We start from the raw sequence: 55,416 nt of genomic DNA, 5'->3' as shown, positions 1-55,416 counted from the left end.
CACCAGCATAACTAAATTTTACATTAGCATGTCCTAAAAAAGTTAGCAAGAGGATAGGCTTATTTAAGTGTGTCTTATATTTAACAATTTATCATTCATTAAGCAGTGAAACGCCTTGGGTCACTTGACTTTTGGTAGAAAAAAAGCCTGCTAAAATTGACAGGCTCTAAACTATTCCAAAATCTAAAATTCCTCACCGTCTGCAATCTTACCGAGAACAGTGAATGATGGGATAAAGAATACTTCACCAGTTTCTGGAGTTGAGAAATCCAACAACCGGTCAGACTTGGTAAACATATTTGTCAGCATCCGCTTGGTAACCGTCCAGTGACGGGCATAGCCGATAAAATAAGTCCCGTTAACATTTTCCGTTGGGTTTGAAAATGGCACGTTCATCCGGACGATTTTGTGTTCGACACCGCCCTCATTATCTTGAGAAGCGATGTTATGAGCATTCGGTGCTTTTTGATCATCTTCAAGTTCCACATCATTGAATTTTTTCCGGCCAATAGCTTGCTCCTGTTGCTCGGTTTTCAGTGCGTTCCAGGCTTCCATATTGTGGGCATACTTCTGGGCAAACGCGTATGAGCCGTTAATGAAATCAGGATCCTCATCACCGATAACAGCGTAGTCTGGCGTATCTAGCGCACTTGGATTTTCTGTGCCATCCACAAAACCAATAATGGCCCGACCTTCAAAGTAGCGGAAACCATGCGTTTCATCAAGAACCGTGACGTTGTTTTGAATTCGTTCCATCACCATGGTCATTAATTCAAAGGGAACAGCTGAATCTTTGGCCCGCACGTGAAAGAATAGATCTGCTGGCGTTGCTGGTGCGGTATATTTTGGTCCCACAACCGGTTCGAATTCTTCCAGTTCTTTCGGCCGCTTGGCATCAGGAAAGAGATAGTCCCAAGCTTTACGTGAAAAACCAAAAGCCACGGCTAATCCTGCATCTGGGTAGCGAATATTCAAGGAGTTTTCAAACGCTGGCAAATGCTCCGCAAGATCTTGAATCATTTCTAAATCAGCATCATGATTCTCCCGCTTCAAGTCCATTGTTGAAAAAATAATGTTGCTCCCCGCATCCTTGTAAACTGACTGCACGTCTTTCAAATCAATTGCCATTCCTAATCTCCTCCTTGTACATCCATCGAAACATCAGTATAAGTAAATTCTTTTTAGAATAATTCTTAACTGAATTTATTTTACCACAATTCGGTGATGATTAAAGCGTTTTCTTGAGCTTAATCTCAAACTTATTTAGATGATAGCCGCAGTTGTCTATATACCTTAAAAAGCACTTTTGAACTCTCAGCTCAAAAGTGCTTTCCTAGTTTTTCAGCTCTTCATATAGGGATAGTGCGCCATTACTGGTAACTGATTCCACTTAACAGGATACCCGGCACCATGCGCACAGAAAACGGAGTCTGGTGTATTGTCCAAATCACTCACCGGATCGTAATTCGCTGCTGCAATCACTTCTTCGGCATTATGACACGGTCGATAGCCGTCGACCACACACTCTAGCTCGCCTTGACCATGGGTATAGGCACTTACTGCTTGCGCGTAACCCTGCATTTCGGCAACCGGCGCACTTCCGGTAAGTGTGACCACTGTCCCAGCTGTACTGTCCGGCGTTTCAAACTCGCCGTCCATGCGCTGAATATCATTCATCGCGCGACCGACCTGGTCTTGAGTCACTGTCAGTCGAAATTGATACCAGGGCTCCAGCAACTGTGCTTCACCTTTTTGCTTAGCCATCATCAGTCCCTGACGAACAGCTCGCCAGGTGGCCTCTCTAAAGTCGCCACCAACCGTATGCACAATGCTGCCGCGGCCACCTATCAAAGTTATTTTCATATCGGTAATCGGCGCACCAGTTAATACGCCTAAGTGCTGTTTAGCCGCTAAATTAGTCATAATTTGGTGCTGCCAGTTCTTATCCAGCACCTCTAGGGAGCAGTTAGAGGCGAAGTGAACACCACAGCCACGGTCTGCCGGTTCCAGCAATAGATGAACCTCCGCATAGTGCCGCAATGGTTCAAAATGACCGACACCTTCAACTGAATCAGTAATGGTTTCCTTGTATAGGATGCTGCCTTCATCAAAACTTACATCCAGTTGAAATTGCTGTTCCAGCAACTGTTGAATCACTTCCAGCTGCATAGCACCCATCAGCTGTACCCGGATCTCCTGCAATTGATTTGACCAAGTCACATGAAGCTGCGGATCTTCGTCTTCTAGTTGCTGTAAAGCAGTCAAACAGGCGTGCAAATCATTACCTTGAGGATTAACCTTATAGGTTAAAACCGGCTGCAAGATCGGCAATTGGCCATCAGCCAAGTCGCCTAATCCTTGTCCAGGACGCGTTCCTGTGAGCCCTGTAATGGCACAGACTTCACCGGCCGTGATTGTCTGACTCACCGTATATTTCGTTCCGTTATACTGGCGCAGCTGATTGATCTTTTGATCTGGTAATACCTCGTCACGAGGATGCAGTTCACCGCCCGTGACGCGAACCCAGGTCAGCCGCTCGCCCTTTTCGTCGTGAGACACCTTAAAAATCCGGGCACCAAAACCCTTATTGGCCGCCCGTTCAGTTGTCCATCGCTGCAAGCCTGCCATTAGAGTATCAACACCGGTTAACTTCAGTGCTGCCCCGAAATAAGTTGGAAAGACTTTTCGCTGACTGATCAACTGTCGAATCACATCATCGCTTAGCGTCTCAGAAGTTAGGTAACTATCCAATACTGAATCATCCTGTAACGCAATATCTTCATAGCTATCGGCTATGTTATCGCCATCAAATGCTAAACAACCGGGCGCTAACTCCGTCTGCAACTGGGTTATTAATTTATCCCGATCAACACCTGGGGCATCCATTTTATTCACAAAAATAAAAGCGGGGATCCCGTAGCGTGCTAGCAAGCGCCACAACGTTCGTGTATAGCCCTGAACACCATCAGTTGCTGAGATAACTAAAATGGCGTAATCCAAAACACTAAGTACTTGTTCCGTCTGAGCACCAAAATCCGCGTGCCCTGGTGTATCCAGTAAGGTTAGGTTCAATTGTTCATACTGAAGATTAGCTTCGTGAGAAAAAATAGTGATACCGCGTTTCTTCTCTAAATCATCAGGGTCAAGAAACGCATCACCATTATCCACTCGACCCAATTGTGACAAGGTCCCCGCCTTATAAAGCAACGCTTCAGACAGCGTGGTTTTCCCTGCATCCACATGGGCAATAATTCCAGTTACGATGTGCTTCATGCCTGTCCCTCCTGTAATTGTTCAATACTCTTATTATTCCATGTTATCATCAATAAGCAACCCCAAAGGGCTACGCATTATTTGAAAATAACGATGATGGATTGATTATTTCCCGGGTAATTATTTTATTTTCTAATTGTTATGAGGGAGTGAATTTTTAATTCTACTAAATAACGTCACTTCTACCGCTAGAAGTGACGTCTATAATGCTTAAATATTATCTAAAACACTTTTTATAATTGGTAAAGTCGCACCGAATGAAACTGGTCTGGACTGCGCTGTTCCTCGCTCAACGTAGGGCTGATCCTCTGGAAAGGCCGTAATACTTTTAATGCGCTTATTGATGAACTCAATGGCACCATCATCCAAATATCTGGCTAAAACACCCGCTATGACCAATCGATTGTCAGTAAACATATGGAGGTTATTGATAACTTCTGCCAGGTTAGTCAGGTAATCGCGCCAGCGCTGAACTGTTTCCTGATCCTTTTGTTTGAGGTGGTCCATGAAGCCCTCAATGGTTTCGTTCTCCCTCAGCAACGCACTTAAAGAACTATAGGTTTCTAGGCACCCTCGTCGACCGCAATAACATTTATGCCCAGTTTTACTGTTAAGCGTAATGTGTTCCATCGTGCCGCTGCGCCCTTTTTCACCGGTATAAATCTGATTGTTAATCACGATTGCTGTCCCTAAATGTTCACCAATAGAAAGGTATATCGCATCTTCTTGGTTGTGCGACTGGTTTTGTTCGGCCAAAGCAACGCAGTCTGCATCGTGAAATAACGTCACCGGTATCCCAATGGCGCGTTCAAACTGGCTGCTAGTTAATCCGGTACAATTTAAAATCTTACCATACAGCACCTTTTTACCATCGGCAGAAATCAAACCCTGAATGCCAATTCCAACACCCACAACTTTGTCCAGAGAAATACTTTGCGCACTGATAAACTCTCGAACCCAGTCACCTAACTGCTGGAAATATCCCTCTTCAATCTTAAAGGGTAAATTAATGGTAGTTGAGCCTAAATCCTCATACAGCACATTAACTAGCGTAGCGGTGACGTGATTCGCAAATAATTCTAAGCCTACCGCGTAAGCCCTTTCATTATTTGGTGAATAAACAACCGCACGTCGCCCAACACTTGAAGTAAATTTACCATCAGTCACAATTTGTTCATCTTCCATCAGCTGATGCAAGGTCTGAGTAACCGTTGGTAAACTTAAATTCATTTTCATCGCGATATCTTGCTTAGAAATTTTACCTGATTCATAGATTAATTTATACATCGCCCGGTAATGTCCAGACAGTCTGTTATTATCACGTTTCATTCGTTCATCCCCCTGTAAGGTTACAAGTAAAACCTACCATTGTAATGAACAAATTGCAATTTTGTAAAATATCTGCTCTAACTCATCACTAGGATCTGGTACTGCGTGCGGTATCACTAAAGGCCTAAAAAAGCACTCCTACCAAACCGGCAGAAGTGCTTTCCCAATTGAAACTGTTTAACTTTTTATTCGTTTAAGCTTTTTTCTTAAGCAAAGTCATTGGTACAAACAGCATCAATAGCAGTGCAACACCAATTAAAGCGGCTGAAGATGATTGCTTTTCAGAAGTTTGTGGCAATTTTGCTTCAGTTGGTTTTGGTTGGACATTGTCTTGCTTACGTGGTGCAACGGCTTCTCCGTGAACACTAGCAACAGGTGTGTTAGCTTCATTCTTAGAAGGTGTTGATACACGATTTTGATCAGTTGTTGTTTCAGGTGTTTCTGGAACATTTGGAGTCTTTGGTTCTTCAGGTGTAATCGGAGTATTTGGAATATTCGGAGTATTCGGATTCTCCGGTGTTGGAGGCGTTACAGGTGGTGTAGGAGGGGTTACAGGCGGCGTTGGAGGCGTCTGGGGTTTCTCTGGCTTACCTGGAACATCGTAATCGTTAACCAAAGTAGCAGTTCCGTTAACAGCTGTGGCGACACCGCCGTTTTCAGCAGTGTACCCAGCAACTGGTGTTTCTTTAACACTATAGACGATTGTTTTAGCATTGGCATCAGTCAAAGCTAAATCAGTAAAACTACCCGTGTAGTGATTCTTGCTAGTTAACACAAGTGTCTTACCTGTTGATTCACCATCAGCAAGTAAAGTAACGGTAATGTCTGGAGTTTGTGTACCAGCTGGTACGCCCTTCCAAATTTTAACAACTTTAACATTAGTTATTGGCTGATTTGGATTAACGGGCGGACGATTGTAATCATTCACAAGAACTGCCTTACCATTAACTACTTGCGCAATACCATTATTTTCAGCAGTGTATCCAGCAACCGGAGTTTCTTTAACACTATAGGTGATTGCTTGCCCATTAGCATCAATCATATCTAGATTGCTAAAGCTACCCTGGAACTGGTTTGCAGCTGTCAATATCAATGTTTGCTGAGTATCTTTTCCGTTAGCAAGTAACGTAACCGTTACATCAGGTGTACTTGAATTAGCAGGTACATTAACCCAAGTTTTAGTTACTTCGACGTTAGTCTTTTGTGGAATGTATTCATTCACTAAGGCAACTTTGCCATTAGTAACCGCAATTAGGCCATCTTTGTCTGTAACGTTTTTAATAGTATAACCAGCAACAGGTTCTTCTTTAATACTATAGACGATTTTGTTGCCGTTAGCATCCGTTTCATCTAAGTCCTTAAAGCTGTCTGCATACCCATTATCTTTGCTTAGCGTCACAGTCTTAGTCGTTGCTGTTCCATTAGCATACAAAGTAGCTGTCACAATTGGTGTTTCTGTACCAGTTGGTACACCATTCCAAGTCTTAGTTACTTCGATATTAGTCTTTTGTGGAATGTAGTCATTCACTAAGGCAACTTTGCCATTAGTAACTGCAATTAGGTCATCTGTGTCTGTAACGTTTTTATTAGTATAACCAGCAACAGGTTCTTCTTTAACACTATAGGTGATCTTGTTGCCGTTAGCATCCGTTTCATCCAAGTCCTTAAAGCTGTCTGCATACCCGTTATCCTTGCTTAGCGTCACAGTCTTAGTCGTTGCTATTCCATTAGCATACAAAGTAGCTGTCACAGTTGGTGTTGTTGTACCAGTTGGTACGCCATTCCAAGTTTTAGTTACTTCGATATTGGTTGTGTTCTTCTTGTTGAAGATATTGACAAGAACACCATGCTTATCAGTATTACGGTCAATGGTTACTGTGTATGATTTGCCATCACCTAGTACATTACCCGCTCCATCAGCTAGTAACGTATTCTGATAGCCGTTAACCGGCTTAACTTCAGTAATGGTGTATGTTCCACTCAATAAAGCGTTAGTCTGGGCAGATCCACTATCATCCGTCGTTAAATCCGCTACAATAATACCAGTGGCATTAGTAATCTTAAATTCGGCGCCAGCTAGTTTAGAGTAGTCACCTTTTGAATCTTTATCGGTACCATACTTGTGAATTTCGATGACACCTTGAGCAATCGTTAACTCAACATCGCTATCTGTTCCACTATACTGAATTGTATAGTTTTTAGACGTGTCTTGAGTGCCATCATGCGCAACAATTGCCGTATTGCTAAGATCATGCGTAAAGGTTGCATCTTCATTCATACGAAATTCAATATGCAAACCAGCTATACCTGAGTTTCCGGTAGCTTTCAGTAAATTATGATAGCCGTCAACAGTTTGGTCAACATTAGCTGCTCCTTCAGACGGAACTTTATCACGAACCTGATCCTCATTTGAACCTAACGTCGGTTGTGTCAGACTTAATTGATTGCCTGCACTATTCTTAACACCAAGGTCACCAACGTTCATGATAAAAGTGTACTGCCCAGCAGTGTATGACTGACCATAAACGTCACCATTACTATTCTGCTTGAAGAATCCATACGAGCCCAAATGACTCTTAACGTAATCATTAAATTGAGTAAAAGTTACGTTATCAGTAGATTCACCACCGTTAGCAGCAGCAACATCAGCTAGAGATACATTTTGACCTACATTAACGCCAAGTACGGTATCAGTAGTACTCAACACATTACCATCTTGGTCTCTTAAATAAATTGGGACACCCAAACGCGGCGTTGAGTCCTGAGCCACGGTTTGCCCTGGAGTCAAATTATCATAAATAACAGCATTCTTCATTACATGATCAGAAGACACGGTTCCAGTACCTAATGCATCCGCTATAGCATCAATATTAACATTTAACGTCCAGTTAACTTCACCAGTTGGAAGACCATTATCATCAAGAACTTGATACCCTTCTTTAACGATTGGCCCTTTACCACGGTAAGGATCTCCGCTAACTGGCTGTCCACTAGGAGCAGGTTTAACATCAAGAGGAACTGTGCCTCCTTGTTGATAACTGATGGTTTTTTTACCCTCGGTTACTTTACCACGAGTATCAATAGTGGCAGAAACATCCGTAACACCTGTATTCTTCTCCAGATAATCATTAAATGTGACTCTTACCAGTTTTTGAGTATCATCAATTTTTACTAAATGATATGAGCCAATCTCAGGATTACCTGATAAATCCTTATCTATCAAAGGAAACACTGATGTGTCAGTGACCACTATTTGGTCAGGCAGCTTAACACTGAAGTAATCACCATTCTTTATCTGACGCACTGCAGTATCGTTGATAGTAAAATTAGAAAGAAAGTGTACAAAGTCACCATCATGAATATCTTTCTGATAACTTCCATCAATGTTATTACCATTAATATCCGTCAATTGTTGATTAACAGTAACATCACTAGAAACATCTTTGCCTTTTTCGCCAGACTTATAGCTAATTTCTGGCACGAAAACTGCAGGCGCAACAGCTTCTTTGAACGATTCATTGCTGTGATTAGGATCAGTCTTCTCAGCTTCTGTTGTAGGATTCTGAGTCTTTGTCACATCAGGAGTTACCGTCGCTGGCTTTTGAGATTGATCATTAGTCGTTACTGTATTCGGCTTCTCAGATTGTTCATCAGTTGTTGCCGTTTCCAGTTTCTCAGATTGATTGTCAGTTGTCGCTGTTCCCGTTTTCTCAGATTGTTCATCAGTAACTGTCGCCTGTGATGCTTTAGTAGTTGTACGAGGATCTACTGAACTATTCAAGGTGCTCGTGTTTTTCCCCAGGTTCGCCGGATATATACACTTACTTGAATTAGTGGAACTGGTAGCAACCGCAGTATTAACAGACACATTATTTGCTGTAGCATTAGCAGTTACTGGCAAGATGAGCAGTGTCAGCATAGCCAGTAGAAAACTAACAGCCAGCAAAAGTTTCTTCACAGAAGTCTCCCCCTTTTTTGTGAAATAATCTATGGAAAATAGCTTCCTCAATATTAATTCACCCCCTCTACTTTAAAAAGCAGTTTTCACAAAGCATAAAGAAAATTAACTTCTCCCAGTTAATCCTCTTTATGCGGTCATTATAGCACTATAATATTTATTCATGGACACTTTTTTTGATATTGTTCAATAAAAATACAGTTTTGACACAAAATATTTTCTTTGATATTCCCATAGTTACCTTTTATATATCAAATAACTTTGTTTTAGTAAGCTTTTACGGCCAAATTAAATAATCTAAACTAACAAACCTAGTAAACGGTGCTTAAATATTCCATATGAAACATTTAGGTACCGTTGGAAATAAAAAAAGCTTTAAGTTATTAAATTTAATTATAATTTCAATAACTTAAAGCTTAATTATCATGTGAACCTTCGAATTAACTAATTACTTTAAAAACCCTTTACCAAGATAACTTACCCGCATTTTCCGTAAAGGTTCCCGTGGTAGTATCATCAATTGGTAAACTAGCCATCTTGATGATCTGTGCAGCACCGGTGGCAACATCTTGCATTCCTGCCGGAGCGGGTGCATCCTCTGGACGGCCGCCAAAACCAGTAGCAGTCCAGCCTGGATTAACTGAGTTGACCGTAATGCCTTCATCTGCTAACTCCTTGCTGAAAATAATCGTAGCAAAGTTAACTGAGGCCTTTGATGACTGGTAGCCCAATGAATTAACCTTGTAGAATTGAGAATTAGGATCGCTGGCTAAGCCCATGGAACCCATATTGCTGGAGATGTTAATAATTTTAGCTGGACGACCAGCCTTTAATAACGGAATCATCGCTTGGGTCACATCGATCAGGCCAAAGTAGTTCACATCAAAGTCCTGACGAATGGTGTCCGTACTGAGTTCTGAAGCTGGTTGATGGTGATCCATTGCGATTCCAGCATTATTGATCAAGATGCTGAGATAACCATAATCAGTTTTGATTTTAGCCGCTGCAGCCTTGATCTGTGCCTTATCAGTAACGTCTAGTTGAATGAAATCAGCTTTAATCCCGTCATCCTTAAGCTGTTTAACAGCTTTTTCACCACGTTCTTGGTTACGGGCGCCAAGTAAAATATGCTGGCCCTTTTTGCCAAGTGCTTGAGCGGTGGCAAAACCAATGCCCTTGTCAGCACCAGTGATCAGTGTCAAAATCGTTTTTTCCGCTGCCATAATGATTCTCCTTCTATAATTAATCGTTTTCGTGAAGCCAATTTTCGGCTTTTTGGTAGAGCCCATCTTCATCAGCTTTTCGGTCAGTTCCCAATAAGTCTTGGTTTATCTCACCACCGGCTTTGATCCGACCATAAGCAAGAAACCGATAGCTGCGTCGCAAATTAGCAACATCATCTGGATTGACCTTGAGATCTTGACCAGGAATTGCTGGTTGCATTTTATCAGCTTCATCAATGGAAGTTAAGTTAACAATTTTCCATTCATTGTTCCGCTTCTCAACGCGGTAGATCAAGCGCATATAGGATTCAATAACCGCTTCAACGCCATTGATCATCTGCCAGTGATTGGTCGTTGATGAAAGTTCAACGTAGGCTCGGTTCCCGTTTTGGTGTACGATTGGTGTGCCAAAACGCCCCACGATGGGTAATGAATTGGCAAAATCTGCCGGCTGTTTCCCTAAAAAGGTTGAAACCGGCCCGCTTTGCCAGCTAGTCGTAACAGTAGCATCTGGAAAATAACAATCGGCAGCTTCCTTAACGTGTCGACCACGATACATCCGTTCCTTCAATACAAGTTGACTAATTGCTTCAAAATCATTCATTATTACCCACGTTCCTTTCAATCAAACGTTAACTTCACTATCATTAAATTTAAAATATCAAGTAGTCTATAATTGACAAGAATCTACTTTATACTTACAATTGATAATTGTCAATTATTTATAATCAGTTTACTATTTATTAATTTCAAGACCTTACTAAGGAAGTGATGAAATGGCAGCTAACACTAATGATGCATTAGAACTCGAACAGCTATTTACCGATTTAACTCAAGCTATCACTCAAAATCGAACGTTAGACGAATTTGGACTCACACGGCTCCAAGCCATTACCTTAAAGAATGTCTATACCCGAATTGGCATCAGTATGAGTCAACTGGCTGATACTACGGGCATTTCGCGTGCGCAACTCACTCGTCTGATAACCACGCTAGAAAAACGCGACTTGGTTGAGCGCCGGCATAATGAAGATAATCGCCGAGTAGTCAACGTGTACGGCACGGAACATGGTAAAGCCATTATCCGCGAACATAGCCAGCTGATTGCTAACCGGATTCAATCCCATACCAAAAACCTATCCGCAACTGAACAAACTGCCCTGACTCATCACTTGCGAGAGGCCATTCGGCTGATGGTCAAAGCGGGAATCATCACACCAGATGATCAATCACCACTGAATCAAATTCGTAAAGATCAAAAATAACTCTAAAAAAGCGTTAGAAGGTTAAGTGACTTCTAACGCTCTTTTTGACTGCAATCACTGTTGCGAATCTGACAAATCATTAGGGATCAACATCCGGTATAATTCCAGCACCTCTGCTGGCGGAATTGGTTCCGATGTCTCCGCAACTTCTTGTGCAAAGTGCAGAATCGCTCCACCAAGAAATTCACTAACGAACTGCCTTCTAGCAATTGGATAGTCCCGTAAAATCAGAATTTGCTGGGCGGTTCCGCTTAACACCGACTGGACCTTTTTCTGCGTACCGCTCCAAGAAACCAGTTTAACCAGTTCAAGGTTATTTTCAATTTCTGATACTACAACCTGGCTGCTATTCTCAAAGTTTGGCTGCGACAAATCATCGATCTGTTTCTCAAAATCTGAAATCACGATCAGAAAGTGAACCACGATCACATCCGCTAAATTTTGATAATGACGGTAGAAAGTGGCCCGTGAAACGCCGGCACTTTCACAAAACTCCTTGATTTCAATCTGCTTGTATTCAACACCAGCCTGATGCTTGGCCACTATGGCGTTGAATAACTTCGCGTGGGTACGATGCTTGCGCCGATCAATTTTCATTGGATTATTTAAAAACGCTCTTGCCATTTTGCTTATGCGACACAAGGCCTATATATGTCTTGTATCTTCCTTTCATCCAACTTTATTGCTCTTTATAATACTCAATGTAGCGTGAAAGTACAAACCTGATTTGAAACATTAAGGAGTGGCACTATGAAAATTATCACTGTTGAAGAACATTTTGAATCCGCTAAAATTACTCAAGTAATCAACGAAACCGTTGGTAAGGCTGCCATGCCAAACGTCAGCAAAAAGATGCGAAACTACATGCAGACGACACTGCCAACGCCTGAAATCATGTACGACGTCACTAAGCAACGCATCGCATTTATAGACAAGTATGAAATCGATCAGCAAATTCTTTCTTACGGTAACTCATCACCGCAGAATCTGGACCCCAAGGTTGCCGTGAAGCTCTGCCAAGAGGCTAATAATGAACTGGCTAAGGCCATTACCACTAATCCGACTCGTTTTGGCGGACTAGCCGTACTGCCCGTCGGTGACCCGACGGCTGCCGCTACTGAATTGCAACGCGCCGTTAACGAATTACATTTAAATGGTGTTTTACTCAAAGGGAATTACCAAGGCAAGTTTTTCGACGACTCGTTCTTCTTCCCGATCTTTGAAATGGCCAGCCAGTTAGATGTCCCGGTCTATTTCCACCCATCGTTTATCCCAACTGATGTGACGCAGCACTATTTTGCTAACGAAAACTGGTCTGACGTCGTGACCGGGATCCTCTCCTCTGCCGGCTTTGGCTGGCACATGGACGTTGGTATCCAGGTCATGCGGATGATTGTTTCTGGCATTTTCGACAAACTACCTAATTTAAAGCTAGTTTCTGGTCACTGGGGTGAATTCGTGCCAATGTTCCTGGAACGGTTGGACGATGAAATTGATGCTTATGCCGGTTTGAAAAAATCCTTCTCAGACTACTATCGGAATAACGTCTATGTGTCACCCCTAGCGGTATTCTGAGCAAGCCGCAACTTAATTTCTTACTCGCCGAAATGGGTCCTGAACACTTAATCTACTCAATTGATTACCCGTATAAGCAGCCTAAGAACGCCCGTACCTTCCTAGATAATACTAACTTGACGCCTGCTCAGCTAGAAGCCTTTGCGCATGGTAATGCCGAACGAATTTTTCATCTGAATTAGAAAGGAACTCGATTACAATGACTTTAAACCCACAACAAATTAAAAACACCCAAAATGAACTGCAGCAAAATTTTGAACTCAGCGGTTTAACGAAGGAACAAGTTGCTAGCAACCTGCACATCAGCCTCACCAAATTAGACCACTTATTCACACTGACACAAAGCTCGCTGAACGACCCCTGGATCTTGCGGAATTACCTGATTGAAAAGGTCGAAGCACAAGGTAAGAAGCCAGTGCCTTTCACCGCTCTGGTTGGTGATTGGCATCAGTACTGGTTCTTGGATAGTGGTCTGATTGATGCGCGAAAGATGTCGGCAGGGGATAATTAAGAAGATTATTACTGGATACTGATTAGGGATCTCGAAAGAATAAACTTTCGAGATCCTATTTATTTTGACTCATTATTTTCTTGCTGCTAGTCGTTTCTGATATTCTTGGTACTCGCGTAGATACTTTACCGGAAATGGTAACACCGTATACTGCCCGTTACGAACAAATTCTACGTCCATCATAGCCAATAAATCCTCAAACAAATCTGGTATCTGACTACCATCTCCGGTAATCGGTATCAATCTTCTTAGTCGATAAGCACGCACAAGGCTTGGTCTTAACCCTTTATCAGTTCCAACAAAATAATGATATTTACCATCGATATTAACCAAGCCTATCCCATGGAGTCCAAGAACCTGAGCTGCATTTCGCTTTTGTCGAACCGTATTGCCAAACGCAAACTCTCCTTGTTGTTCTAACTCTTGATTAATCTGTTGTACCTTTCCGGTTTTAAAATTAACGCCTTTCCCTTTTAAAACGCTCTTAGTCTGACCCAACTGAGGTGTAACGCCTAGCTGTCCTATTACCATTAACATTTTATCAACTGCTTCTTGATAATCGAATTCACTTTCATGACTCTTTCGCAGATTTTCAAGTTCTGTCATCATCGTAGAACGCCGGATTTTTTTATTAGGGTCACTGACAGCCATTTTCTCAGCAATTTCGTCCAATGAAATCATGGTTTGTCTCGGCGTTTGCTGAATGATGACGAATCCACTCTGACATTTAATGACACATTCCACAGTATCCCAAATAGACTTCTTTTTTTTGCGATGTACTACCGACAAAATGCCTCTGGCAATTTCAGTAAACTCATCATCCGCAACTAGATTATTGACATCAACCGTTTGGGATTTAAATTTTAGCTGGTTGGTTTCTTCTACCCATAACTTTGTGATCATCACTTGAGTTTGACGTTTATCTAACCAATCAATTTTGTAAAACTGATACTTCCCCGTGAGGTAAACAAGCTGATTGGTTACCGGTCGCATGTATTCATGTACAATATCCTGTTTAACGATCAGTTCCTGAATTAACTTAATCACCTTATTATCGCCTGCAACATCAGAGATTCCTGTACTACGCCATTTAAACGTTTGACTTTTAGAATTCATCTGACCAAAGTTTTCGACTGTAATGTGTTGGATAATCTGTTCTGCGGTGCCAACTTCATAGGCTTCTTTAACCCCATCATTATTTCTGGCATCTCGAACAACTTGAATATTCAAGCCTGATTTTGCCGATTGGCTTAAATTAACTTGAATTTGAAGTGATTTTAAAGTAGCACTATGTTTAAGAGAATTAACGATTTCATTGGCTAGTGCACCGGTCAATGGCTCACTTACGTCAAAATAAATATTAATCGATTGTCCCTTCAATAGTTGCCAAATATCTTCTTTTTGAGGTAGCTTCGGGTGACTGTATTTAACCAACGGAAATTGACGAAAATTCATCTCCGCAATCAAATAAGAGCTCATATTTTTATTGATGGCTGCTTTAATTTCTTGTACAATGCCCACTTTACTCTGTTCGAATTTTGTTAGCTCTTCAAAAGAAACGAACTTAATGTTGTTCTTTTCATTATATATATTTTCCTTCTTATACAACTTGTGGGTACTACCAATTTGACTACGTTCCATCCGATTAAACGTCTGATTCCAGTAATAAAGTTCATCACTGGCCTGTGGGTTTAACTTCTCTGTAAAAGTTGTGGTTTTCATTTCCAAATCGTGTTCCCAGTTAGCTGTAATATTAAGCGCTATCCGTTGCTCACGTCCATCCCGCAAAGTATGCTTCATATCTTTACGAGAAACGTATAAGCCATTTGTATAACTTTCTTTACTTACCTTACCTGCATCTAAGGTTTGTTGATTCAACAATAACTGCAATATCTGATTCGGGTAAACGCCATTTTCGCTGATAGTACTAAAACGAATCTGTGTAACTAACATGCCTTCCAACACAGGCCAATCAGTCTCTTTATTCAGCAAGACGAGATATTTAAGCTGATAGCCGGTTACCGCTTGAACTGAACAAGATCTCAATAGCTTTTGAAACTTTCCCAACCTTATTTTGTTATCCAGTTTAATCATTAATAGTTTAAAATCCTGATCTAGCGTTAAATTATTTAGTCGATAACTGATAACGCTAGCCAAAATTGTCTGCGATTTATTTTTATTCTCCATGGAAAAACACCCCAATATCTCTTTTTTCGTTACCCGTTAAGACAACCTTGCCATCTTCATTGATTAATGCTGGAATCTCCAAAATCCGTTTATCTGCCGTCAGTTTGGGAACCACTTTACCTGAAGAAACAACATTAATAATTGCTGCCCGCCATAGCTGATCACTTTCAGCGTCTAATTGTGCTAGTTTTTGATACACATGTTGCCGTTCCTGTTCAATCGATTGTTGATGTGGTCCCCGCCAATTTTTAAAATCGATGGCAATGCGTTGATTTAATTTAAAGTCGAATAGCTCATTGTGACGCAACTCTTGGAATGGCTGTAATTTAACAGACCAAATATCTTCAACAATAAACTTGCCGCTAACTTCACCCAATAACCCTTGATATAAATTAATAAACTGCACTGGATTCAAGATCCACTCATTAGGCTGCCACTCAGTTGCATATCCTAATGCTTTTAAATGCGCTTTCAATCCAGGATATTGACACATACTAGTTAATCCAGCAGATTCTTGAGATATCGTTATCTTAGGGCAATCGAGACGCTTATTTTCAAAGCTAAATTTCGATTCACTTTCTTGGACGGCTTGATATTGTGTCACTAACTCTTTATTTGACAAATATTGCAAACAGTCTAGTTGCTGGGCTTTTAGCTTTTTTAAATTTCCTGTACTGATTGTTGGGTATTTTAACAAACATTGACGTGCGCTTTGATAATCATGTGCACGTTTCCTACTTGTATTAAGCCCACCATCGATTAATCTTTCCAAGTTACTAAATGTCATTTGTGTTGCGTTTATCCGCGTTATTTCTTCTGTCGACACGTCTGGTTCTGTTGGAGCTTGCGCCATTGACAAAACCGCCTGCATTTCCGGACTCAGTTCCATCTTTGGCAACCTAACTTCTCTCAATTTATCTAGCACTCTATTGAATACTAGAATTTTAATGCGCTTATTTTTATTAAATGTCCGGTTCATTCTGCCCAAAGCTTGAATAGCTGTTCGTGTGACACTTGCAGTTTCACTGGGAACATTTTTGGGCCGAATTCGACCTTTAACGTCATGCACGACAGCTCCTATTCTTTCATGCACCTCATTTTGAGGTAGTTCTCCTGCATCTTCGAGATACTCTAACTCAGTTACATACCGTAATAAATTCTCGTCTAGAATACTATCTTTTATATTAGTCAAAATATGGGTGATATCTCCTAAATACATGCCAGCCAAATCTGCCTGTAAAGAGCGCTGGTCACTTTGTTTACTTTCACCTGCAATACTTTTAACATGGCCGGTTTCAAACTCACTTAATGTATGTTGTAAGTTTTGACCTACACCAAGAGTTTGGTATGCACTCAGTAGATAAACCCTTGTTGCTTTATCTGAAGGCAAGCACACCGCATCATGAATCTGTTGTGTTATTGATGGCACCTCTCCCTTACTTTGCAACGTAGAAATAACTCTTAACTGAGGGAGATTAGCCTCATCATCAGAGAGTATGTTTGCTAAACCTTCAAACACCTCTTCAATTAAAGATGTGGATAGTTCGTTACCTTCACTTGGTAATTTGGACTGCAATCCCAAATATGATATCAGTGTTTCGTCTGATAAGAAATCAATAAAGCTATCAAACAAACTAATATAGCGTTCTCGGCAATAACTTGCAGATGAATCCTCAATACCATTCAGTTTCTGATCTAGCCAACCATCCATCTCGTTCACCTTTTGACACTCAGGGGAGGTCAGGGTGATGTCGTGTTCTGCTATTACTTTTGCTATGGTCTTTTGTACACTTGCACAATCAGCTTCAACTTGAATCCCTGTTTGACGATAACGTCTGGCTAAATTAAAGTCCGCTTTTGTTTTATCAGTGATGTACTCGTCTCCATCCAAATAATCATCACCTAATTTTTGACGCAAATAAGCAAGATCATAGTTATCCAAAACCGTTGGTATTTTTGCAGTAGCGGATAACCCTAGAACGTTGGCCTTGCTGATCACATTTAGTAAATATCGCTCAGGCGTCACCGAAAAGAAGGCTGCGTTAATATCTGTTCTCAAATCATGCTGCTCAGCATTTACAAATTCATATAAACTCAGACCAGATTTTTGAAAATGATACCTCCTTCCTTTAAATTTTACGGGAGAAGGTAATCTTGATCCTAATAACCCCGGATCCAATCCCAGTAGAATTTCAATTTGATTTCGGCTAAAACCCAACGCATCATAAACGGTGTAGCAAGCTTCCTTTGTCGAAATACGATTCTGACTAGCAGAAATATTTAGATTCCTTTTTTGGGCATAGGCTTCTCCACAGAAAAAAATCTGCCGTGCAAATTTTCGAATAAATCGGCCAACGTTATCCAACATTTCGGTAAAATCAAATCTATCTCCAATTGAATTTCCAGTTTCACGATGATCCAATTCCACACTATTAGTTTTCTCGTTTAAATGAACGTACCAGTTTTCCTTAGTACTAATAACCGTATATTGCGGTAAGTGGATTAAATAGTTGTCGTTTTGCTGAACCTCTTTTGTTTTGTATAAATATGACAATTTATAATCATGATTATATTTATCAGCAATTTTTAACAGTTCTTCAAGTCTGGTTTGGTGTTCTAAAATTTCTTGTAACGCCACGGGTATTTGCTTATTTTTCCAATCTAAGGCTTGATGGATAGCTCTAAATAAGCTTAATAAATCTACTTTCAAATCAAGTGTATCTTTTAAACTTTTATTCCATAATTGTTTTTTCGTGCTATCAAATTCGTCCAACACAACCAAGGAATCTTTTAATACTTGGGAAAATTGAAAAGGAACACCATTTTGCTTAAAAAATGGCGTATAACTTCTAATGAACTTATCCGTAGTCATAATCAAAACCTGACGTTTTTCGATATCGATTGTTGGATATATACGGTTGATCCATTTACAAGCAGGACTATTAGTCGTTGCCACGTATCGTTGAATAGCTACTGATACATCTGTACTTGCCAGATTTTCTAGTCCCGCTAGCTTACAAAGCAACTCTGTTAACACCTGTCTAACTTGGTACTCCGCCTTTGCTAAGTTGGTCCAAGCAATTTTATTATTTGGAGTATATTTAGCTGTTTGTTGATATACCATCTGCTGGAACATCAAATTCGCTAAACCTTTTTGAAACGGCTTACTATTCATTAGTTCACATGGTATTCTCCCCTGCTTTTGTTCATCTAAAATTAACTGAACTGTATCTGGCAACGACAAAATGAATCCAACGTGTTTGGAAAAATCTCTTTTTGGATTATATTTTTGCCAAATTTCTCGAAAATCTTCTAACGCTGGTAAATTCTTTTTTTGATCAGTCACAAAGAATGCTCGGAAATTGGGCTCTTTTTGGGCTTGTGAACATAAGAATCTCTTTACCGCATAACTTTTACCAGTCCCAGTAATTGCATTTAGCAACATTAGGTGAGAGTGGCTTTCTGACCGAGTTATTTCTGAATACATTTTTTCAAAATCTGCAACTTGCATTTTATCATCCTCCTTATAAAAATTAGTTAGTATTGTACTACAACAATAATTATTATCCAGTATGCAAATAATTATTCATTAATTAATATAAAAAAGATAGTAAATTTTCTGTCGAAGTCAGTGTTTCATGAATAAATTAACAAGAGTCCATTTGCCTAACGACTTGAGCGTTGAACAGCTCTATATTGATCGTTCAGATTGCAGAAAGCCTTAAAATATGCCCGCGAAAATTATTTTTGTGAAGAACCTAACCGTTTCATAGTTAGGCAAGAACATTTTCACTTGAATCAGTAAATAAAAGGGACCCAACAATGTTTCACATGAAACATTGTTGGGTCCCTTTTTACTTAGTTGCTCACCCATCCTGCGAACTACGCGTTAAAATAGTGGTATTAAAGGAGCGTGACACCCATGACCACAACCATCATCGGCTACCCACGAATCGGCCGTCATCTTGAAGTTAAGCACGCCGTTGAATCTTATTGCCAACAGACAATCACCGCAGCCGAATTATCCCATGTTGCAGCGCAAACTCGGCAACAGAACTGGCAAACACAAGCCCAAGCTGGTATTGACTGGCTACCCGTAAATGATTTTTCGTTTGAGGATCAATTACTAGATACCGCTGTGCTGTTCAACCTCATTCCGCAGCGCTTTCGGCAATTACACCGATCTCCGCTGGATACTTATTTTGCAATGGCCCGGGGTACGCAAACGGCGACAGGAGTTTTACCACCACTCAAAATGGCAACCTGGTTTAACACGCCATATGGTTATTTTATTCCTGAACTAGAAGACCACACTGATATTCAGCTAGTGGGCACTAAGCCCTTCGATGAGTTTAAAGAGGCCACTCAACTGGGTTATCACGCTCGACCAACAATTATTGGGCCCTATACATTATTGAAGTTCAGCCTGGTTACCGGCACTAAGCAAAAATCTGATTATGTTGTTAATTTAGTGAAGGCATACACCCAGTTATTCCGTTGGTTTAAACAACTGGGAGCTAAATGGATCCAACTGGATGAACCCGCATTAGTATTGGCTCCCACAAAAAATGACTTATCATTATTCAATAATATTTATACTAAATTGCTGCCACAAAAGGATCATCTAAAGGTCTTACTACAGACGGCCTATGGCGACGTTCGAGAAGCTTATTCTCAGCTCATTCAGCTGAATTTTGACGGCCTCGGGTTAGACTTTATTGACGGTCATCAAACCGAATCCTGCATCCAAAATCAGGGCTTCCCAGACGATAAGATCTTATTTGCTGGTATTGTGAACGGCCGCAATGTCTGGCGCACTAACTATCAAACTACAATAGATCTCTTACACCGATTACCAGTTAAACAGATAGTTCTTTCATCCTCGTGCTCGTTGCTCCATCTACCGGTTTCTTTGAAAAATGAAACAGCATTGCCAGAGCATGTGCGTCCCTACCTGGCGTTCGCAGAGGAAAAGCTCACTGATTTGGTTGCTATCGATGATTTATTAGTTGGACGTAACCCTGATCTTCTAGCAGCTAATCAACGACTATTCAATCGCTCACGCAGGGCTGAAAACATGCGGGTTACTGCCCGACTGCATGCGTTAACTGATGCTGATTATCACCGTCAGCCTGAACGGTCAGAACGACAACGACTGCAACAGCAGGCCTTCCCGTTACCAACGCTGCCAACCACGACCATTGGTTCATTTCCGCAAACCGCAGCTGATCAGCAGCGTAAACTGGCTTTTAAACACGGTAAATTAACCAAAGCGCAATTTCAATCTGCCATTCATAAGCGACTGCAGGAATGTCTCACCGAACAAACTAGACTTGGACTGGATGTCCTGGTTACCGGTGAATATGACCGTGATAATATGATCAGCTACTTCGATCACCAGCTCAGCGGTTTCTTGTTCACAGAGCGCGCTTGGATTCAAACGTTTGGCACCTATTGTGCACAGCCGCCAATTATTTGGGGTGACATTGCCTGGACGCATCCGATAACCGTGGCAGAAACCGTTGCCGCTCAGCAATTAACCGACCGGCCTGTAAAGGGTGTGCTCACCGGTCCCCTCACCTTGATAAATTGGGCATATCCACGAGAAGACGTTCCCTTACGCGTGAGTGCAACGCAAATTGCGTTGGCATTGCAAGATGAAGCGCATGCTCTGGAAACAAACGGTATCCACGTGATTCAAATTGATGAACCCGCTTTTCGCAGTGGTTTACCGCTACGTGAAAATGATTGGCATACGGATTATTTGGACTGGGCGAGTGCAGCCATCCGTCTAGTGGCAAGTCACTTACAGCCCACCACCCGATTTCATATCCATATGTGCTATGACCAGTACACTGATATTTTAGACGTCTTGGATCAACTGGATGCGGATGCTCTATCGCTGTCCGCAAAAGATCCAGCACTGTTAGACGCACTATCTAATGCCCATTTCAAAACACCAGTTGGCTTAGGAATGTTTGATACGGCCCGGTTTAAATTACCATCAAAAGACACGCTAATCGCAAAGTTGCAGACTAACGTGAGGCGACTTGGACCAGAGCACGTTTGGGTCAACCCGGACTGCGGGCTCAAAACTTTACCGGAGCAAGGTGCACTAACTAGTTTGGCGTGGATGGTAGCGGCAGCAAAACAAGTCCGCGACACAATTTAACGGTTGGTCACTGGTATCGCCCATGCGTTAAGCAGTATAATGTTTATCTGTTGTATGATTTTTAATCATACAAATCTCAATGAATGAAATAATTAATCAACTAGGAGTTTTCTAATGACCAAACCAATGAACAAAGTTTTAAAGGCACAGTTTTTTGTGGACGATCTGTCCGATGACCAAAAAAAGGTGATTACCGATATCAACGCTTATATCAAACAAGGTCTCACTGGTAAGACCTCTTCAGTCGCCATTATCGAAGGTGCTGCGGGTACAGGTAAATCAGTTGTCCTGATGGAACTGGTGCGTCAGTATATGACGGATAAGCGCTACAAAACCTCGCTGGTAGTCAACCATCCCGAGCTCTATAAAGCCTACCGGGAAATGGGTTCGGCCATTCCAAACATGAACGTCAGCACCATTCGGCGGCCCACATCTCTGATCAACTACGCGCAAAAGAATCACGAAAAATACGACATTATTTTCGTTGACGAAGCGCATCTGCTGTATTCCAAATCAGAACCTTACGCGCACTATCGTGGCCACAACCAGCTAACTGATTTAATGAACCTAGCCAAGGTCGTGGTGGTCGTGTACGACTTTGATCAGGTTTTCCAGTCAAAGATGTACTGGGACAAGGATCTGCTCTTCAAAACCATCGGCAACCACCCTTACAAGCAGTTCAACATGAACTTCCAGTACCGGATGGTTGCTAGTGATGAACAGGTTAAATGGATGAACGATTTGACTGAAGAAAAGCCCATCAAGCAATTCCCTAACAACAGCGATTTCGAATTCAAAGTGTTCGATAAAGCTGGCGAGATGTTTGAAAAAATTAAGGAACAAAACAAGAAATATGGTATGAGCCGCATGGTCGCTACCTCTGGTTTTCCAAGAATCGACGGCCGCCACAACGTTGAAATGGACACCTTTAACCTGCCATGGGATGAATGGGATCCGCAACGGACACCGTGGGCTAAACGTGAAGGCTCCATTACCCAAGTTGGAACCATTTATACGCTGCAAGGCTTTGATTTAAACTATGTCGGCATGGTCATCGGCCCATCATTCGGTTATGACAAAGAAACTGATACCATGACTGTTATTCCGGAAAAGTATTCTCACAAAGAAGTCTTCAAGAAACGGAAAGACCGGAAGTTTACCCGTGATGAATACAAGGCATTTATTGCTAACGTTTTGAATGTTCTCATTAAGCGTGGTAAGTATGGACTCTATCTGACCGCTTACAATGATGCTTTGCGGACACGGTTGTTAGAATTAAATAATACAGGTAAGTAGAATTAATCTACTCAACAAATAAAAGCAGACCGGGAAATTCCTCGGCCTGCTTTTTATGAAGATTAAATCAGTCGTCTTTAGAAGTGAGACTATCCAATCTATACCGATACCACCAGTATGGTATATCCACGGGATAGTTACCCATCGCTTCACCAATGACTCGGATTGCTGGCCAGCTAGTTAATTTCTCTAAGCTCAAAAAGTGATCAAAAAAGGTCTCCCCAACACCAACGACTGCTCCGTTTAGGTTCACTCTTACAGGTGCGTTCTCTTCCAACACTGGTTGCCATCCATTTGCATACGACTGACGCTCATTGACTGATAAGGGGTGTTCATTCTGCAATACGGACTGAATATCAGCAAAATCGAGTTCACCTAAATGCGAGATTCGATACAATGCTGACCATTTTTTCGCATTTGGCAACATTAATGGCACCTGCACTTGCGTAACCCGATTAGTTACACGCTGAGTTAACTGGCAAAACCAGTAAAACCCAACCTGGTCATCTGCCGTTTCACTCCACCATACTCGCAACGGCTCTCCAGCAGCAATGGCTGATTTAAGCTGCTCTATCTGTTTCATAACAGATGTCCGTAATTCATCAGCTGTTTGCCCATCGGTATTATGACTAGCTTTCAATTGCCAAAATGAGTCCTTAGCACCGCTAAATCGGTGTAAATTCCCAAATTGAGCATCTAACTGTAAACCGATTGTTGGCAATTTTGCTTCATATTTCAACATGCCCGCAAAACTTTCGTCAAAAGTTACTTCCACGGCCGTCACCCCTTATCTTATTTTCAGCATCTATTTAACCGGTCGATACCTGCCGTTAAATGTTTCTCGTCCTTTTTGCGTATACCTAGTCACGAAATCCGTTTTAGCAGCAGTGTAAGCGTCACGGTTATACTTGTACTTTTGTTCTAACTTTAGTTTTAGTTCCCCATATTGCTTTGCTACTTCCGGATTTGCTATCAAATAATCGCGAAAATAGAGCTCTCCCCAATCACCAGCTGGTTTGACGTGTAAATGATACACCTTTTCCGCAAAGCCAGTAGGTAGATACCCTTTATTCAAATCGATTGTTTTTAAACGGTTATTTCTAGCCATGACCAGCCATTTCAATGATCGCAAATCTGAAATGACACTGTCCAGATCATATGAACCAACAAGTTCCAATAAAATATCAACCGTGGGCTTCGCAATTAATCCAGGAACAGAAGTACTGCCAACATGATTAATGCGATAAATAACTGCGTTGTGCAAATGTTGGACTATCTTTTGTTTTTCGTCCTCATACCACAGCTGATAATTCGGATTAGGTGCTTTCAACACAATTGGAAATAGCTGCCAAAGCTCATGAAGACTCATTTCTTCTAATTTTTTCATGAAGTAATTCTCCTCACTTATGATACGGACTGCCCTCATTAATCATAAATGCCCGGTAGATCTGCTCCGTCAATACTAAGCGCATCAACTGGTGAGGCAGCGTAAACCGACCAAACGAAATCTGGGTATCCGCACGCTTCAGCACTTCTGGCGCTAATCCCAATGAACCACCGATCACAAAGGTAATATCAGAATGCCCGTAAGTGGTAAGATCCTGGATTTCCTTGGCAAATTCCTCCGATGAGCGTTCCTTCCCTAAAATGGCCAGTGCATAAACGTATTCCCGGTCTTTGATCTTAGCTAAAATCCGGTCGCCCTCTTTTTGCATCACCTGATTCATCTCAGAGTCACTTAAACTTTCTGGCGCTTTTTCATCGGGAACTTCCACGATTTGAAATTTGCAAAACCGCGATAACCGTTTGGCGTATTCAGCAATGCCTTGTTTAAAATATTTCTCTTTTAATTTTCCAACAACCACAAGTTTAATGTTCATAACTTTTCTCCCCATTTTGAGTTGTCCACAAAGTTATCCACAGCCCATTAGACACTCTTTGCTAGCCTCTGTGCACACTTTTTTGCTTGCTAAAAATGAATATTCATTTTCAATTCAGTCCGTTCTTTACCTCTTATTGTACCAATGTAAACGCCGTCATATCAACGTTTAATTAAAATTTAGTTAACGCCATTTTTTAGTTATCCACAGTCTGTTAATAGTTTTGAAGACACGCCTGGAGAAATTCAGTAATCACGGTGTTTCCACTGATTTAAATGTTATCCACAAAGTTATCCACAGTTTCCTGTGGATTACCCACACTCCCGAATTTTCCACAACTATACCGCTTACCATATTCGACTACTGATACTAGGTATGCCCTTAACTCGGTACTTACCCACCTGTTAATAACTCAAACATTCGTCTTTTCCACAATAATGAAAAAGCTGAAACCTACTAACTTAGGTTTCAGCTTTTTCTTCATATGCATTACTTTTTGATTATTGATTCAATTGAGAAGTTGTTTCAGTCAATTTTACCTTAGCCGTCTTCTGACTACCGTTGTGATAGTAAGTTACGGTCACCGTATCATTAACTTTGTACTTGTATAGCAGATCTCTCAACGTAGAATTGGTACTGATCTTCTTGCCGTCTAAGGCAGTGATAACATCGTACTTCTTAATTCCGCTGCGTCCTGCTGGTGTTGTTGATCCCGGTGTTTCCATTACAACAACCCCGTTTTCAACACTGCTTGGTAATTTCAAAATCGATTTTTGCTGAGATTTTGAAATTTCTGACAGATCAACGTACTTGATTCCCAACGCTGGCCGTACGATTTTACCATTCTTGATCAGCTGATTGATAACGGAAACGACTTCGTTACTTGGAATTGCAAAGCCCATTCCTTCAACGCTGGTCCCTGAACTGCTGCTGGCAAGCTTCATAGAGTTGATACCAACCACTTGACCGGCAAGGTTGATCAGCGGGCCACCGGAGTTCCCTGGGTTAATGGCAGCATCCGTTTGAATAACAGTGGCATTACCCGTTTGCTGATTAGTGGTTTCATCCGTTGTAGCCACGGTCCGCTTTTTGGCTGAAATAATCCCTTCAGTCAGCGAAGTGGCGTACTGAGAGCCTAATGGCGAGCCGATAGCCAGTGCTGTTTCACCGACTTTGATGTTATCCGAGTTCCCAAAAGTAGCCACTTTAGAAACATCCGCACCATTAACTTTCAAAACTGCTAAGTCGGTAACGGCATCTTTACCCACCAGTTTGGCATCGATCTTTTTACCGTTGCTCAAGATGACTTCAAGGGCGTTAGAACCGGAAACTACGTGGTTATTAGTAACGATATAGGCACTATTACCGGCCTTTTTATAGATCACACCTGAACCTTCAGAGCTGGCTTGCAGTTTGCCATCACTGGATGAACTGCTATTCGAGTCATTACCGTTGTCTCCGAAAATTCCGGCCAAACTATTAGATGACTGAGTTTGTTTCTGCAAATTAATCACGGAAACTACTGAATCCTTCACATTTGAGAAAGCTTTAGAAGCTTGTGAACTGACATTGACCTTCATGTTACTGGTGGTTGCAGTGCCAGATTTATTGGAACCCGCTGGAACAGAAGTTGCATCACGGTTACTGATGTAGTTGGCACCGCCATAGGCAATACCGCCACCCAGTAAACCGGCTACAAGTGCCGTTACAGCAACTTTAATAAGCAGTCCACGATTATTATTTGATCCTGGTTTTTGTTGATTATCCATACTTCCGCGCGAATCGCGCTTCCCTCCTTGTATGTCATCACAATTTAGGCAAAGTGATGAACGCAGATATTTAGGTCGTATATAAAAGCCCCTAAACTTGCTCAACCTACTTACTTAAGCATTTATTTTACAGACGAGATGTGAAATTTGTTTGAAGCTTTACTCGCAAAAAGTATAAGCTTTTTCTAAGAAAATTTTAAGCATTTAAAGCGCGATCAGATCGCTAGCCTTTTCTGGATCCGTATCTAAAATCTTAAAATCATGGTTAACGCCAAAATCATGGTCTTCCATGATCGAAGCAACGGTGATCCGAGCTAGTGACTTCATGTTATTTTCCTGACTCAAGTGACCGAGAAAAATGCGCTTGGTGTGATTGCCTAAGACGTCCATCATGGCATCGGCACCCTCTTCGTTACTCAAATGGCCCGTATCACTAAGAATTCGTTGCTTCAGCGGCCAGGAGTAGCTGCCCATCCGCAGCATTTCAACGTCGTGGTTACATTCCATTAGATAAGCATCGGCATCCTTGATAACACCCTCTACGTGGTCTGAAACGTAGCCGGTATCTGTGAGTACCACGAAGCTCTTTCCGCCGCTATGAACGGCGTAAAATTGAGGCTCAGCGGCATCGTGAGAAACCGTGAAGCTCTCAACATCGAGGTCGCCCATACTCAGTACTGAATCAGGCGCGATAATGTTCTTTTGTTCCATAGGAATTTTACCAATCTTACTGGCCATGGCATCCCAAGTCCCCTGGTTAGCGTAAATATCCATGCCATAGCGTCGTGCCAATACACCAACGCCCTTACGGTGATCCGAGTGTTCATGCGTCACGAAAAGTGAGTCAACGTCACTCAAATCCCGGCCGATGGATTGCATGAGATTTTCAATCTTTTTACCGCTTAAACCGGCATCAATTAGAATCTTATGTTCAGGCGTCTCAACATAGGTACAGTTACCCGTACTTCCGCTAGCGAGAACACTCACCTTTAATCCCTCATTTTGCTCTTGCATAAATCGCCCAACTTCCTTTTTTTAAATACAAAAACCCTGCCAACATGGTCATTGGTAGGGTCGTGAATAATAATCCATACTCACTTCTCAATGATTGTTCGTCGTTACTATTACAACGCATTTCACGCCGAAACGCAATCATTAAATGCTGCTTTCAAGTGACTATGTGAGTGTAAATATTTCTGAATTAGCATTACTTGTTTGGTTGTTATCACCGGTTTTAATCACTTCACCAGTGTACGCATTCACCCGCTTTAAGATGACGGCAGATGAGTTGTTGATCTTTACGGCGAATACCCAGGTTGGTAAGAAAACATACTGCCCACGAGCCGTTAATAGCCGCGTGTAAGCCAAATGAACCCAGGTCACTTTAGCACCGTTAGGAATTTCATTGTACTGGTATAGCCAAGTCAACGCCCGTTCTTCACTGATGGTCTTTGCAGCTTCCTTCAGAATCTTAACGCCCTCTAGGTAGTTCTGACTGTAACCAACTACCCGCTGCTGACTGTCTAAATCAAAGCGAATCTGGCAAAAGTGTGAATAGATCGGCTTATGTGCAACTCGCTGCACGTAAATGATCTCGCTGCTGCTAGAGAGCTGCTTGCTATAGCTGTATTGGTTGCCGTCAGCAATCAGCCCAGGATTAGCGACTACCTTGTCTAGAGTTTGCTTGGCTGACCCATTGGTTATTTTAAGCGGCTTCTTAAACTCACTAACCAGTTCATCACCGCTGAACCGAATCGATTGCTGCTGCAAATCTGGAGCAGCCTGATGCAGAGCGTCACCGTTATTTCCTGAGAAATAATAACCTTCGTGCTTCTTGGTAGTCGGCTCACTAAACGTAATTTGATCCTTGCGCATTTCCTCCAGGATGTTATTGCTTCCTGCGGCGGTAGAATCGCCAACGCTATTCCGGTTATAAGACAGAAATAACATCACATCCATGGCGATAAAAATCGCTAGGAAGATTAACTGAATCCGTTTAAAATTCACTTCCGGCTACCTCCTTTCACTTTTGGCCAATCAGTTTTTGATAATTCTCCCACTGATTACCAATCTTGACGTACCAGGTCGGTGATAAGTTAACCACTTTGGGCAATGATTTATCACGGCTCCATTCATAGCCAAGTTCAATTCCCTGAATCTTACTTTCCCGTATACCGGTATTTCTGAGCTGTTTGACCAGTTCATCCGTCGACATGATCGTGGCTGAAGTCTGGACTGGCGGAATCGGAACCTGCAAACTATCCAGTGAAAATTTCATCCGGTACGACGACTGATCAAGCACCTTCATTTGAATGGCACCAAAATCACTCTGGTCAAAGACCGGTAGACCACCCGCGTAGGTTCGAAAAACCGCGGTACCACTGCCCGCATCATAAGAATAGAAGCGAACGCTGTCCAGCGGCATCCCGACCATCACTAACTGATCATAGACGTGATTCATCGTTTGTAAGAAACTGCTGCTCTTAACTTGAGAATTATAGTTGGTAAAGGTAACCGTATCCGTCGGCTTATCAATCGTCATGTGCCGAAAGCCATGATCATCATAATCCGTACTATTTTGGTGCCGCTTAATTTGAACATTGCTATTAGAATTAGTGGTCATGATACGGTTCGCGTAGTAATCCTGCGTTTGTTGGGTTAACTGATAGCTGTAAGTTCGTAATTTAACGTTCTTGGGATAATCCAAAATTACTTTGCCGTTAAACATTTTAAAGGCAACCCGGTGTTTAACCATTCTATCGGCTAACACGTGCCGCAGTTTACCAGCCCGGTTATTTTTAAGTGTCACCCGAACGATTCGATATCCCTGATCATTCAGCAGATACAAGTGGCTGGGATCGTTAAGCAGCAGCTGCATGCGGTTAAATTTCTGATTGGGAATATTTAGCTGGTTGTTAAAAGCTTTTCGGAAGAAGTTAACCGAAATCGCAGAGTTATAATTCAGTAAAATAGTCCCCTTACGCTTCAATTGAGCTAAATACTTCTTGGGATTTTTCTGACTGTCAGTTTTAGCTTTTTCCGCTGTAAAATGACTCATTCGATCGCGCAGATCAGTCGCCACGTTAACCCGGTTGTTCGTCAGCAGCTCCTGTTTGCCAGCGTCATCGGTAGAAACAAGCTGAGACGGTAAATAAATATCTTGAAAAGTCGTATTACTGTTACTATCTGAATTTTTGGTCACTTTCGTTCGGCTGCTCAGGTTTGAATGAGCCGGATTGGTCCAAATCATGCCTGAGAGTCCGAGGCTGACGAGTACTGCCGCTACTAGACTAACTGGCAGCCATATATTTCTAAGCTTCATCCCAGAGATCATCCCCCTCATCGTAAGGTTCGTATGGCAGTGAAATGTAGAATGTCGAGCCATGACCTTCACGGCTCTCTACCCAAATCTTGCCACCCAATGATTGGATAACTTCCTTGGAAATGGCCAGACCAAGTCCGGTACCGCCTTGAGCCCGGGAACGGGCTTTATCGACCCGGTAGAACCGGTCGAAAACGTGGGGAATATCCGCTCGCGGAATCCCAAGTCCCTGGTCAGCGATACTAATGATCACGTTATTATTGGTTTCAACCAGCCGACAGGTAATCACACCGCCATCCGGTGAATACTTGATCGCGTTATTCATAATATTATCGATCACCTGAGTAAATCGGTCAGTATCAATTTCAACCCACAGATCCCGTTTGGTAAATTCGCGTTTAATGGTGTAATGCTTGTCAGACCGGTCTTTTTGCTCATCACTATCAATGATCATATCAAACCGATTTAAGATGTAGTTATATAACTCATTTAAATTAACGAGTTCCAAATTAAGCTTTTGCGTACCAGAGTCCATTCTGGAAAGGGTCAATAGGTCATTGATCATCCGAATCATCCGGTCCGTTTCATCCTGGGTCACTTTTAGAAATTTAGGTGCGATTTTAGGATCTTTCCAGGCACCATCAGATAGAGCTTCCACGTACGACCGCACACTGGTTAGCGGCGTCCGCAATTCATGTGACACGTTTGAGACGAACTGCTTACGATCCTGATCAATCTTTTGCTGTTCGGTGACATCGTGCAGTACACATGCTAACCCGCTGATAAACCCGGATTCACGCTGAATCAGTGAGAAGTAGGCCTGCAGGATCAAATCGTGATCGTCAGTGGAGAAATCCAGCATGATTTCATCTGGATCTTCCAATAAGTCACGCAGGGTATATTGATTGCGAATATTCAAAATATCCAGAATCGACTGACCAATGGCTTGATTAGAATCGACATCTAGAAACTCCACAGCGGTTTCATTAATAATGGTGACATTACCACGGCGATCAGTCGCGATAACCCCATCCGTCATGTGTGCCAAAACAGAGTTCAGCCGTCTTCGTTCAGACTCGGTGGACTCTTGCGCTTCTTCCACGCGAACAGAAAGGTTATTAACCGCACTGGCTAACTGACCCAACTCATCGTTCCCGTAGATTTGAACTTGCCCAGAATAATCTCCTCGGGCGATTCGCTGCGTTTGTTCTTTCATTTCAGTGATGGGCACAGTAATTGCCCGGGAAATAACAATCGACAGTACAAGCCCCATGGCAACCGCAATAACGGCCGCAACAAGGTATAAGGCAGTCACTTTACTGATACTGTCATAAACACTCTCTAAGTTTGCACGAATGTACACCACACCAACGGGCGTACTGCTCCCGCTGCTTTGCTTAATTAGTGGTGTGACCTTCGTATAGTAATATTGATTTGTGGACGCATCAAACGTCGTTGTTTCACTACCGGCACTGTTATTATAAATGACCTTTTTAACGGTGTCGTCAGTGGTTTTTTGGCCAACAATCTGCTGATTATTAGCTTCATTTGTCCCCCGAATGGTGCCCTTATTGTCGATGACGCGGATTTGCGCGTTCGCCGTGCTAGGAATATTGGCATCAGACAGGAGAATCCGAATCTGTCGGTTAGAAGCGTTAGTATTCGACCGTGACAGCTGAGTGGTTAAGTTCGTACTGACGTAACGTTGCAGCGAAATTTGGCTTTTAAATTGCCGCAAGTTTTGCGTCTCAAGCTGCTGTACAAACACGGCCCCGACAATTTCCAATGTAATAATAAGCATCATCGCGAATACGAACGCGATTTTGAATTGTATCGAATGATACCATTTAATTTTTCGTTTCACGCTACCGTTTACCCCTTAAACGCCCTGGCACGCGTAGAATTACGCCTGGCCTGACTCGCTTTCAGTATTCCGTAAATAATATCCCACACCGCGACGGGTGACTAACCAGGTTGGGTGACTGGGATTATCTTCAATTTTTTCACGAAGCCGACGTACGGTAACATCGACCGTTCGAACATCACCAAAATAATCGTAGCCCCATACCGTCTGAAGCAGATGCTCACGCGTCATGACTTGGCCAATATGCTGGGCCAAATAATGCAATAATTCAAATTCACGGTGAGTCAGCTCGATATTTTGACCCCGTTTTGTGACAGAATAGGCATCTGGATGAATCACCAAATCACCAATTTCAATGTCTTTATTTTCCTCTTCTTCAGGCTGGGCGGCGTTAACCGTATTTTGCCGACGCAAATTAGCCTTCACTCTAGCAACCAGTTCACGGTTTGAGAAAGGTTTAGTTACGTAATCATCGGCACCGAGCTCCAAACCCAAAACTTTGTCTAGTTCCGAATCCTTGGCAGTTACCATAATAATCGGCATATCATGCTTCATCCGTACCTGACGGGCAACTTCCAGCCCATCGATCTTAGGTAGCATTAAGTCCAGGATAATCAAATCTGGATTAACTTCTTCAACTTGTTTAAGTGCTTCTTCACCATCATGGGCGACGACCACTTCGTATCCTTCTTTAGTTAGGTTAAATTTTACAATATCAGTAATTGGTTTTTCATCATCGACAACGAGAATAACTTTTTTCATCTGAACATGTCCTCCTTCAGATAACGATTCGTTCAAGTATAATAATTTTAAGTTTAGGTGCTTTTCGGTCATTCCAACGCAGTAGCACGGGCCGCGCAGGAGCATTCAAGTAGTGGCGGGTCCATTTAGATAAGACCTGCACAAGGTTCATTATATCACAGTATTTTACATTACGCGAAACGGCCTAATCTAGCGCGTACCAAAGGTTTATCGCTTAAAAGACGACATATATTTGTATGATACAACTATTCCCCCGAATTGCTTCTGATTCCTGCATCTTATTCATAACTTTAAATATTCTGCCACTTTTTTGCAAAAAGTAGTTGCCAATCACTTTTTAACATGATATATTAGTAAACGTTGATTAAGACAGAGCGCTTAATTACAAGGCTTCAAAACCTGATATGGGCAGTTAGCTCAGCTGGCAGAGCAACGGACTCTTAATCCGTGGGTCCAGGGTTCGATCCCCTGACTGCCCATCACAAACCACTAATCAGTTTCCATGCAGTGTTCTAAACACCGTGGTTACTGATTTTTTTCTGTCTTCAATTCGATCTACACATATTTAAAACTATCAAATCGTAGCCATTTTCGTAGCCAACCGTAGCCAAAACCGTAGCCACGAAAATGTAATAAATATTCGCCGGCCGATTGGTTGCATCCGTTAATAGCGGATGTTTTTTTATCCAATTAAATTACTGACTGGCTACCACGATTATACCAGTCCTTAAATTCAATATTGTTATCTAAGTATTGTCCTATTTTTACCACTGCATTATGTCTTAAATGGTAATACTGATTGGTGTTCTTACAATTCATTCGTAGGGCAGCCACGTTACTGCTAGCGTGTTCAACAAAGCCAAGTTTAAAGGCTTTTAATTCTTGCTGATCTAGGCAATTAAACCCGTTTTCAATCATGTTTACAAACCGTTTTGCTGGTTCGTACTGCTTATTAGGCTTAATACCAGCCTGTATGAAGCTATTACCTGCATAAACTTGTATATGGGCTAATTGGTAATATTCTATTAACGTTTTAACCTCTTTATATTGCATTTACGTACCCCCGAAAGCGTAAGTTGGTAGGCTTTTACATACATTAACTTCATTCGAGTTGCATTTCTGAATACAATAACTTTATAGATTAAAACGGCTACCTGATAAAGGTAGCCATTTACTAATTGTATGCTTACAAAACGTCAAAATTTTATTTTGTAATTAATCATATTATAGCGTTATTCTAGGCCACTTTCATCATACTAGTACCTCAGCAAAGTAACTTGGCAATCAGCATTAACAACAATTGAGATACCGTATGGATACTGTATAGATACGGTATCTATAATTTATAGTCTTAATCAGCGAACGATGGCTTAGAATGCGTTTCTCATGTTGTGTACTCTGTTGCACACTATCAGGGCATGAAAGTAACCAAAAAGTGTGCACCCTACTAAAATGGTGCACTTGTAAGCCTTGATAAATAGCTATTCATAAGACTGCACACAAAAGATTGTTTTCAAAAAATACTTTTTCAATAATCTCAAAATAACCTTTTTAGGGTGTTAGAAATGTCTGAATACCCTTTTTTAGGGACTCCAGAATCTCCGCATACATCAAATATTGGTTCTAAATTTATTGGCATTTTAAAGTATTATACATAGAAAGAAACATCCTAATAATGCTAACATTCTGCTAGGTTTTGCTAGGCTCTCTGTTGCATCCGTTTTATCAAAATGCCTTAACAATTCCGAACATTTACCTTAGGTTTTCTTAGGGTCTTTATTGCAACACAGCACTACAGCAAGCCTCTGAAACCTCATGCGTTCGGGCTATTTGTTGTTGCGTTTCGAGTGCAACACGTTGCAACACTGTTGCGTTTCTTGTTGCAGTCTAGTTTCCTTTATATCAGTGTTCATAGGCTTGACGTACTTTATCAACGCTTGCATTTGCTAACATTTTTACTAGGCTCTTTGCTGCATCAACAGGCTTGTATTTACGGGTACTTTTCACCATCAATTACCATCATCCAAACATGGTTACAGTTTCAGTCGAGATAGTTCTTTCTGATCTAACTGCTGCCCGATTTCAGCGTACTTACAAAATTGATTACGTAAGCGTTCATATTTAGCCAGCTTCATATACTTAGGCTTATCAGGAAACAGCCACCATAAGTGAGAGCAAAATAGAAAGTCCATTGGTTCAGCATTTAAATTAGAATCTATTATGTGAGCAACTTTTATAGCTTTGTCGTACCAAAATACAAAGTCCGACTTGGTAGCCTGCTGACTACGATAAACCAGCTTTAAACACTTACGACAAGCCCAGTAATCGTACTGACCTTGCCAATAGATCACTCGACAGCGGCCGCCGCAAACAGGACAGGTAAACCAGTAACGGATGCTGCCATAGTTACAAAGCGTTGTAGTCAGCTCAATTAGCTTGCCATTCAACTTGCAATATCGCTGGTTCAAATCAGCTTCCACAAACACCATTATCTTTTGACCGTTATAGTATTCGTTATATTCCATGTAGCAGTGATTACTATGCGCCTTTACTAGCTTTATAACGCTCTTTAAATCAACTCGTAAATGCTTTTCAGCGGTTCGATAATTCATATTTTCACCCCTATATTGTTCGCAATATTGCCTAAATCAATAAAGAAAAGTAGCCTTTCCTGACAAAAAGCGCCCTCGTGATTGAGAGCGCCTTTTATTTACTCGAGTTTATCTTCATACGTGTAACTAGGTTCGTTAATGTTGTCGTTCATAAAAACTTGAATCTTAACGCCCCTAATGTGCTGATAGTCTTTAAATATACGGCGTAAGGCGCTAACTGACCGCCATAATAGTTGCTCCTGTATCATTGACCAATTCTTTAGCTCCATGCTTATTACTCCAATCTAGTTAACTCATATTCATTACCAGCCTTATCAAAATACCGGTGTTGATTGCCATTGTATGTTACTTCAAACAAGGAAAACGGATGCTGGTTAACCGCTGGCATATCATGAGTGTTAATATACCGGCCAACTGCTGTTACTGTTTTGTTCATCCGTTTAGCAATGGCTTGCCTGCTTAGTCCAGACCAAACTAGCTTAGTCATTTGATACTGCTCTTGCTGGATAGTTTTAGCTGTCTTTGTTGTGCCTAGGGGTAACTCAATTTGAACTGGCTCTGGGCGTGATCTGCGGTGTACCCGTTTCGGCTCATGATACAGCTTGCGTTCTCGTAGGTAGTCAATAACCTCATCATCATCCCAGTTGACGTTGAAAGCTATCTCTCGGACTGATTTACCTGCCCTATACTGCTCTTGTATCCAGCTCTTTATTGGCTTCTTGCCAGTAGCGGTAGTTAATGGGTCAAGCTCGTTGGCCTGCTCTCTAAGGTGGGTAGCATACCGCCAGTAAGCATTACAGATTGAGCAATTCTTATCCTTGCAGTGCATCACATCATGATCGCCCTCAATAGCAGCTAATTCTTTTGCGGTGTAGCGTGGCTTAATCATCAAATCACTTCTTATCTGTTTAAATACTGGTCTTTCACTGAGCTGGCCTCAATCGTGTTAGCTACCAAACGGTTTAACCGATCAGTTAAAGCATTAATATCAACTAAGCCGTTGTTCACGTCATGCGATAGTTTGGCTATATCAGTTTCAAGCAAGGCAATATAACGGATGTGCTTGCCTACTAAATCATCTAAATGGTTATCATCCGTAGCGAGCACTTCTTCAATAAGACCGGCCACCCGTGCCTGCTGATAGCGGTATATATCAGCGTGTTCCATAAAGTCCCGAATTTGAAACAAAGTAGCTGTATCAATATACTTTTTCACTTTTCTATCACCTCACAAGGTGTCTTTAACTCGAAAGGTTGCACTATCACTGGTGGTAGTAACTTCAATGACATCCGAACCTATCAGCTTCCATAACTCAGGCTGTTCTACGGCCTTACTTAGATAGTGTTGCATGTCAATTCTTTCAAGCGTAGCAATGCTCTTTTCGGATGTTGCTACTTGTTTCTTATACTGTGCAATACCGTGCTCTAACTCTTCTTGACTGGTAGCAATATAATACCCTGAATCGTTTGGGGTGCGACTTGCCATGATTGGAATACCATAATCTCGTAAAACGGCAATTGAATCCTGTACCTGCCTCAATGAAAGGCCAGTACCTCCCATGAGCTTATCTTTACTGGTTTTATTGTCTGCACCACTATGAAGCATCCGTAAAATTGATTTATCCATTTCAGTTAATTTTCGCATGGTTTTTACCTCACATTTCTATCTATTTTAAAGTTTTTGCAAACAACGTGTGTAACGTGTGTTTAACGTGTAAGTAACTGTCATATCAACGTTTCTGGCAATTAGTTAACGTGTGTAACCCGTGTAGTAATTACACACGTTAACACACGTACTACACGGGTAGGCAGTCTTACAAACGTTGGTACATCAGCGTTTTACACACGTACACGGGTTACACACGTTATTTATAAGAACTTTGTATTAGGTTCTTATATAGCCTCTAGCTCGTTTACCATTAATGACCACATTGTTATTCTTTTCCCAGCCATCAATGTTATCCATGATGAGTTTAATTTTCTTGGCATTTGAATTAGTTCGGCCTCTTAAATAGCCATCAGTAGTAATGTGAAATACCACTGCCATAATTTCACGGGTAGTTGTCCGGCCTAAAGGCACAAGAGTGGCACTGATCTTAGCTTTTACATAGTCCCATTCATGCCCGTAGTGTTCTACATAGCTTTGCTTCGTACTGGTGGTTAATTTATCCCAGTTATCAGGAACTTTCATATTGAGATAGTCTACGATTGCATCCCGTGTTAAATCTATAACGCTGGCTTCACTCTGATACTTTTCAGCAGCTTTAGCCGTAGTCTTATCAGGAAACATTTGAGCGCCACTATCAAACCACGTTTTTGCTTCTGCCAATACCTGTAAAATGTCGTTGTGATCAGGCTTAAACACATTTTTAGTTGGTTGATTAACTCCGCATTTAATCGGATAAAAACGCCTCTCACCAGTGGCATCTTTTAAGAAGTCCTGCTGGTTAGTTGTGCCGATAAAAACACACTTACGTGGGTGCTGAGTAGCAAACCGGCCATAGCTATTACGGTACGTATCAAAACGAGCACTGATAAATGATTTAACACCCTCAATATCGGTCTTTTTCATGGCTGATAGTTCGGCAATTTCAACAATCCAACTGCCTTGTAGTTTCTGGTAATCATCCTTGCTCTTGCCCATGCCCTCTAGCGTTTCATTAAATTTATCAGGGTAGAGATTACGAGGACAAGTACTTTTGCCAATACCTTGTTTGCCTACCAATATTGGGACTATTTCAAACTTGATGCCATTCTCATAGACACGCCCAATTAAGCCAGTTAGCCATAGCTTAGTAATGGCCTTGGTATAGTCATTATTCTCAGCGCCTAGATAGTCGATAAAGTAATTAGCAGCACGGGGCTTGCCATCCCATTTAACCGTTTCTATTCGCTGTTTGACGGGGTTGAAAGTTTGCTGGTGCGCTACGGCTGTAATGGCATCCGCTAAGTTATCACCGGAAAACAATAACTTATACTTCTCATCAATATAACTGCGAACTAGCGAACTATCGGCATCACTCCAAAAACCTTTTGAGATGTGCAATTCAGTAATAGCCTTAGTCTTTACAATCTGATCGGCAAACTCATCAAAGGCCAGCAACCCTTTTAATAGCGAGTCATTTTTCAAAATTAAGCGGATATTAAACAACGATCGCACTCGAACGCCGCCATTATTGGTAACGCTAAATTGAGTTGTCCAATCGTCTGAGGCTTTAGCTGTGGCTTGGTCACGTTGGCTCATTAACGCCTTAGTTTCTTTGTCAGGTATCAACTAACTCACCTCACTTTCTGCATTTCTCTTTTCAAAACTGATTTAAATATCTGATTAACTTCTTTATCTGGTAACGGTGTAGGCAAATTACTATTTGCTGTACACAAGGCATCATAAGCAACGGATGAGCTACTACCTGTTCGCAATAACTTGCCACAAACGGATGTTAAGTACACGTTACGATTGCCAACATCAGCATTCGGTTTAAACACGTTATCCAGTAGTTCACCAGCCCACGTTTTGTGAGTTGATGTACGGTAGTGCTGTATCTGCTTAGGCTCTGAGGTGAGCAACATTAACAGCCAGTTGGGGCATTCAATCGCATCCCCTATATTTGTTACCCCTGTGCCGGCAATCGTTTCATATCGGCCATTTTTTGTGACTGTTAAAGGCGCTGGTGTGCCAGTGGTAATAACATCAATCCCTTTATAATCACGTAACTGCTGGCTGAAACTTGCCAGTGGTTTATTGGGAATATTTACGCTATCTGGCAACTTATAAAACAAGTGAATACCATCACGGGGTGTCTTTAAGGCGTAGGTGTGCAAAGGGTTTTCAGTGCTGTTCCCGTATCGCTTATTTAACTGATTAAAGGCGGTAATGCCGTCATACCCACTGGCATGTTGCCGGTCTAAATCAACTACTAGCAAAAGGGCTGGCGATAAGGCCAGACCCACATTTAATTGCTGATTATTGTTAAACCATGCTGTTATCTGTTCATTGTCAGTAGTGGCATCCTTATAGCCGTGAGTACCCTTTAATGGCACTTTACTGTTAGTCGCTAAGGGATAAACCGGCACGCCTTGAGAGGCTAATTTAAGCGCATTTTCAAGAGTGTTTTCCATCTTAACGCCTCACTTACATACGAGATCAAGTACCGGCATCACGGCCTGCTGTGGTGCTCGTTTGGACGCTCTTAATTGTCGTTCAACTTCTACCACACTAGCCTGTAATCCCCTTTGCATGGCCGTCAGTCGTTGCCGTGCATCCGCATTTAAACGGGTCTTAGTTAATTCCACGTCCAGTGCTCTAACCTGCTTAGTGAGTGTTTTTAAAGTAGTTTGAGCATTAGTAATATAATCTCTGCTAGTCGTTATCATCATCTAATAGCTCCTTTTCCTTTGCCTGCACACCGCTTTGAAGAAACTTGATAATTTTTCTATTACTATTAATTTCTTGTTCTACCGTATGTTCTCGATACTTCAAAAGATACGGAGCAATGAACTTTAGGTCTTTTGTATGTTGCAACTCAGCATAATGTAATTGGTAAAATTCCTTAATAGTTAACTCTGAATCAGTCTTATAAAGTAGTTCCTGTAAAGCTTTAAACGTCTTTAGCCCTACTTTGAATATCTCTAAATTTTCTTGCTTAGTTAGCATTCATTTAAATCTCCATTCTGAAATACAATCAATCATTACCGGCGTTTGGCGTATGATTCAACGTTTCATGTAGGCTATCAGCTAGTTCCTGATTACGATACACAAGCTTGCTTGCAGCATCTACTAACCCAATGGAGCTACTAATCATTGCCTGTTGCTGATTTAATACATGGTCAATATTTTCCATTGAGATTTCACTAATATCTTCCTGTGCACTTTTTAGTGCCGTCAGAACGGATGAAAGCAACTCAGTAATCTGGCTATCACGTTGGCCTAGTTGAATTGCAGTATCTTTAATCTGGTTCACTTGAATTTTATTCATTTTCATAACCTTTGCTCCATTCTGAAATTCAGGGGTACGTTTGTTATAATGGAGTACAGAAAAACACTTATACATGAGGTTTTTCGCTTGATCTGTGCTGCTAGTCGCCAAACTGTATAGCACAGGTCTTTTTTGCGTCCTCGTTTGCATAGTGTTTACTCCTTTCTGCCAACCCATTTAGTAGCTAGGCCAGTAAAAGCACCTAACACAAAACTGGCAATCATTCCAATTAATACCAACGTAAATACGGGGTCTGTCATAAACTCACTACCTTTCTATATTTTCTAAAGCGAGCAAACATCTACATAGCTAACATTGTCCCATTCGACCGGCATATTTTTAGTTTAGATAACCATCAGCTAGTAAGAATTGATCTACTTCATTGCGATTGAAAAATTGTACTTTAGGTAACGCCTGAATGGTATGTGGTTGTAAGCCCTGTACCACCATCTTTTTTACTGCATCCGTGCCACATCCAAGGTAACTCGCAACTCCTGTATAACCTTTTAGCCATTCGCCTGCATTAGCGTGCTTGCCAGCGTGAGTTACGGCCTCACCAATGATTGCTATTACTTGGTTGCGTAGCTGTTCACTCGCCTCTGGTGGCAGTTTTACTGTCATTTCGCTCATTATATTCACCCCCTTTCAATTCCATTAACGGATGTTACTGCTTCACCGTTGTTTTAGGCGTGTACTCAATTAATTCAGATAAAGAAACATTCAAATAATCACACAGCTTCAAAATTGTTTTTAGATTTAAATTCCTATCTCCATAATAAAATTCAGTTAACGTAGACCGAGCAATACCAGTAGCTTTATGGACTTGTGAAATGCGTAACCGTTTTTCACCAAGTATCCTTGAAAAATTATTGTTCATCCAACTCGCTCCTTTTTTCAGCATTAACGCTGCATTTTTATTAACAAGTCGAATATAAGTTATTCTAATCAATAAGTCAAGCAATATTCAGCATATACTTCTATTTTTGAAGCGGATATGCTACAATTCCTGTTGAGGTGATGAATCGTGATAACCAATAGACTAAGTGCACTCATGGGTGAAAGGCATATTAAAGCGACACGAATTGCAAGTGATACCGGTATCGCCCGATCAACACTAACAGCGCTCACTAGCGGTAGTAGCAAAATGATACAATTTGAAACCATTAATACTTTATGTCAATATTTGCGTGTTGAACCTAAGGACTTTTTTGAGTACGTTCCAATTGATATTTCTTTTGATGTTGAAACTACTAGTATCAGTGCGTTCTTTAACATGGATCCTGATACTTTAAATTGGAGTCAAGGCATTGAGAAATATACTGCTGATGTATTCGCAAAATTTTTATCTAGAAACAATATTATTAAAACTATCGAATTATCAGCAACCTTAGAGGATCCTTCAATTGTTCATGGGGGTGAGAACTATATATTAAGCGGTGCAGAATCCGTAACCATTAATGTTGATGATACAAAAGATGAACAATTAGATACTTTTTGGCACGAGCACAAATTGGAATCTTTTATTAATGTACTTGAAACTGATTTGGAAAATGCTGTTCAAGAAGAAGTAGTTTCTGCTGCTAATAAAGATACACAATCCGGTGTTTTTGACTCATGGAATGTTAGCGCAGCAATTCCAGTAATGCCCTTTTAATAAGAACAATAGTTAATATTACGTACATACCATTCGGCCGGCACTGAAAGGTATGAGTATTATGGCAAGCATTACAAGTTATCAAACCAACAAAGGCGATAAACGTTACATGATACAGGTCTATCAGGGTATTGACCCTCAGACCGGTAAAGAGAAACGTATTAAACGCCGTGGCTTTAGGACACAAAAAGAGGCCAGCCTTGCAGCTAGTCGGCTGGAACTAGCAATCTCACAAGGTGACCTCAAAAAAGATAATAATATATTGTTTCAAACGGTGTATAAGCAATGGTATCAGAGCTATATCAATACTGTGCGAGTATCAACTTATGCCCGTACTGCTGGTATGTTTGATAATCATATTTTACCAGCTTTTGGCAATAAGCGTATTCGTACCATTACCATAGATCAGGTACAAAAAGCCGTAAACAAGTGGTATAAAGAAACGACCTATAACTATAAACGCTGGTATCAGTACACAATGGCAATATTCGACTTTGCTTTAAAGCATGGTTATATGACCGGCGACAATCCAGCCACTAAGATTACTTTGCCTAAACGTAAAGAAAACTGGGGCAATAAGCAAGAGAACTTCTGGACTAAATCAGAGCTGGTGAAATTCTTTTCGTTTATCGACCCCGTAGAGGAACTAGAAAAGTACACCCTGTTTCGAGTGCTGGCCTTTGCTGGTGTCCGTAGAGGTGAATGTCTAGCATTAACGTGGAATGACATTAACTTTAGTAAGTCTACGCTAACGGTAAATAAGACCCTCACACAAGGCTTAAAAGGCAAGCAAATTATCCAGCCACCTAAGACTAAAAAAGGTCGCCGTACCATCACGCTAGACCCTACTACACTGAGATACCTCAAACAGTGGCGAGCACGCCAGAAACGTGATTATTTGCTTCTAGGCTTCAATACGTTACAGCAAGGGCAACTAATCTTTGCCAACTCAAAGAACAAATTTAAGTCACTGAATACGCCAGCAAAATGGTTAGATAAGATCATCCGTGACCACGACCTTAAAAAAATAACGGTGCATGGCTTCCGTCATACATCCGCTAGTATGTTATTTATTGCTGGTGCATCTATCAAAGAGGTGCAAACTCGTTTAGGTCATGAGGATGCTCAAACTACCCTTAACATTTATACTCACGTCACGAAAGAACAGGATAATCAGGCAGCCGAAAAGCTGGCAAATTACCTCGATTTCTGACCAAACGTAGCCAAACCCGTAGCCATTTTTAATTGAACAATCGCCAAAACCCTTATAAAGCCCTGCATGGTAGGCAGTTGTTAAAAAGTGGGTTCAATACCCTGACTGCCCATCACAAGCAACACACCACTAATCAGTTTCCACGCAGTGCTTGACACCGTGGATGCTGATTTTTTTATTTTCCTGAATAACTTTACTATAATCGTCAACAGTAAAAACACCAAGTACAAGCAATCGTACTTGGTGTTTTTGGTCATTCATTTAAATCGTCGGCCTAAAATATCCAAACTGCGCAACTGACCATCCATATCAGCCACGTCAGGCAGATGCCCCCAGGTCTCAAACCCATTTTTCTTAAATAATCCGATACTGGGCATATTATGATGAAAAATAAACGCCACCAGGGTATTGATATCCAACGCCTTTAACTGCGAAAAAACGTAATTTAACGCTTTTTGCCCCAGTCCATGGTGACGATAATGCTCATCAATGTAAATACTCATTTCAGTCGTGTGGACGTACGCAGGACGGCCATAAAACGACTCTAAGCTCACCCACCCCGCAATGGTATCGCCATCCTTCATCACCCAAATTGGCCGTGAATGCGGGTCAAATTGGTCAAACCAGGCTTGCTTGGAAGCTACGGAAACTGGCTTCAAGTCGGCGGTAGCTAACCGGCTAGGGATAATCTGATTATAAATTGCGGTAATGGTTGGTAAATCAGCTTGGGTCGCATATTCAAAGGTAATACTCATAGGTTAAGGCTCACTTTCAAAAATTTCTATAAATAGCATACGCCTTTCTACTGCTCAGTACCACTTCACCCTGCAGTGTCATTTAGTTGGCGGATCAGCAATCGTGATCACAATTTTGCCGTGGGCATGGTGTGACTCGCTGCGTAGATGAGCCGCGCGCAGCCCCTCCGTAGTGAGTGGGTACTCGCTATCAATAATCACCTTTACCTTACCCGTGGCAACTAACTCAGCCACGGCTGCTGTATCCTGACCATTCGGGTGCATCCGCCAGTGTCTCGCTGAAGGATGCCCATTTTGCTGCGTAAATGACGGTTGCCCGGCAATGCTAATGAGCTGCCCGGTTGGCTTCAAGATCTTTAGGCCATTATCAATATCATCCATCGTGTCAAACAACCCATCGTAATCATGTAAAACGTCAGTATACTTCGTCTGATGGTAATCAATCACCTCATCAGCCCCCAGAGAACGCAGTAACGCATGATTTTCTGCACTGGCCGTCGTCGCCACGTAGGCACCTCTAGCTTTGGCAATCTGAATTGCAAACAAGCCAACGCCACCGGCACCACCTTGAACAAGCACTTTATCACCTTTACCAACAGCTAATTGTTGAACGATCACCTGATAGGCAATCGTTCCAGCCAATGGAATGGCTGCACCCTCTTCAAACGAAATATTAGCTGGTTTCAATGCTAACTTATCTTCCCTAACGGCCACGTACTCCGCATAAGTACCACGGTTATCCGGCCTAGCAATCACGGCATCGCCGACTTTAAACTGACGAACGTTTGAGCCCACCTCAGTGATCACACCAGAAACGTCCATCCCTAGCACAAGCGGAAAGCCCCAACCAGCTCGCGTTCCGTTTCGAGTACGCCAATCGATGGGATTGACACTTGTCGCCACCATTTTTACTAATACTTCATCTGAGTCAATGTTTGGTACTGGGATCTCTGCTTCATGAAGTTCCTGAGCGTCACCAAAACGATCAATCACAATTGCCTTCATTATTTCCAGCCCTCTTTCACAAAATCATACGGTTAATTTTGCGCATAATATAGGCTGATTAACCCGGAAAAGCAAGCATTTCAAACCGTCATTCCAATCACTAAAAAACGCTGATATTTCCCTGTTTCTACAGGATATCAGCGTTTTAATATGTGTTATTTGCAGGCTATGTGTACTTTATATGTTTCACGTTTAAAATCTTTTCTACTATATATTATGTGTCATTAAATATGTGTGTAATGGCTATGTGTTAATCGTTAAACTTCAACTTGTTTGCTAATGGCTTCTTTGATGGCATTGCCTAACCGTTCAATACCAGTGACAATCTTATCATCCTGCATATTGGAGTAGTTCAAACGGAACGTGCCAGGAATGACTTTGTCAGCGTAGAATGGTTCACCAGGAACGAAGGCAACATCATGGTCAATGCAAGTGTTAAACAGCGTTTGGGTATCCACGCCTGGTACTTCGACCCAGATGAACAGGCCGCCTTCTGGATGGCTGTATCGTGCATCCTTTGGGAAGTACTTCTTGATAGCGTCCATCATGATACCTTCACGACGGCGGTATACTTCGCGAATCTTAGTAATGTGTTCATCAATATTGTAATCAGCCAGATACTTAGCAATGATGTGCTGGGTTAAGTTATCTGAGTGCACGTCAACGGTTTGTTTCATTAACGTAAACTTCTTGACCAACGTCTTTTCAGCAACGATCCAACCGATCCGGAGACCTGGTGCCAAGATCTTTGAGAAGGTGCTCATGTAAATGACCCGTTCATCATTTTCAAAGGTCTTGACTGGCGCCACATCCTTGCCGGCAAACCGAATAGCGCCGTATGGATCGTCTTCGAGAATCATGACGTTATACTTATCAGCAATTTCAATCATCTTTTTCCGCCGATCAGCGGTCATGGTACGGCCGGTTGGGTTTTGGAAACTTGGTACTGTATAGATAAACTTGGTGTCAGGATTGTCCTGAACGGCCTTCTCTAAGGCGTCCATCTTCATACCGTCATCATCCATCGGTACCCCAACCATGTGAGCACCATAACTGCGGAAAACGTCTAGCGCACAGAGGTAAGTAGGCTGTTCCACAATAACCGTGTCCCCTGGGTTAACAAAGAGCTTAGCGGTTAAGTCGATTGACTGCTGTGACCCGGTGGTAATCATAATGTTATCAATATCGCACTTGATACCTGAGCGGTTCATCCGTTTAGCGATCTGCTCACGTAACTTTGGATAACCAGCTGCGATACTATATTGTAAGGCTTCACGACCGGATTCATCGTACACCTCGTTAGTCACCTTCTTGAGGTCTTCAACGGGGAATAATTCTGGTGCGGGTAAGCCGCCCGCGAAGGAAATCACTTTAGGATCTCCTGCCACCTTTAAAATATTACCAACTGGGTCTTCATCGCTTTCAGGTATGTTGTTTGCAAATTGATATTTCATTATGCTTCCACCTCTGCTTGTTTTGGATCTGCCACATTTTCTTGTGGTTTGTGATATTTACGCATCATTTCTGCCATATGAACTTCTTCAACAACAAATTCGTGAACGCGGCAAACGTAATCGTGTTCGCGGCCAATCTTAGCAATGTAGCCGTTAATGTAATCTACTTCAGTAGGACGACCCTTAGAGAAGTCTTGGTACATTGATGGATAATGGTACTTGTAAGCCTGACTCACTGGGATCACGGAATCGATTTCTTCTTGACGAGATTCAATCAGTCGAATACCGGCACGTTCGCAGGCATCAAACGCTTCGTTGAAAAGCGTGGTCGCCATTCGGGTAACACCTTCGTATTCGATAAACTGGCCCATCTGCATTTCAAACATCGTGCAAAGCGTGTTAGTAACGGCGTTGAAGACAACCTTTGACATGCACATGCCCTTCCATTCGTCCACCATCACTGGTCCCATCTTAGCGGCTGTGAAATCCTTGAAAATGGCTTGCGTGGTCTCATCAGCTGGTTTGTTGTTGTATGGTGCCATATGCATCACTTCACTGTTAACGGGTCCCATGAAGTCAACGTTTGCTGGTCCATCCATACGAGTAGCGATCATGGCTGTTCCACAGACGATGTGGTCTACTGGGAAGTACTTTTCAATCTTTTCGAAGTGGCCCATGCCGTTCATAGCTGAGAAGACGTATTGGTCGTCATGGAAAATACCGGCTTTACTGTCGCGTTCAAGTTCTTCGGCTAATTGCATCTGCTTCTTGAAGATGATCCAAACATCTGGATGGCCGGTGTATTCTTCTGGGTAGTACATGTTGATTGGAATAATCCGGCGATTCTTATGGTCACGAGCAACTGAAACACCGCCTTGTTCACGGACCTTCTCAACGTTTGGTTCCCAAGTATCGATGAAGTCAACATCAACACCAGCGTTTTCCTGAAGCATGACACCGTACCGATAGCCCATTGCACCTGCACCAATAATTCCGTATTTCATTACAACCACTCCTTTTAAAGTTTTATGATCTAATCAGCTATATGACAACTAAAAAACGCCCTTTGGTCAAAGACCAAAGGGCGTTTAGTAACGCGGTACCACCTTAATTCAAATTACCGTTTGAAGTAATTCCTCACACGCACGGCAACTATTAGTTGCGATACGCTGCACGATAATGGGTGCCACCAGTTCGCCTCGAGAAGCAAACCTGTCGAACACGATCTTTCAAGTCATAGTCTTAATACCGTCTCACCAAACCGGTACTCTCTTCATAAGGCTATGATCCTAATCCATCGGGTCAAATCTTGTTGTCATATTTGTTTTGTTGCAAGTAGTGTAGCTCCGAGCATGAGAAAATGTCAATCGTTTTTAATAAATTAATTTTAATCTGCCGACTTTAACCCCATTTAAAACACTGCTATAATAGCTTTTATCGACTTCAAAATTATTTTTTATTTTTCAGTTTGAGTTGTTTTTATTGATCTCTCACCAAAAATACAGAAGTTAGAAACCTAGTCAGGAGTGTCTGCTTATGTGGAAAACCAAATCGTTTTCGGAATTATCAACCAAAGAGCTATATGAAATCTATCATCTCCGGGTAGCCACCTTCATCGTGGCTCAAAAACGAATCTATCAAGAAGTGGATGAAAATGATTTAAATGCTCTCCACGTCTTTTATCAAGACGACAGTATCGTTGCCTATTCTCGGATATATAAAGAAAACCACCACGTCACTTTTGGACGGGTGGTTACAGATCCCGCTCACCGCGGAATCGGGTTAGGCAATCAGCTAATGACTAACGTTTTAACGGCAATTCGGCTGCATTTTGCTCACTTACCAATTGAAATTGAGGCACAGGTTCCAGTAAAGGGCTTCTATGAGAAATATGGTTTCAAAACAGTCGGCGACCCCTTCATTTTCAATTCCACCCCGCACATCAAGATGGTACACGAGGCATTAGCTTAATTAATAAACTAACTTAGCAAGCAAGCGCTTCAGTTCATCCTTCTCATCGTTGGTCAGCCGCGATACTAGGGTATCGGATGTATGCTGTTCAAACGCGTGCAGTTCGGGATAAACTGCTTCACCCTTCTGCGCCACGAAAACCCGCCGTAATCGTTTATCTTTAGCATCATTTTCTAATCTAAGATAACCGTTGTTCACGAGCTTTTGCACCGTTCGAAACGCCGTTGTCCGATCGATTTGAACTGAATCAGCCAGCTCACCAAGAAACATACCCGGCTTTTCATAAGTCCGAATAACGTAAATAAAAGCGTTATTCGCTAGTCCCAGTCTTCTGAATTCCGCGTTGGTTTTAATTTCCGTCTCCCGTGTGATTGCACCGATATCACGAATAATTGCAAACATAGCCATCCTCCGTATGAAGCATTTGACTCCAATTTACAGGATAGTTATTGTATTTGCAATTAAATAGTGATAGAGTTTTACCAAGTAATTGCAAATGCAATGAATAACCATACATACGTTTGAGGGGGAGATTCAATGTCAGCATTCTTTATCTTTGTTTTTGTTATGTCGTTTACACCTGGGCCCAACACAATGATGGCCATGGTTTCTGGTCAGCAACGCGGTTTTCGTTCTAGTTTACGCCTTAACATCGGCATGCTGTTTGGGATGGGATTCATGGGCCTAATGGGAGCCTTATTTGCCCACTGGCTGCAATCAACACCCACCTTTTTAACGGTCATGAAAGTCGTTGGCAGTGCTTATCTGATGTACCTGGCATACCATATTTTCATCAGTCACCCCGGTGAAACTGATGATAGTACCGGCGGTTTCCGAACAGGAATGCTGCTGCAGTTAACGAATATCAAAGGTTATTTGTATTTCATCACTGGCCTAGGTGCATTTAGTCTCACCGGCATCTTAAACGACATGCCCGTTAAATGGCTATTAATGGTTTTAATTGGCAGTCTAGGTACCTTTGCTTGGACGGTGTGCGGCCAAATGATGAGCCGGTTTTACCACCAATACTACCGGGCTTTTAACACTGCCATCACGCTGCTACTGACGTTTGCTGCAGTTGATCTTTGGCGGTAACAAAACGAGTAAATGTTCCACGTGAAACATATTTTAAAAACTAAAGCTTAGTTCTAAGACAACCGATTTTGATCGATTACTCAGAACTAAGCTTTATTTTGGCTTTTATTCCACATTAAGTGACCCATACTTAACGCCTAGACGGTCGGCAATTCCCGTTACTTCAGCGAGAGTCTTATCATCGATGATCATACCGTTTTGCTTCCGGTCTTCGTACGCTAAAGCTTCCTTATCGCCAGCAACGTAAATCGTCTTGCCTGGAATAGCCGGTAGTTCCCGAATTTGCTGTAAGTACTCCGAGAATCTTTGCACGATTTGATCAACGTCACCAAAAATAGCAGGATCAATTGCGATAAAACTCTGGCACGGACCGACTTGCAAGTCTTCAGGAGTAATTTCAGTGGAAGTATTGCCCAGTGATAAAATAGAAGTGAACACTTCAACAATCACCCCAAGGCCGAAGCCCTTGTGACTGCCAGTTTCTTCTCTGACACCACCCAGTGGGGTCAGTCCAACGTTAGACATTGGGTCACGCAAGGCGTCTAAATCAGCGGTATCATTATGATCGTTGATTTCTTGATTACCGTCTTTGGCTACCCACAAAGCAGGCAGATCTTTCCCCAGTTTACGGTAAACTTCAATTTTACCCTGAGGTACTGTCGTTGTGGCTGCATCGTAAATAAAGTTGTGTGGTTTAGCTGGCATAGCAAACGCAATCGGGTTCGTTCCAACAAACGCTTGAGTGGCATGAGTAGGCAGCATGGCTGGCCGAGAATTGGTTGATGACAACCCAATTAAACCTTGATCAGCGGCCATATTGGCGTAATACCCAGCAATGCCGTAGTGGCCGGATCGCTTGGTGGTAACAATACCAACACCATGTGCCTTTGCCTTTTTAATGGCAATATCCATACTGTAAATCCCGTTAAGCTGTCCTAATCCAAAATTAGCGTCAACCACGGCACTAACGTTGGTCTCCTTCACAATTTCCGGTTTGCTTTTGACCCGAATTTTACCATTTTGAATGAAATGATCATACATCACCATCCGTTGAACCCCATGGGACGCGATTCCGTGTAAATCAGTATAAATTAATGTTTCAGCAACCGCTGCACTTTGCTCTTCCGTAAAACCGTATGCTTTATAAATCTTATGTACCAAAGCCTTTACTTTATCACTATCGTATCGTTTAACCATTTCAAACATCCTTTCTAAGTGTGTTCATGAAAATTAGATTAGACTATGTAGCCCTTTTATTATCTTCTTCTTATTCTCTGCTTGCAACCACCTTTTTTCTGACTAAGATATTTATTACTGTTACAGATTTTCAATAGAGAAATTATTGTATGTTTATTATTTATTTTGATAATCTATTCATTTATTCCTAATTCCAGTCAATGTATTCAGTAGGTAACATATTTTTACCTTTCCTTAACGGTTCCTTTAGAAAGGCGCATGGAAAACTTCATATTTTTATCACATTTATTGCTTATTATTTAACCATAGTCAATTAGAGATTAGTTGACTTCCCTTTTAAGACAGATAACGGTTTTTGATTTTTCCTCCTCCCCAAAATCAGGATAAACCTTGAAACAAAACGCTATCACTCCCCTCGACCCTCACCACAACCCCTAATGTGGTGAGGTTTTTTGTGTAGCGTGTAAAAGTTAGCCGAGTGTAACCGTCTGCCCACTTGAATACATTTCAGCAACGTAAGTCAACAAACCTACACGAAAAAATCCGCTCATCCAAAAAGATGAACGGATCATTTAAATTGCAATAGAAAAGGCAGGCCCGCCGACCTTCTGAACGCACGAATGCGCCGATCTTTGGAATCCCGCCATGGTTTGGCACCGTGTGATAGTATCGCATGGATGATGGTGTGTGTCAAGGTCGGTTGTCCGATATAGCCGAATTGGGTTTCAACGGCCGCAGATAAGGCCAGAAGGATACAAACCTAAAACCAGGGTTTCGGCCACATAGCCGAATCAGGCTCCAACTAGGCAGAAACTTGCACATAAGGGCACTCAGACACAAATCCAAGTTCGGGATGTTCGTTAAGGCTACCTAGTCGAATCGGGCTACAACAGACAGAGAGCTGCAGATAAGGGCAGAAGGATACAAACCCAAAACCAGGGTTTCTATCTTTCTGCCCTTATCCTTCGCTCTCTAAACGTCTGTTTCCGCACCTTATTTATTTGGTTCCGCCCCATACGCTATCGAGGAGAACTTGTTATACGACTTAACAAACAGTAATTTAACGGTACCTCGAGGGCCCGAACGGTTCTTTTCAATAATGACTTCAACTTCACCGACATCTTGTTCGCCGTCGTTACCGTCACCACCGCTGTCATCACTATCGTCGTCATCACGTTCATAGTAGTCGTCACGATACAGGAATGAAACAATATCAGCATCTTGTTCAATTGAACCAGATTCACGAATATCTGACAGTACAGGTCGTTTATCCTGCCGCTGTTCCACACCACGAGATAATTGTGATAACGCAATTACGGGTACGTGCAGTTCCTTAGCCAGCTTTTTAAGCTGCCGCGAAATTGCGGAGACTTCTTGCTGCCGGTTTTCAGCACCGGTACTTTCAACCAATTGTAAATAATCGACAACAACTAAGCCTAATTTACCGTTCTGTTCCTTGGCTAACCGACGACACTTTGCCCGAATCTCAGACATCTTAATCCCAGCCGTATCGTCGATGAAGATCTTCGCCTTTGACAAACTGCCCATTGCGACAATTAAATTCTGCCATTCGCCCTCTTCAAGCTGACCGGTCCGCAAGTGATTAGCGTTGATACTGCCTTCTGCACACAACATCCGGTTAACCAGTGATTCAGCACTCATTTCAAGACTAAAAATGGCAACCGCTTTGTCCGTCTTGGTACCAACGTTTTGCGCGATGTTCAACGCAAAGGCCGTCTTCCCAACTGCTGGCCGCGCTGCTAAAATCATTAATTCATCATCGTGCAGTCCCGTAGTCATTTTATCTAAATCAGGGTATCCCGTAGATAAACCAGTCACTGTGTCACCCTGCTGTGATAACCGATCAATCTCTTCAAAGGTGGAATTTAACACGTCTTTGATGGCTTTAAACCCAGCTTGATTACGCGATTCGTTAACGTTCATGATCGACTGTTCAGCCTGATCAAGCAGTTCATCAACTGGTGCGTCTTCCGAGTAGCTATCCGTCACAATCTTGGTAGCCGTTTGAATTAACCGCCGCAAAACGGCCTTTTGGGCAACAATCTTGGCATAGTAGCCCACGTTAGCTGCCGTTGGTACCGAAGCCGCTAATTCAGCAATATAGGGCATGCCGCCAATATCTTCAAGCTGGTTAAGCCGCTTCAGTTCATCCGATACCGTCACCACATCAATGGCTTCATCACGGTCGTTTAAATTGACCATTGTCTGGAAAATCAACCCATGCGCACGACGATAGAAATCATCCGCGGTCAGTACTTCCATTGCGTCGACTAGGGCATCGCCGTTTAAAAAGATGGCCCCAAGCACCGCTTTTTCCGCCTCAATGTTTTGAGGTGGCGTTTGATCTCTCAACCCTTCACTCATTATTAATTACTCCTCGCTGTGATAAACGAAGGGGTCGGGGCAAACTGAATTTGCCGACGACCCCTAGAAAAAATGGACTTAAATTACTTTTCTGAGATATGAACCCGAATTCGGCCGGTCACGTCCTGATGTAATTTAACAGGCACGTTAACGAAGCCCATCACTTTAATCGGTTCGCGTAATTCAATCTTTCGCTTGTCCAATTTAACACCATACTGTTTTTCCAAAGCCTGGGCAATCTGCTTGCTTGGAATGGAACCAAACAGCCGGCCGTCAGTCCCTGCCTTAGCCGTTAATTGAACGATGGTTTTATCATCTTCCAAAACCTTCTTAACCGACTCAGCTTCCTGACGTTCTTCTTCTTCGCGCTTAGCCTCAGCTTTTTGTTGACCCTTAAGCTGACTTATTGCACTGGCTGTCGCAATCTTTGCTTTCCCCTGTTTGATCAAAAAATTTTGGGCATAGCCGTCTGGAACATTCTTAATTTCGCCGCGCTTACCTTTGCCGCGAACATCTTGCAAAAAGATAACTTTCACAATAAGTCCTCCTTATCTGGCACGTTAGGATAACCCTGATATGCCAAGACTTTATCGATCCCAATTTGGGAGCTTTCATTTAATAACTTTACCATAAATCGCGACCCGTTTAAATAACCTTGGCGTCGCGATTTTTTATGTTTATCTATTTAATTTATTAAGAAGCCGGCGTCGTTTCTTTATCAGTCTGACCATTTAAAATAGCTACCAGCTGATCCTTAACTTCACTCACCGTGCTGTCAGCAATTTGAGTAGCACCGCTTGACAGGTGACCACCGCCACCCATCTTCTCCATGATCAGTTGAACGTTGATTTCGCCCATACTTCGGGCAGAAATTCCGATTCGCCCATCGTCACGTTTAGTGATGACAAACGATGCGTCCACTCCTGACATATTGAGCAGATCATCCGCCGCCTGAGCAGCCGTAACGGAATCATAGACTTCGTTTTCTTCACCAGCAATAATCGCCATATCCTCGTTCACAAACGTGACAAGTTCAATCAGATGATTACGCTGCAAATAACTATCTACATTTTCCTTCATAAACTGCTGCATTTGCACCGAATCAGCCCCAGCAGAACGTAGATAGCTCGCTGCATCAAAGGTTCGTGACCCGGTTCGCAGTGAAAACGACTTAGTGTCAATGAAGATCCCCGTAAGCATTGCCGTAGCTTCGATCTTATTGATGGGCTCAGACTCTTGAGATTGATACTCAAACATTTCGGTAATCAGCTCACAGGTTGAACTAGCGTACGGCTCAATGTAAACCAGCATTGGATTTTCAGGAAACTCTTCTCCACGACGGTGATGGTCAATAATCATGACTCGATTTTCAAGCTGCTGATAAAGCTCTGGTGAAATCGATAACGACGGCTTAGAGTGATCCACCATGACCAGCATGCTTTGTTTCGTAATTTTAGACAAAGCCTCCTCCGGAGAAATAATGGCATCATTAATTTCCGGATAGTCTTTGATTGAATCCAGCAGCCGCTGCACGTCACTGTGAACGTCGTTGCGGTCCAAAACAATGTAACAATCCTTCTGGTTCATCTGAGCGATCCGCCGAATCCCCATACAAGCTCCAATGGAGTCCATATCGGGCTGCTGGTGCCCCTGAACGAAGATGGCATCAGACTGGTTCATTAACTCCTGTAGGGCCTGCGAGATCATTCGTGCACGCACTCGAGTCCGCTTCTCCATTGGGTTGGTCTTCCCACCGTAGAACCGGGCTTCTTCGTCCTGCGCGCGAACGACCACTTGGTCACCGCCTCGACCAAGTGCTAAATCAAGGTTACTCTGCGCTTGATCAGCCAGCTTGGCTAAATCAGCACCGCCATACGCGATCCCAATACTCAGGGTTAACGGGAAGTTTTGTTTTGATGTACTCTCTCGAATAGTATCCAAAATGCTGAACTTATCATTTTCCACAGCTCTCATGGCTTGCGCATACATAAACACTAGGTAGTGGTCATCGTCCAGCCGTTTCAGATACATCCTAAAGCGCTGCGCCCAAACGGACAGCTCGTTAGTCACATAATTTCTGAGGTTTGAGATTTCCTGATCGGTCATGGACTGCGTCACTTCATCGTAGTTATCGAGAAAGACCTGCCCAATGGCGATACGTTCATTTTCATAGCGCTGCTCAATTTGAGTGAAGTGAGTGACTTCGATCATATAAACGGCGCGGAAATCCTTTTGTACTAAAAACGAAAATTGGCGGTCTTTCCAAGTGACCGTTTGCGGCTTTTGATCATTGACGTGATCTTGAATCAGTTTTTCCAGTTCAGGATCTACGTCGCTCATCCGCTTACTTAAAACCGTTTGATCACCAAAATATTGCTGTAGGTATGGGTTGACCCATTCGATAGCGTCGTTATCCCCAAAGATCATGACCCCAACGGGCATATCGATCAGTGCCTCTTGCTCGCCACGGTTGATTCGGAATGACAAATCAGCAATATAACGGTTCATATCAGCACTAATTTCGTTCATGGTATTAAAAGAGAATATTAAACTCGTGATTACGACCACTAAGGCTAGTATTCCTAAAATCCAAGAGAACAAAAAGGCCAGAACGATCCCTGCAGCTGATAATGCGATCATGAATAACGCTAGACCGCGAAGACGTCTATTTCTTAAAAATTCGGGCAAATTATCCCTTGAAAATAAACCGTTCA

The 55,416-nt window shown here is 42.1% G+C and carries 50 protein-coding genes and 1 tRNA gene (1 of these 51 cut by a window edge); 11 read left to right on the top strand and 40 right to left on the bottom strand.

Annotated features, from left to right (window positions below):
* Nucleotides 1–183 precede the first annotated feature (183 nt).
* The 6 genes from JUE95_RS08440 to JUE95_RS08415 all read right to left on the bottom strand — a co-directional run bounded on the left by JUE95_RS08440 (nucleotide 184) and on the right by JUE95_RS08415 (nucleotide 10,387).
* On the bottom strand, nucleotides 184–1,128 hold the full coding sequence (locus tag JUE95_RS08440; RefSeq protein ID WP_203650677.1) for a Dyp-type peroxidase: 945 nt from the start codon (nucleotides 1,126–1,128) through the stop codon (nucleotides 184–186).
* A 213-nt stretch (nucleotides 1,129–1,341) separates the two neighbouring features.
* Entirely contained in the window at nucleotides 1,342–3,273 is a 1,932-nt protein-coding gene (locus JUE95_RS08435) for an elongation factor G (RefSeq protein WP_203650675.1), read from the bottom strand.
* Nucleotides 3,274–3,483: 210 nt separating this feature from the next.
* On the bottom strand, nucleotides 3,484–4,602 hold the full coding sequence (locus JUE95_RS08430) for an ROK family transcriptional regulator (protein ID WP_203650673.1): 1,119 nt from the start codon (nucleotides 4,600–4,602) through the stop codon (nucleotides 3,484–3,486).
* A 193-nt stretch (nucleotides 4,603–4,795) separates the two neighbouring features.
* Nucleotides 4,796–8,560, bottom strand: coding sequence for a Cna B-type domain-containing protein (locus tag JUE95_RS08425; protein WP_203650672.1), 3,765 nt, complete (start codon nucleotides 8,558–8,560; stop codon nucleotides 4,796–4,798).
* 464 nt (nucleotides 8,561–9,024) lie between these two features.
* Nucleotides 9,025–9,783, bottom strand: a complete 759-nt coding sequence (locus JUE95_RS08420) for an SDR family NAD(P)-dependent oxidoreductase (protein WP_203650670.1) — start codon at nucleotides 9,781–9,783, stop codon at nucleotides 9,025–9,027.
* Nucleotides 9,784–9,802: 19 nt separating this feature from the next.
* Complete coding sequence (locus JUE95_RS08415) at nucleotides 9,803–10,387, bottom strand: hypothetical protein (protein ID WP_203650668.1); 585 nt, start codon at nucleotides 10,385–10,387, stop codon at nucleotides 9,803–9,805.
* A 172-nt stretch (nucleotides 10,388–10,559) separates the two neighbouring features.
* Here JUE95_RS08415 and JUE95_RS08410 point away from each other — a divergent pair, with 172 nt between their 5' ends.
* Nucleotides 10,560–11,048, top strand: coding sequence for a MarR family winged helix-turn-helix transcriptional regulator (locus tag JUE95_RS08410; protein WP_203650666.1), 489 nt, complete (start codon nucleotides 10,560–10,562; stop codon nucleotides 11,046–11,048).
* A 54-nt stretch (nucleotides 11,049–11,102) separates the two neighbouring features.
* Here JUE95_RS08410 and JUE95_RS08405 read toward each other — a convergent pair whose 3' ends face one another.
* A complete protein-coding gene (locus JUE95_RS08405) occupies nucleotides 11,103–11,672 on the bottom strand; it encodes a TetR/AcrR family transcriptional regulator (protein ID WP_203650664.1) in 570 nt (189 codons plus the stop codon).
* 126 nt (nucleotides 11,673–11,798) lie between these two features.
* On the opposite strand from JUE95_RS08405, the gene JUE95_RS08400 reads away from it, so the two are divergent.
* The 3 genes from JUE95_RS08400 to JUE95_RS08395 are packed head-to-tail and all read left to right on the top strand — an operon-like array spanning nucleotide 11,799 to nucleotide 13,134.
* Nucleotides 11,799–12,623: an amidohydrolase family protein gene (locus JUE95_RS08400; protein ID WP_268920919.1), complete on the top strand. Its 825-nt coding sequence runs from the start codon at nucleotides 11,799–11,801 to the stop codon at nucleotides 12,621–12,623.
* A 32-nt stretch (nucleotides 12,624–12,655) separates the two neighbouring features.
* Nucleotides 12,656–12,805 (top strand): amidohydrolase family protein, encoded by a 150-nt coding sequence (locus JUE95_RS12845; protein WP_268920918.1) that lies wholly within the window; start codon nucleotides 12,656–12,658, stop codon nucleotides 12,803–12,805.
* Nucleotides 12,806–12,822: 17 nt separating this feature from the next.
* Nucleotides 12,823–13,134 (top strand): DUF2316 family protein, encoded by a 312-nt coding sequence (locus tag JUE95_RS08395; protein ID WP_203650663.1) that lies wholly within the window; start codon nucleotides 12,823–12,825, stop codon nucleotides 13,132–13,134.
* A gap of 72 nt (nucleotides 13,135–13,206) precedes the next feature.
* Here the strand turns inward: JUE95_RS08395 and JUE95_RS08390 are convergent, their stop codons facing one another.
* Complete coding sequence (locus JUE95_RS08390) at nucleotides 13,207–15,321, bottom strand: hypothetical protein (RefSeq protein ID WP_203650662.1); 2,115 nt, start codon at nucleotides 15,319–15,321, stop codon at nucleotides 13,207–13,209.
* Nucleotides 15,311–18,832, bottom strand: coding sequence for a hypothetical protein (locus JUE95_RS08385; RefSeq protein ID WP_203650661.1), 3,522 nt, complete (start codon nucleotides 18,830–18,832; stop codon nucleotides 15,311–15,313). The genes JUE95_RS08390 and JUE95_RS08385 overlap by 11 nt, the downstream gene beginning before the upstream one ends.
* A 411-nt stretch (nucleotides 18,833–19,243) precedes the next feature.
* On the opposite strand from JUE95_RS08385, the gene metE reads away from it, so the two are divergent.
* Nucleotides 19,244–21,493: a 5-methyltetrahydropteroyltriglutamate--homocysteine S-methyltransferase gene (gene metE, locus JUE95_RS08380; protein ID WP_203650660.1), complete on the top strand. Its 2,250-nt coding sequence runs from the start codon at nucleotides 19,244–19,246 to the stop codon at nucleotides 21,491–21,493.
* A 126-nt stretch (nucleotides 21,494–21,619) separates the two neighbouring features.
* Nucleotides 21,620–22,789: a DUF2075 domain-containing protein gene (locus JUE95_RS08375; protein WP_203650687.1), complete on the top strand. Its 1,170-nt coding sequence runs from the start codon at nucleotides 21,620–21,622 to the stop codon at nucleotides 22,787–22,789.
* A 67-nt stretch (nucleotides 22,790–22,856) separates the two neighbouring features.
* Here JUE95_RS08375 and JUE95_RS08370 read toward each other — a convergent pair whose 3' ends face one another.
* The 9 genes from JUE95_RS08370 to yycF all read right to left on the bottom strand — a co-directional run bounded on the left by JUE95_RS08370 (nucleotide 22,857) and on the right by yycF (nucleotide 32,386).
* Nucleotides 22,857–23,564 carry a DUF3658 domain-containing protein gene (locus JUE95_RS08370; protein WP_203650659.1) on the bottom strand — a complete coding sequence of 236 codons (708 nt, stop codon included), beginning with the start codon at nucleotides 23,562–23,564 and terminating at the stop codon, nucleotides 22,857–22,859.
* A 30-nt stretch (nucleotides 23,565–23,594) separates the two neighbouring features.
* Nucleotides 23,595–24,176, bottom strand: coding sequence for a GrpB family protein (locus JUE95_RS08365; protein WP_203650658.1), 582 nt, complete (start codon nucleotides 24,174–24,176; stop codon nucleotides 23,595–23,597).
* 13 nt (nucleotides 24,177–24,189) lie between these two features.
* Nucleotides 24,190–24,669: a 23S rRNA (pseudouridine(1915)-N(3))-methyltransferase RlmH gene (gene rlmH / locus JUE95_RS08360; RefSeq protein WP_203650657.1), complete on the bottom strand. Its 480-nt coding sequence runs from the start codon at nucleotides 24,667–24,669 to the stop codon at nucleotides 24,190–24,192.
* Nucleotides 24,670–25,169: 500 nt separating this feature from the next.
* Nucleotides 25,170–26,438: a S1C family serine protease gene (locus tag JUE95_RS08355; RefSeq protein ID WP_203650656.1), complete on the bottom strand. Its 1,269-nt coding sequence runs from the start codon at nucleotides 26,436–26,438 to the stop codon at nucleotides 25,170–25,172.
* A 204-nt stretch (nucleotides 26,439–26,642) separates the two neighbouring features.
* Nucleotides 26,643–27,452, bottom strand: a complete 810-nt coding sequence (locus JUE95_RS08350) for an MBL fold metallo-hydrolase (protein ID WP_203650655.1) — start codon at nucleotides 27,450–27,452, stop codon at nucleotides 26,643–26,645.
* Nucleotides 27,453–27,614: 162 nt separating this feature from the next.
* Nucleotides 27,615–28,445 carry a two-component system regulatory protein YycI gene (locus JUE95_RS08345; protein WP_203650654.1) on the bottom strand — a complete coding sequence of 277 codons (831 nt, stop codon included), beginning with the start codon at nucleotides 28,443–28,445 and terminating at the stop codon, nucleotides 27,615–27,617.
* Nucleotides 28,446–28,461: 16 nt separating this feature from the next.
* Complete coding sequence (locus JUE95_RS08340) at nucleotides 28,462–29,760, bottom strand: YycH family regulatory protein (RefSeq protein ID WP_203650653.1); 1,299 nt, start codon at nucleotides 29,758–29,760, stop codon at nucleotides 28,462–28,464.
* Nucleotides 29,750–31,564: a cell wall metabolism sensor histidine kinase WalK gene (walK, locus tag JUE95_RS08335; RefSeq protein ID WP_373305680.1), complete on the bottom strand. Its 1,815-nt coding sequence runs from the start codon at nucleotides 31,562–31,564 to the stop codon at nucleotides 29,750–29,752. The genes JUE95_RS08340 and walK overlap by 11 nt, the downstream gene beginning before the upstream one ends.
* A 99-nt stretch (nucleotides 31,565–31,663) precedes the next feature.
* The gene (yycF, locus tag JUE95_RS08330; protein ID WP_089109825.1) at nucleotides 31,664–32,386 is read right to left on the bottom strand and encodes a response regulator YycF; all 723 of its coding nucleotides are present in this window, start codon (nucleotides 32,384–32,386) and stop codon (nucleotides 31,664–31,666) included.
* A gap of 406 nt (nucleotides 32,387–32,792) precedes the next feature.
* Between yycF and JUE95_RS08325 the strand changes: the two genes are divergently transcribed.
* Nucleotides 32,793–32,865, top strand: a tRNA-Lys gene (locus tag JUE95_RS08325).
* Nucleotides 32,866–33,076: 211 nt separating this feature from the next.
* Here JUE95_RS08325 and JUE95_RS08320 read toward each other — a convergent pair.
* The 13 genes from JUE95_RS08320 to JUE95_RS08260 form a co-directional block, all read right to left on the bottom strand.
* On the bottom strand, nucleotides 33,077–33,439 hold the full coding sequence (locus tag JUE95_RS08320) for a hypothetical protein (RefSeq protein WP_203650651.1): 363 nt from the start codon (nucleotides 33,437–33,439) through the stop codon (nucleotides 33,077–33,079).
* 980 nt (nucleotides 33,440–34,419) lie between these two features.
* Nucleotides 34,420–34,998 (bottom strand): hypothetical protein, encoded by a 579-nt coding sequence (locus JUE95_RS08315; RefSeq protein ID WP_203650649.1) that lies wholly within the window; start codon nucleotides 34,996–34,998, stop codon nucleotides 34,420–34,422.
* Nucleotides 34,999–35,096: 98 nt separating this feature from the next.
* Nucleotides 35,097–35,267 carry a hypothetical protein gene (locus tag JUE95_RS08310; RefSeq protein WP_203650647.1) on the bottom strand — a complete coding sequence of 57 codons (171 nt, stop codon included), beginning with the start codon at nucleotides 35,265–35,267 and terminating at the stop codon, nucleotides 35,097–35,099.
* A 5-nt stretch (nucleotides 35,268–35,272) separates the two neighbouring features.
* Complete coding sequence (locus JUE95_RS08305) at nucleotides 35,273–35,887, bottom strand: hypothetical protein (protein WP_203650645.1); 615 nt, start codon at nucleotides 35,885–35,887, stop codon at nucleotides 35,273–35,275.
* Between the two features lie 11 nt (nucleotides 35,888–35,898).
* On the bottom strand, nucleotides 35,899–36,213 hold the full coding sequence (locus JUE95_RS08300) for a hypothetical protein (RefSeq protein WP_203650643.1): 315 nt from the start codon (nucleotides 36,211–36,213) through the stop codon (nucleotides 35,899–35,901).
* A 12-nt stretch (nucleotides 36,214–36,225) separates the two neighbouring features.
* Nucleotides 36,226–36,642, bottom strand: coding sequence for a hypothetical protein (locus tag JUE95_RS08295; RefSeq protein ID WP_203650641.1), 417 nt, complete (start codon nucleotides 36,640–36,642; stop codon nucleotides 36,226–36,228).
* 240 nt (nucleotides 36,643–36,882) lie between these two features.
* Nucleotides 36,883–38,271, bottom strand: a complete 1,389-nt coding sequence (locus JUE95_RS08290) for a virulence-associated E family protein (RefSeq protein WP_235995367.1) — start codon at nucleotides 38,269–38,271, stop codon at nucleotides 36,883–36,885.
* Between the two features lie 5 nt (nucleotides 38,272–38,276).
* On the bottom strand, nucleotides 38,277–39,116 hold the full coding sequence (locus tag JUE95_RS08285; protein WP_203650639.1) for a bifunctional DNA primase/polymerase: 840 nt from the start codon (nucleotides 39,114–39,116) through the stop codon (nucleotides 38,277–38,279).
* 9 nt (nucleotides 39,117–39,125) lie between these two features.
* Nucleotides 39,126–39,374: a hypothetical protein gene (locus JUE95_RS08280; RefSeq protein ID WP_203650637.1), complete on the bottom strand. Its 249-nt coding sequence runs from the start codon at nucleotides 39,372–39,374 to the stop codon at nucleotides 39,126–39,128.
* Nucleotides 39,358–39,651, bottom strand: coding sequence for a hypothetical protein (locus tag JUE95_RS08275; protein WP_203650635.1), 294 nt, complete (start codon nucleotides 39,649–39,651; stop codon nucleotides 39,358–39,360). The genes JUE95_RS08280 and JUE95_RS08275 overlap by 17 nt, the downstream gene beginning before the upstream one ends.
* Before the next feature lie 28 nt (nucleotides 39,652–39,679).
* On the bottom strand, nucleotides 39,680–39,979 hold the full coding sequence (locus JUE95_RS08270) for a hypothetical protein (RefSeq protein WP_203650633.1): 300 nt from the start codon (nucleotides 39,977–39,979) through the stop codon (nucleotides 39,680–39,682).
* A gap of 333 nt (nucleotides 39,980–40,312) precedes the next feature.
* Nucleotides 40,313–40,603: a hypothetical protein gene (locus JUE95_RS08265; RefSeq protein ID WP_203650631.1), complete on the bottom strand. Its 291-nt coding sequence runs from the start codon at nucleotides 40,601–40,603 to the stop codon at nucleotides 40,313–40,315.
* Nucleotides 40,604–40,637: 34 nt separating this feature from the next.
* Nucleotides 40,638–40,850 carry a helix-turn-helix domain-containing protein gene (locus tag JUE95_RS08260; RefSeq protein WP_203650629.1) on the bottom strand — a complete coding sequence of 71 codons (213 nt, stop codon included), beginning with the start codon at nucleotides 40,848–40,850 and terminating at the stop codon, nucleotides 40,638–40,640.
* A gap of 147 nt (nucleotides 40,851–40,997) precedes the next feature.
* Here JUE95_RS08260 and JUE95_RS08255 point away from each other — a divergent pair, with 147 nt between their 5' ends.
* A complete protein-coding gene (locus tag JUE95_RS08255) occupies nucleotides 40,998–41,627 on the top strand; it encodes a helix-turn-helix domain-containing protein (protein ID WP_203650627.1) in 630 nt (209 codons plus the stop codon).
* A 61-nt stretch (nucleotides 41,628–41,688) separates the two neighbouring features.
* Nucleotides 41,689–42,840 (top strand): site-specific integrase, encoded by a 1,152-nt coding sequence (locus tag JUE95_RS08250; RefSeq protein WP_203650625.1) that lies wholly within the window; start codon nucleotides 41,689–41,691, stop codon nucleotides 42,838–42,840.
* Nucleotides 42,841–43,097: 257 nt separating this feature from the next.
* Here the strand turns inward: JUE95_RS08250 and JUE95_RS08245 are convergent, their stop codons facing one another.
* The 4 genes from JUE95_RS08245 to JUE95_RS08230 form a co-directional block, all read right to left on the bottom strand.
* Nucleotides 43,098–43,595 carry a GNAT family N-acetyltransferase gene (locus JUE95_RS08245; protein WP_203650624.1) on the bottom strand — a complete coding sequence of 166 codons (498 nt, stop codon included), beginning with the start codon at nucleotides 43,593–43,595 and terminating at the stop codon, nucleotides 43,098–43,100.
* A gap of 78 nt (nucleotides 43,596–43,673) precedes the next feature.
* A complete protein-coding gene (locus JUE95_RS08240; protein ID WP_203650623.1) occupies nucleotides 43,674–44,600 on the bottom strand; it encodes an NADP-dependent oxidoreductase in 927 nt (308 codons plus the stop codon).
* A 257-nt stretch (nucleotides 44,601–44,857) separates the two neighbouring features.
* On the bottom strand, nucleotides 44,858–46,054 hold the full coding sequence (locus JUE95_RS08235) for an aminotransferase-like domain-containing protein (RefSeq protein WP_203650622.1): 1,197 nt from the start codon (nucleotides 46,052–46,054) through the stop codon (nucleotides 44,858–44,860).
* Nucleotides 46,054–47,058, bottom strand: a complete 1,005-nt coding sequence (locus JUE95_RS08230; RefSeq protein ID WP_203650621.1) for a ketopantoate reductase family protein — start codon at nucleotides 47,056–47,058, stop codon at nucleotides 46,054–46,056. Before JUE95_RS08230 ends, JUE95_RS08235 begins: the two co-directional genes overlap by 1 nt.
* Nucleotides 47,059–47,590: 532 nt before the next feature.
* Between JUE95_RS08230 and JUE95_RS08225 the strand changes: the two genes are divergently transcribed.
* Nucleotides 47,591–48,025, top strand: a complete 435-nt coding sequence (locus JUE95_RS08225; RefSeq protein ID WP_203650620.1) for a GNAT family N-acetyltransferase — start codon at nucleotides 47,591–47,593, stop codon at nucleotides 48,023–48,025.
* On the opposite strand, the gene JUE95_RS08220 is transcribed toward JUE95_RS08225, so the two are convergent.
* Entirely contained in the window at nucleotides 48,026–48,427 is a 402-nt protein-coding gene (locus tag JUE95_RS08220) for a MarR family winged helix-turn-helix transcriptional regulator (protein WP_203650619.1), read from the bottom strand. It lies immediately after the preceding gene.
* A 135-nt stretch (nucleotides 48,428–48,562) separates the two neighbouring features.
* On the opposite strand from JUE95_RS08220, the gene JUE95_RS08215 reads away from it, so the two are divergent.
* Nucleotides 48,563–49,120: a LysE family translocator gene (locus JUE95_RS08215; protein ID WP_203650617.1), complete on the top strand. Its 558-nt coding sequence runs from the start codon at nucleotides 48,563–48,565 to the stop codon at nucleotides 49,118–49,120.
* Nucleotides 49,121–49,225: 105 nt separating this feature from the next.
* Here the strand turns inward: JUE95_RS08215 and JUE95_RS08210 are convergent, their stop codons facing one another.
* From JUE95_RS08210 to JUE95_RS08195, 4 genes are all read right to left on the bottom strand, one after another.
* Entirely contained in the window at nucleotides 49,226–50,317 is a 1,092-nt protein-coding gene (locus JUE95_RS08210) for an Ldh family oxidoreductase (protein ID WP_203650615.1), read from the bottom strand.
* Between the two features lie 993 nt (nucleotides 50,318–51,310).
* Nucleotides 51,311–52,702 (bottom strand): replicative DNA helicase, encoded by a 1,392-nt coding sequence (dnaB, locus tag JUE95_RS08205; protein WP_203650613.1) that lies wholly within the window; start codon nucleotides 52,700–52,702, stop codon nucleotides 51,311–51,313.
* Between the two features lie 83 nt (nucleotides 52,703–52,785).
* Nucleotides 52,786–53,238 carry a 50S ribosomal protein L9 gene (gene rplI, locus JUE95_RS08200; RefSeq protein ID WP_203650612.1) on the bottom strand — a complete coding sequence of 151 codons (453 nt, stop codon included), beginning with the start codon at nucleotides 53,236–53,238 and terminating at the stop codon, nucleotides 52,786–52,788.
* A 157-nt stretch (nucleotides 53,239–53,395) separates the two neighbouring features.
* On the bottom strand, nucleotides 53,396–55,416 hold the 3' portion of the coding sequence (locus JUE95_RS08195) for a DHH family phosphoesterase (protein WP_203650603.1). It continues 1 nt past the right edge of the window; the window shows 2,021 of its 2,022 coding nt (coding positions 2–2,022); the start codon is cut by the window's right edge — 2 of its three bases fall inside, at nucleotides 55,415–55,416; it ends in the stop codon at nucleotides 53,396–53,398.

The organism is Secundilactobacillus yichangensis, from assembly GCF_016861565.1.
In the GTDB taxonomy this organism is placed as follows: domain Bacteria; phylum Bacillota; class Bacilli; order Lactobacillales; family Lactobacillaceae; genus Secundilactobacillus; species Secundilactobacillus yichangensis.
Note: the sequence above shows the minus strand (reverse complement) of the source record. Positions and strands in the feature narration are given on the sequence as shown.

Coding starts and splice junctions, on each gene's coding strand:
- JUE95_RS08415 (WP_203650668.1), bottom strand. CDS start 10,387: ATGAATGATTTTGAAGCAATTAGTCAACTTGTATTGAAGGAACGGATG.
- JUE95_RS08365 (WP_203650658.1), bottom strand. CDS start 24,176: ATGAAAAAATTAGAAGAAATGAGTCTTCATGAGCTTTGGCAGCTATTT.
- walK (WP_373305680.1), bottom strand. CDS start 31,564: ATGATGCTTATTATTACATTGGAAATTGTCGGGGCCGTGTTTGTACAG.
- JUE95_RS08250 (WP_203650625.1), top strand. CDS start 41,689: ATGGCAAGCATTACAAGTTATCAAACCAACAAAGGCGATAAACGTTAC.
- JUE95_RS08285 (WP_203650639.1), bottom strand. CDS start 39,116: ATGGAAAACACTCTTGAAAATGCGCTTAAATTAGCCTCTCAAGGCGTG.
- JUE95_RS08395 (WP_203650663.1), top strand. CDS start 12,823: ATGACTTTAAACCCACAACAAATTAAAAACACCCAAAATGAACTGCAG.
- JUE95_RS08315 (WP_203650649.1), bottom strand. CDS start 34,998: ATGAATTATCGAACCGCTGAAAAGCATTTACGAGTTGATTTAAAGAGC.
- JUE95_RS08375 (WP_203650687.1), top strand. CDS start 21,620: ATGAACAAAGTTTTAAAGGCACAGTTTTTTGTGGACGATCTGTCCGAT.
- JUE95_RS08225 (WP_203650620.1), top strand. CDS start 47,591: ATGTGGAAAACCAAATCGTTTTCGGAATTATCAACCAAAGAGCTATAT.
- JUE95_RS08210 (WP_203650615.1), bottom strand. CDS start 50,317: ATGGTTAAACGATACGATAGTGATAAAGTAAAGGCTTTGGTACATAAG.
- yycF (WP_089109825.1), bottom strand. CDS start 32,386: ATGAAAAAAGTTATTCTCGTTGTCGATGATGAAAAACCAATTACTGAT.
- JUE95_RS08440 (WP_203650677.1), bottom strand. CDS start 1,128: ATGGCAATTGATTTGAAAGACGTGCAGTCAGTTTACAAGGATGCGGGG.
- JUE95_RS08260 (WP_203650629.1), bottom strand. CDS start 40,850: ATGAACAATAATTTTTCAAGGATACTTGGTGAAAAACGGTTACGCATT.
- JUE95_RS08430 (WP_203650673.1), bottom strand. CDS start 4,602: ATGAAACGTGATAATAACAGACTGTCTGGACATTACCGGGCGATGTAT.
- JUE95_RS08355 (WP_203650656.1), bottom strand. CDS start 26,438: ATGGATAATCAACAAAAACCAGGATCAAATAATAATCGTGGACTGCTT.
- JUE95_RS08275 (WP_203650635.1), bottom strand. CDS start 39,651: ATGCTAACTAAGCAAGAAAATTTAGAGATATTCAAAGTAGGGCTAAAG.
- JUE95_RS08220 (WP_203650619.1), bottom strand. CDS start 48,427: ATGTTTGCAATTATTCGTGATATCGGTGCAATCACACGGGAGACGGAA.
- JUE95_RS08265 (WP_203650631.1), bottom strand. CDS start 40,603: ATGAGCGAAATGACAGTAAAACTGCCACCAGAGGCGAGTGAACAGCTA.
- JUE95_RS08340 (WP_203650653.1), bottom strand. CDS start 29,760: ATGAAGCTTAGAAATATATGGCTGCCAGTTAGTCTAGTAGCGGCAGTA.
- JUE95_RS08305 (WP_203650645.1), bottom strand. CDS start 35,887: ATGATTAAGCCACGCTACACCGCAAAAGAATTAGCTGCTATTGAGGGC.
- rlmH (WP_203650657.1), bottom strand. CDS start 24,669: ATGAACATTAAACTTGTGGTTGTTGGAAAATTAAAAGAGAAATATTTT.
- JUE95_RS08435 (WP_203650675.1), bottom strand. CDS start 3,273: ATGAAGCACATCGTAACTGGAATTATTGCCCATGTGGATGCAGGGAAA.
- JUE95_RS08235 (WP_203650622.1), bottom strand. CDS start 46,054: ATGAAATATCAATTTGCAAACAACATACCTGAAAGCGATGAAGACCCA.
- JUE95_RS08400 (WP_268920919.1), top strand. CDS start 11,799: ATGAAAATTATCACTGTTGAAGAACATTTTGAATCCGCTAAAATTACT.
- JUE95_RS08215 (WP_203650617.1), top strand. CDS start 48,563: ATGTCAGCATTCTTTATCTTTGTTTTTGTTATGTCGTTTACACCTGGG.
- JUE95_RS08240 (WP_203650623.1), bottom strand. CDS start 44,600: ATGAAGGCAATTGTGATTGATCGTTTTGGTGACGCTCAGGAACTTCAT.
- JUE95_RS08295 (WP_203650641.1), bottom strand. CDS start 36,642: ATGCGAAAATTAACTGAAATGGATAAATCAATTTTACGGATGCTTCAT.
- JUE95_RS08280 (WP_203650637.1), bottom strand. CDS start 39,374: ATGATGATAACGACTAGCAGAGATTATATTACTAATGCTCAAACTACT.
- dnaB (WP_203650613.1), bottom strand. CDS start 52,702: ATGAGTGAAGGGTTGAGAGATCAAACGCCACCTCAAAACATTGAGGCG.
- JUE95_RS08420 (WP_203650670.1), bottom strand. CDS start 9,783: ATGGCAGCGGAAAAAACGATTTTGACACTGATCACTGGTGCTGACAAG.
- JUE95_RS08405 (WP_203650664.1), bottom strand. CDS start 11,672: ATGGCAAGAGCGTTTTTAAATAATCCAATGAAAATTGATCGGCGCAAG.
- JUE95_RS08230 (WP_203650621.1), bottom strand. CDS start 47,058: ATGAAATACGGAATTATTGGTGCAGGTGCAATGGGCTATCGGTACGGT.
- JUE95_RS08410 (WP_203650666.1), top strand. CDS start 10,560: ATGGCAGCTAACACTAATGATGCATTAGAACTCGAACAGCTATTTACC.
- JUE95_RS08245 (WP_203650624.1), bottom strand. CDS start 43,595: ATGAGTATTACCTTTGAATATGCGACCCAAGCTGATTTACCAACCATT.
- JUE95_RS12845 (WP_268920918.1), top strand. CDS start 12,656: ATGGGTCCTGAACACTTAATCTACTCAATTGATTACCCGTATAAGCAG.
- JUE95_RS08320 (WP_203650651.1), bottom strand. CDS start 33,439: ATGCAATATAAAGAGGTTAAAACGTTAATAGAATATTACCAATTAGCC.
- JUE95_RS08310 (WP_203650647.1), bottom strand. CDS start 35,267: ATGGAGCTAAAGAATTGGTCAATGATACAGGAGCAACTATTATGGCGG.
- JUE95_RS08350 (WP_203650655.1), bottom strand. CDS start 27,452: ATGCAAGAGCAAAATGAGGGATTAAAGGTGAGTGTTCTCGCTAGCGGA.
- JUE95_RS08390 (WP_203650662.1), bottom strand. CDS start 15,321: ATGGAGAATAAAAATAAATCGCAGACAATTTTGGCTAGCGTTATCAGT.
- JUE95_RS08270 (WP_203650633.1), bottom strand. CDS start 39,979: ATGAAAATGAATAAAATTCAAGTGAACCAGATTAAAGATACTGCAATT.
- metE (WP_203650660.1), top strand. CDS start 19,244: ATGACCACAACCATCATCGGCTACCCACGAATCGGCCGTCATCTTGAA.
- JUE95_RS08385 (WP_203650661.1), bottom strand. CDS start 18,832: ATGCAAGTTGCAGATTTTGAAAAAATGTATTCAGAAATAACTCGGTCA.